Below are 56989 nucleotides of genomic sequence, written 5' to 3'. Positions count from 1 at the left end.
GGGACTCGCTGACCGTGCCCGGACACTGGGTGCTGCAGGGCGACGGGAAGTACGGCTCGCCGCAGTACACGAACGTGCAACTGCCGTTCCCGCAGGACCCGCCGTTCTCCCCGGACGAGAACCCGACCGGTGACCACCGACGGACCTTCGACCTCCCCACGCCGTGGGTCGACCGCGCCGTCACCGAGGCGGTCGTGCTGCGGTTCGACGGCGTGGAGTCCCGGTACCGGGTCTGGGTGAACGGCGTCGAGATCGGCGTCGGCACCGGCTCACGACTGGCGCAGGAGTTCGACGTCACCGACGCTGTCCGCGCCGGCACGAACACGATCGCCGTCCGTGTGCACCAGTGGTCCGCCTCGACCTACGTCGAGGACCAGGACCAGTGGTGGCTGCCGGGCATCTTCCGTGACGTGACCCTGCAGGCCCGTCCGGTCGGTGGCATCGAGGACGTGTGGCTCCGCGCCGAGTACGACCACGAGAGCGGTACCGGGCGCATCGTCCCGGAGGTCCGGGCGGGGGACGGAGCCTTCCCCGTGCGGCTCTCGGCACCCGGACTCGACGTCGACGTGGTGTGGACCGGTCCCGGCGACGTGGCCCCGGTCGAGGTGGGAACGGTCGCGCCGTGGACCGCCGAGCAGCCGCTGCTGCACGACGTCCGGGTGACGAGTGCCGGTGGCGCCGAGACGATCGACCAGCGGATCGGCTTCCGGACGGTGTCGATCGTCGGCGACCGCTTCCTGGTCAACGGACGGCGCGTGGTCCTGCACGGCATGAACCGTCACGACACGCACCCCGACCTCGGCCGGGGCTTCGACGAGGCCTTCGTCCGTCGCGACCTCGCGCTGATGAAGCAGCACAACGTGAACGCCATCCGCACGGCGCACTACCCGCCGCACCCGCGGGTGCTCGACCTCGCCGACGAGCTCGGCTTCTGGGTGGTGCTCGAGTGCGACGTCGAGACGCACGCGTTCCACCACGGCGGCAGCGGCCTGGCCCCCGGGGTCGACGAGTGGCTCGGCAACCCGAGCGACGATCCCGCGTGGCACCGGACGTACCTCGATCGGATCGAGCGCACCGTCGAGCGCGACAAGAACCACCCGTCGGTCGTCATGTGGTCGCTCGGCAACGAGTCGGGGACGGGCGCGAACCTCGCCGCGATGGCCGACTGGGTGCACGCGCGTGACCCCGAGCGGCCGGTGCACTACGAGGGTGACCGCGCCGGCGCCTACGCAGACGTCTACTCACGGATGTACGCGTCGATCGCCGAGGTCACCAGCATCGGCGACGACTCGACCGCGGCGCTCGAGGGCGCGTCCGTCGCGGAGTCGGTGCGGCAGCGGACGAAGCCGTTCCTGCTCTGCGAGTACGTGCACGCGATGGGCAACGGTCCCGGCGGCATCGACCGCTACGAGGACCTGGTCGACCGGTTCCCACGACTGCACGGCGGCTTCGTCTGGGAGTGGCGCGACCACGGCATCCGTTCCCGGACGCCCGAGGGGACGGAGTTCTTCGCACACGGTGGAGACTTCGACCCGTCCGCGGTGAACGACGGGAAGTTCTGCATGGACGGCATGGTGCTGTCCGACGGCACGCCGACGCCCGGTCTCGTCGAGTTCGCAGCGGTGGCCGCGCCGATCCGCTTCGGCTTCGCGGTGGTCCGGCGCAGCAGCACCGGCACCGGCACACGGGTCGTGGCGGTCACCGTGTCGAACACGCGGCACTCGGCCGACGCGTCGGACCTCGTCTTCCCCTGGCGGGTGGAGCTCGACGGGGTCGTGCGCTCGTCCGGTGTGCTGTCCGTCACCGGTGCGGACGGCGGTCCGCTCGCGGCCGGCGACGCGACGGTCGTCGAACTCGAGGTCGCGGTGCCGACCGGCGCGGAGCTCGGCGGCGAGACGTGGCTGACGGTGTCGGCGGCCCTTGCGGGCGCCACGCCGTGGGCTGGACGCGGCCACGTCGTCGCGGCGGGCCAGCACGCCGTGGTGAACAGTGCCTCCCGGCCGACGCCGACCCGCAGCCGGACGCTGGCTGAGACCGGGCTCGACCCCTTCGAGGCGTTCGCGCTCGGACCGGCCACGTTCCGGGCCGGGTACCTGAGCGCGCTGTGCGACGCCCCGGTCGACGGCCCCCGGCTCGAGCTGTGGCGAGCGCCGACCGACAACGACGCCGGGTCGCACATGGGCAGCTACGACGAGAGCGACCCGATGGCGGGACGCGGCCTCGGCGTGCCGGGGCCGTCGCACGCGAGTGCGTGGCGCGAGACCGGGCTGGACCGCCTGCGCTCCAGGGTGATCGACCTGCGACGCACCGACACCTCGCTGCAGCGCACCACCCGGTGGGCGGCGGCGGACACCCGCGAGGCGGTGACGCTCGAGGAACGCTGGCAGGTCGACGGCGAGCAGGTGGTGCTCGACGTCTCCATCGTGCCGTCGGCACGGTGGCGGGCGGTCTGGCCGCGGATCGGCGTGCGTTTCGACCTGCCGGTCGAGGTCGACCGTGCGCGGTGGTTCGGGACGGGACCGGGGGAGTCGTACCCGGACTCGCGGCGGGGCGTGCTCGTCGGCCGGTACGAGGCGCCGGTCGACCAGCTGACGTTCCCCTACGCGGTGCCGCAGGAGAGCGGGCACCGCAGCGACCTGCGGCAGCTCGACCTGGCGGCGGGGGACCGGGACCTGCTGCGGGTGGACGTGCGACCGGACACCCGCGGCCGTCTCCCCGGGTTCACGCTCGCCCGGCACACACCGCAACAGGTCGACCGCGCGGGACACCAGCACGAGCTGCCGGTGCCCGAGCGGACGTACCTGTTCGTCGACGCCGCCCAGAACGGGCTCGGGTCGCGGGCGTGCGGGCCGGACGTGTGGCCGGACGCCCTGCTCCGGTCCGAGGCGCGGACGCTGCACCTGCGGTTCTCCGCGCGGTGAGGGGCGCCCGGTGAGCAGAAGACGACGGGTGTGCTCGTGGGACCCGACGTCTTCTGCTCACTGGACGTCGGGCCCACCCGGCCCCGCCCTGCGTCAGGCCGCAGCTCCTCAGGCCGTCAGGCCGAGGACGATGTCGTGCACGACCCGGGCCGCCCGGGCAGCCGCGTCGTCCAGGTGCTCGCGGAACTCGTCGCCGTCGGGGGCGCACAGGTCGCTGATGCACCGGACCGAGACGAACGGCATGTCGTGCACGTGCGCGAACTGCGCGATCGCCGCCGACTCCATGTCGACCGCGGCGACGGTGGGGAAGGCGTCGCGGAGCAGGCGGGCGCGGCCCTCGGTGACGAAGACCTCGCTCGAGCCGATGGTCGCGGCCAGCACCCGGTCCCCGGTGTCGGCGTCGCGTGCGAGCGCGAGCAGCCGGTCGTCCGGGGCGTAGCCCGTCGGCATGCCCGGGACCTGGCCGAGCGCGTAGCCGAAGGCCGTCGCGTCGGCGTTGAGGTTCACGTAGCGGTCCCCTACGACCACGTCGCCGATCGCGACGCCGTGCATCAGCCCGCCGGCCGTGCCCACGCTGATCACCGGCACGCCGGGACCGTAGTCGTGGAAGCAGTGCGCCACGGTGGCGGTGGCGTTCGTGAAACCGATGCCGCTGCGGCGCACCGCGACGGTCGCGCCGTCGATCTCGAGCAGGTGGTGGTCGTCGTGGCCGCCGACCGGGCCGTCGAGGACCGGCGTGCCGTCGAAGAGCGAGGCGAAGGCCGCGACCTCTTCACTCATGGCGGCGATGACGACCGCGATCGGGCGTTGGTGGGGGAGCACTGATCGATCCTCGCACGCGCCACGGACGTCGCGGACACCGGCACGTCCCGGACGGCGTGCCGCGGCGTACGGTCGGCGACACCGCGGTCGTCCCGCTCGGGGCGGGCCGCACCGACGACCAGGAGGATCGCATGAGCCAGCACGTCACCACCGCTTCGGTCACCGCCCGCACCCTGCTCCGCGTCGCGCTGGGGGCGGTACTCGTCTCGCACGGCTCCCAGAAGCTCTTCGGCGCGTTCGGCGGGGGCGGGATCGAGGGGACCGCCCAGGGCATGCACGCCATGGGCTTCCGGCCCGGCCGCCGCAACGCCGTGCTCGCGGGGATCGGCGAGGCGGGTTCCGGAGCGGCGCTGGCCCTCGGGCTCGCCACGCCGATCGCGGGCGCCGGGGCCGCCACGACCATGGGCGTCGCGTCGAGCGTGCACACGCCGAACGGGTTCTTCAACGCGGACGGCGGCCTCGAGTTCCCGGCGTTCCTCGGCTTCACGGCGGCGATGTTCGCCCTGGGCGGCCCCGGTCCGGTGTCGCTCGACCACGCGACGCGGCACGTCCTCGACCGGCCGTGGCTGCGCGCCGTCGCCCTCGTCGCGGTGCCGGTGGCGATCGCGGTGCAGGTCACGCAGCGGCGGCGGGCACTCGCGTCCGACCCCGCGCCGAGCGGCGACGCCACCGGCGACCAGCCAGACGCGTAGCGCGCAGTCCGCCGCAGGCGGCGCTCGGCGATCCGGCGACGGCGCGCCGCACCCCTGTGGTCACGGGGGTGTGATGCCGCCGAGCCGGGCTTCTTCCGCGTCGTAGCCGGCGCGCACCTGCCGGAGGACCAGGTCGTCGATCTCGTCGGCGTCGCGGAGGCGCAGCAGCGTCGCCGCCTTGTGCTGCACGAGCGCGAGTTCCAGGGCGACGGCGCTGTCGTGCCGCTGCACGGCGGGGTGGTCGTCGTCGTCCTCCTCGCGGGCCTGGATGACGTCGAGGTGTGCCTCGTAGTCCTTCCGCACCCGCTCGACCGTGGCGCGGTCGGCACCGGCGGAGCGGGCGAGGCGGGGGAGCGCGGCGAGCGCTTCCTCGATGGCCGTCCGTTCGGCGTACCGGCGCTCCTCGCCGACGGACTCGTCCTCGGGCAGCGCGGCGGCCCGGAGCACCGCGGGCAGCACGAGCGCCTGCCCGACGATGGTCACGACGACGACCCCGGCGGTCACGAAGACGATGAGGTCGCGGTCCGGGAACCCGCTGCCGGACTCGAGGGTGCGCGGCACGGCGACGGCCATCGCGAGCGACACCGCGCCGCGGAACCCGGCGAAGCCGCTCACCAGCCGGTCGCGGTGCCCTTCGCGCGGTGCGCCGCCGGTGCGCCGGGTGACGACCCAGACGGCACCGCCCGCGGCGTTGAGGAAGGCGAAGCGCACGAGCACGAGGACGGCGGCGACGGCGAGGATGATCCCGCCGGCGCGCAGCAGGTCGCGGGGTTCGAGCGCGCGGGCGGCGACCATCGCCTCGATGCCGACCAGCACGAACAGCGCTCCGTTGAGCAGGAAGGTCAGGAAGGACCAGAACGCGCGGACCTGCTGCCGGGTCTCGGCACGGTCGAGCTTCGGACCGACCTGGCTCACGACGATCCCGGCCGCCACCACCGCCAGGACGCCCGAGGCGCCGATCGCCTCGGCCGCCAGGAACGCGGCGAACGGCACGAGCAGGGTGACGAGGTTCTCGAGCACGACGGTGTCGACCCGTCGGAGCACCAGGGTGCCGACCCACGCCGCGGCGAGACCGGCCGCGACGCCGCCCAGGTAGGACAGCGCGAGCATGCCGGACACGCCCCAGAAGGTCAGCTCCTGCGTGCCGACGGTCACCGCGACCGCGATGCCGTAGACGACGAGGGTGGTGCCGTCGTTGACCAGGCTCTCCGCGCGGAGCACCGTCACGTTGCGCCGGGGCAGCATCTTCGTGAGCACACCAACCGCGGTGGCGTCGGTCGGCGCGACGGCGGCACCGAGCACCCAGGCCGGCCCCCACGGCATGCCGAGCAGGTGCAGCAGCACGGCGACCGCGCCCGCCGTCACGACGACGAGCAGGGTGCCCATCAGCACGATGCCGCGCAGGTTCTTCCGGATCTCGCGCAGCGACGTGGTGAGGCTCTCCCAGTACAGCAGCGCCGGCAGGAAGAGCAGCAGCACGGCGTCGGCGGGCAGCTCGACGTGCGCGAACGCCGGTACGAAGGCGAGCAGGGCGCCGAAGACGAGCAGCAGCACGGGCGGGGCGACCCGCAGGCGGTCGGCGAGCCCGGCCGTCAACGCGATGGCGAGGCCGAGCACGACCACCAGTTCAGGACCCAGCACGCGCACTCCTCGTTCGACCGACACTCCAGTCAACGCGGATCACGTGGGGGATGCACACAGTGAGCAGAAGACGTCGGGTCGAAGGTGCCGACCCGACGTCTTCTGCTCACTGGACGTGCGCGAGCGCGAACGTACCGCGCGTGCGCGAGCGTGCCGCGCTCGCGTCAGTCGTGGAACGTCTCGATCGACGCGCCGAGCGAGTTGAGGCGCTCCTGCAGCTGCTCGTAGCCACGGGCGATGATGCCCACGTTGCGGAGTACGCTCTCGCCCTTGGCCGCGAGCATCGCCAGCAGGATGACCACGGCGGGCCGGAGCGCCGGCGGGCAGCTGATCTCGGCGCCGGAGAAGTGCGTCGGGCCCGTGACGTCGAGCCGGTGCGGGTCGCGCAGGGTCACGCTCGCACCGAGGCGGGTCAGGTCGAGCAGGTGGATCGCCCGGCCCTCGTACACCCAGTCGTGCACGAGCGTGGTGCCCGACGCGCAGGCCGCGATGACGACGAAGAACGGCAGGTTGTCGATGTTCAGGCCGGGGAACGGCATCGCGTGGATCTTGTCGATCGGCGCGTGCAGCTCGGACGGGTGCACGGTGACGTCGACCAGGCGGGTGCGGCCGTTCGCGGCGGCGTACTCCTCGCTGACGTCGAAGCGCAGCCCCATCTCGGCGAGGGTGGCGAGCTCGATCTCGAGGAACTCGATCGGTGCGCGCGTGACGGTCAGGGTCGAACCGGTGACGATGCCGGCGGTGAGCAGGCTCATGGCCTCGACCGGGTCCTCGCTCGGCCAGTAGTCCACGACCTCGTCGATGCGGCTCTTGCCGGTGATGCGGAGCGTGGTCGTGCCGATGCCCTCGATGCGCACCCCGAGCAGCTCGAGGAAGAAGCAGAGGTCCTGCACCATGTAGTTGGGGCTGGCGTTGCGGATGACGGTCTCACCGTCGCGGGCGGCCGCGGCGAGGATCGCGTTCTCGGTGACCGTGTCGCCACGCTCGGTGAGCACGACGGACTTCGTCGGGACGGCCTGGTTCGCGACGCCGACCTCGTACCAGCCGGAGGTCGCCTCGACGTCGACGCCGAAGGGGCGCAGCGCGATGAGGTGCGGCTCGACCGTGCGGGTGCCGAGGTCGCAGCCGCCGGCGTAGGGGAGTCGGAAGGACTCGAAGCGGCCGCTGAGCGGACCGAGGAACATGAGGACGCTCCGGGTGCGACGGGCGGCGTCGGCGTCGATCGCGTCGAGACGCAGGTCGTCGGGCGCGACGATCTCGAGCGTCTCGCCGTCCTCGCTCCAGGTGACGCTCGCGCCGAGGCTGCGGAGCACGTCGATGATCCGGTCGACCTCGACGATGCGCGCCACCTTGTGCAGGCGGGTGACGCCGCGGTTGAGCAGCGAGGCGCAGAGCAGCGCGACGGCGGCGTTCTTGCTCGAGTTCACGGCGATGGAGCCGCTCAGCTTGCGACCGCCCTGCACGCGCAGGTGGGCGCGCTGCGGGGCGCCGCCGATCGAGACGATCTGCTGGTCGAGGGCGTCGCTGATGCGGGTGAGCATCTCGAGGGACAGGTTCTGGCCGCCCTGCTCGATGCGGTTGATCGCGCTCTGGCTCGTGCCGACGCGTTCGGCGAGCTGCGCCTGGGTCATGCTGCGACCCTTGCGGGCGCCCCGGATGAGGGCGCCGACCTCGCGGAGCGGCGCGGCGGTGGTGGCTGCCGGGGCGATCGGCGTGACGACGGAGGTGGTGTCGGACATGTCGTCACGGTAACACGCTCATGAGATAAAACGAGGGGTACAGCACCCAGGGTGTTCACATGGAGCGCGGGAATACACCGTCCATGAGAAGTCAGGCGCGGTGCCAGCCGAGATCGTTGTCGTCGAACACCCAGTCCTCGGTCGCCCCGGGCGCCGGTTGCGGATCGCTGAGCCAGACCGTGGCGCCGGGCGTCCACCCGGCGATGACACTGGCCGCTCCGGCGCCGACCGGGACCGCCGTCCCGGCGGCGCGGAGCCAGCAGAGGACCGTCAGGTGGACGGCGTCGTGTTCCTCGGCGACCCCGGCCCAGTCGGGGGTCACCCAGTCGCCGTCGCGCCCGGTCGTGTGGTACCAGTCGTGCCGCCGGGTCGTGCCGCTGACGTCGACCGACCACCGCCGGCACAGTGCGGCCCAGTCGTCCGCGTCGTCGACCACCAGGACGCGCGCACCGGGCGCCGTGTGCACGGGCGCGACCGCGGCGCGTTCCCAGCCGAAGTCGTCCTCGACCGCCCACAGGCCGACCGGGCCGTTCGCGCCGTGCGCGGCCGTCGTGGTGACGAGCCCGTCAGGAGGGGTGGACCACCACGAACCGCCCACCGCTGCGTCGGCCGGGCGCCGTCGATCGCGCGGGCGCACCGCTGCGACCTCGTCCTCGAGTGCCGTGCGCCAGGCGGCGAGCGCGCGGCCCGCGGCGTCCGGTCCCTCACCGTGCTCGGGGTGGCGGCCGTGCTCGCCGTGGAACACCGTGCTCCACTGCGGGGCACCGCGCGGCGCGTCGAGCACTGACCGGACCGCCGGCAGGCCCGCCCAGGCGGTGGCCAGGCGTGCGACGACGGGTGCCAGAGCGGCGTCTGCGAGCACGACGTCGGCCGCGTCCGGTTCCTGCCACGACATCGCGCTGGCGGTGGTGTCGGCAAGCGCGCGGAGGACGTGCCGCACGCCGACGTCGGACGGCGTGACCGTCGCGAACGCAGCGTCGAGCGCCGCCGCGACCTCGGTGACGGGCGGCGCCGGCTCCGGGACGGGTCGGGGGTCGGTTCCGGCGCCGAACAACGAGACGCCGTCACCGCGCTCCCGCGCCAGGTGGTACTCGGCCCAGAACCGCACCTGCCCGAGACGCTCCGCCGCGGGCCCGTCGGCGTCGAGCACCTGGTCGAGCAGTGCGGAGCAGAACCGCCGGCCACGAGGGCCGACGGTCAGGTCAGTGGTGGTGAGCACCGGGCCAGGGTAGTGCCCACCGCTAACGCCGCCGCCGACCCCGCCGATAGTCCTCGGTGCAGCCCACGGACGGGCGGCATCCCGCCCCACGGACGGCGGCGGGACGATCGAGAACCAGGACGGGCCATGATCGTCGTCACACGACTGAACGGCAGCGGATTCGCTGTGAACCCCGATCTCGTGGAGCGCATCCAGGAGACGCCGGACACGACGCTCATCATGGTCGACGGGGCGAAGTACATCGTCCGCGAGTCCATGGCCGACGTCATCGACCTCATCGCCGCGTACCGCGCCCGGATCGTCGGGATGGCCTACGGCACCGACACCTCCGTCGGCGCACTCCGCGACGCGACCGGCCCGCAGCCGACCCTCGCCCCGGTGGCACCGATCCACCCGCAGCACCCGCGCGTGCAGGACGGGGGTCGCTGACGTGGACATCGCGACCATCATCGGGATCCTCCTGGCCTTCGGCGCCCTGTTCGGCATGGCGCAGATGGAGCACGTCGAGATGGCGGGGCTCTTCCTGCCCGCGCCGATGCTCCTCGTCTTCGTCGCCACCATCGGCTGCGGGGTCGCGAGCACGACGCTCAAGGACGCCCTCGCCGCGTTCAAGGCCGTGCCGAAGGCGTTCACCGGCAAGGTCACCCCGCCGCAGTCCGTCATCGACGACGTGGTCGGCCTGGCCGAGACGGCGCGGGCGAACGGGCTGCTCGCCCTCGAGCAGGAGGCCGACAAGCACGACGACCCGTTCATGAAGAAGGCGCTGCAGAACATCGCCGACGGCACCGACGGTGACGAGCTGCGGATCCTGCTCGAGGACGAGATCGAGTCGAACAACGCGCCGATGCGGAGCGCGAGCGCGTTCTTCATGGGGCTCGGCGGCTTCGCGCCCACCGTCGGCATCATCGGCACCGTGGTGTCGCTGACCCACGTGCTCGCGAACCTCGGCAAGCCGGACGAGCTCGGCCCGCTCATCGCGAGCGCGTTCGTCGCGACGCTGTGGGGCCTGCTCACCGCGAACTTCCTGTGGCTGCCGTTCGGCGGCAAGCTCCGGAAGCTCGCGCAGCTCGAGACGGACCGGCAGACCCTGCTCATGGAGGGCCTGCTCGCGGTGCAGGCGGGCAGCCAGCCGCGCCTGCTCGGCGAGCGGCTCAAGGCGATGGTCCCGCCGGCGGCCCGGGTCGACGCGGCTGCGGGCAAGGGCGGCAAGGGCGCGAAGAGCGTCGACGCCGACGACCAGCAGCTGGCGGCCTGACGATGAGCGCCAACCCCCGCGGGCGTGGCCGTGGTCGCGCGAAGAAGTCGCACGACGAGGCCGAGCACCCCGACGAGCGCTGGATGGCGTCCTACATGGACATGATCACCGTCCTGATGTGCATGTTCCTCGTGCTGTTCGCGATGTCGACGGTGGACCAGCAGAAGTACATCCAGCTGAAGAACTCGCTCGCCACCGGCTTCGGCGAGGTGAAGTCGCAGAAGGTCGACACCGCGTCCGGCACCGTCGTGACGAAGGACCAGGTCGAGGACGGCTCCGGGTACTCGACGGACAAGTCGCAGGCCGACCACTCCACGGCCTCGTCCGGCACGAAGGACACGAACGTCGACCCGGCCTCGACGGTGGTGCCGACGACCGCGTCGAAGCAGGACCTCGCGGCGGCGAAGCGCGAGCTCGACGACCTGACGAAGCTCGAGCGTGCGATCCAGCGCAACCTGTCGAAGGCCGGACAGACCGCGAACGTGCAGTTCACGGTCGACGCCCGCGGGCTGACGGTGCGCCTGGTCGGCAGCGAGACCTACTTCGGCACGAACAGCGCCGACCTGTCCGCGCAGGCCGAGGGGATCATGGACGCGATCGCGCCGGTGCTGCGGACGAGCCACCACGACGTCAGCATCGAGGGCCACGCCGACCAGCGGAACTCGACGGCGCCCTACGCCACGAACTGGGAGCTCAGCGCGGCGAGGGCGACCGGGGTGCTCCGCGACCTGGTCGAACGGGGCGGCATGCCGGGCGACCACGTGCAGAGCGTCGGGTTCGGGTCGAGCCGGCCGTTGGCGAAGGGCGGTACCGAGGCCGACCTCGCCCTGAACCGCCGCGTCGACATCGTGGTGCTGTCGAACGCCGACCAGGACGTCAGCGCCCTCATGCCGGCACTCGCGAAGGCGCAGGACGGAGCGACCGCCGGGTAGCGCAGACGCACAGGGCGGAGCGACCGCCGGGGAGCCCTCGACCGCCCCACTACGGGGTACAGCACTGACGGCCGGCACACAGCCGACCGATAGACGCACCCGTGACCGAGACCCTGACCGCGCCCGAGGTGTACGACTTCGCGCGCCCGTCGACGCTCGCCCGCGAGCACGCCCGGGTCCTCGAGCTCGCCTTCGAGACGTTCGCCCGGCAGTGGGGCACGCAGCTCACCGCGAAGGTGCGCGCGGTGAGCCAGGTCACCTGCGAGCAGGTGCAGATGACGACGTACGACGAGTACGCCGCCTCGCTGCCGGCGCTCACCGGCATGGTGCTGCTGCCGATCGCCCACCTCAGCGCGAAGGGCGTGCTGCAGGTGCCCCTCGACGCTGCGCTCACCTGGGTGTCGCACGCGCTCGGCGCCTCGAAGCCGCTGCCCACGCCGGAACGCACCTTCACGCCGATCGAGCAGGCGCTCGTGCGGAAGATCGTCGAGGACGCCCTCGACGACCTCCGCTACTCGTTCGGCGGGCTGCTCGTGCACGAGGTCGCCACGGGTGGCTTCCAGTTCAACTCGCAGTTCGCCCAGGCCGCGCAGAAGGCCGACCTGATGATCGTCGCGTCGTTCTCGATCCGCGTCGGCGACCGGGTGGCGCCCGGCACCCTCGCGCTGCCCGCCGAGGCGGTGCTGCCGCAGCTCGGCGAGACCGCCTCGACGCCGTCGCCGGCGGACGCCCAGGCGCTGCTCGACGCGCAGCTCGCCGGTGTGCCGGTCGGGGTCGGCCTGCGGTTCGCGTCGGCGACGGTCCTGCCGCAGCAGGTGCTCCGACTCGCCGTCGGCGACGTCCTGCCCCTGCCGCACCCGCAGCACCGGCCCCTCACCATCGCCGTCGACGGCGAGCCCGTCGGCACGGCCGCGGTCGGCGCGAACGGGTCGCGCCTGGCCGGCATCGTCGTCACCACCACCACATCGGAGCAGCACGCATGACCGTCACCACCCTCCAGACCGCTGCGGCCGAGTCGCTCGCGGCGCAGCTCCCGACGGCCGCCCCCCTGGGTGCGGTGCTCCTGCCGGGAGGCGCGACCAGCGCCGTCCTCGACGCGGCGGCGGACGCCGTGGTCGCGTCGTTCGTCGGCGGCCTGTCGGCCGACCTGGCCCTCGTGCTCACCGACCTCGAGGCGATCACCGCCGCGGGCGGGACCGAGCACGGCATCGTGGCGGTCACCGACGTCCTGCGCCCCTCGCTCGAGGCCGCGGCGTCCGTGCTCGGCGTCGGCGTCCTCGGCGAGGCGAGCCGCGAGTCGGCCGCGTCGCTGCTCGCCGACCCGGACACCGTCGTGTTCGAGCTCACCGCCGGCGGCGTCCCCGGGGGCTGGTTCGGGCTGCGCGTGCGCGAGAACGGCACGGTGTCGGCGGCGGTGGCCCCCGCGGCCCTGCCGACCGGCAACCTCGGCCGCATCAACAACGTCGAGATGACGCTCACGGTGGAGATCGGACGCACCCGGATGTCGGTGCGCGACGTGCTCGGCATGGAGCCGGGCGCCGTCGTCGAGCTCGACCGCAGCGCCGGTGCCCCGGCCGACGTGCTGCTGAACGGGCGGCTCATCGCGCACGGCGAGGTCGTCGTCGTCGACCAGGACTACGCCGTCCGCATCACCCGCATCCTCGACGTCGCCGAATCCGTCTGAGCCGCCGACCGTGGACACCCTGCTCATCACCCTCCGCGTCGCGCTCTCGCTCGGCGTCGTGCTCGCCCTCATGTGGGTGCTGCACCGCGCCAGCCGCAAGCGCTTCACCGGCGGGCGGACCTCCGGGCGCCGCGCAGCGTCCGTCGAGGTCGTCGGGCGGCAGGGGATCGGCGGCAAGGCGAGCGTCGTCGTGGTCGACGTCGAGGGGGAGCGCCTCGTCCTCGGGGTCTCCGAGCACGGCGTCTCCCTGCTCACGAGCGCGCAGGCGCCCGCCCCCGAGCTCACCATCGTGACCGGTCCCGTCTCGCTGCCGGTGCGTCCCGCCCCGTCGGCGGACGCGTTCCGTCAGGAACTCGCGCTGCACGCGGACGCCACCCCGGGCCTCCCGTCCGACACCGCGGTGACCGCGGAACCGCTGCCGATGCGCCCCCGCAACCGACGCCAGCAGCGCACCGTCGTCCCGACGGCGGCGCAGCTGCAGGGCTCGATCCTGTCCGCGGAAACGTGGCGGCAGGCGGCGGCCGCGCTGCGGAACCGGCGGGCCGGGTGACCGCCGTCCGCACGGCGCGCGTGCTGGCCCTCGTCCTGCTCGGGGTGACCGTCGTCGCCGGCGTCCTCATGGTGACCGCGACGGGCGCGCACGCCGCGGGCGCGGTCGGGCCGACCGCCCCGGCGACCCCGACGCCGCCCGCCGGCGGGGACTTCAGCGTCAGCGTGAACGGTCCGGACGGCGGTCCGTCGTCCGCCGTCGTGACGCTCATCGGCATCACCCTGCTCAGCGTCGCTCCGGCGCTCATGCTCATGATGACGTCGTTCACGAAGATCTTCGTGGTGCTCGCGATGACCCGGAACGCGCTCGGCCTGCAGTCGATCCCGCCGAACCAGGTGATCGCCGGCCTCGCCCTGTTCCTGTCGCTGTTCGTGATGGCACCCGTGATCGGGCACATCAACGACGACGCGCTGCAGCCCTACCTGGCCGGGCACCTCAGCTTCGACCAGGCCGTCGAGATCGGCACGAAGCCGCTCCGGACCTTCATGCTGCACCAGACCCGCGACGAGGACCTGGCGCTCATCACCCGCGCCGCCGGCCTGGACAACCCCGCGTCGACGGCCGACGTGCCGATGACGACCGTCATCCCGGCGTTCATCATCTCGGAGCTCCGCAGCGCGTTCATCATCGGGTTCGTCATCTTCATCCCGTTCCTGGTCATCGACCTCGTCGTCTCCGCGGCGCTCATGTCGATGGGCATGATGATGCTCCCGCCGGTGATGATCTCGCTGCCGTTCAAGATCCTGCTCTTCGTCCTCGTCGACGGCTGGGGCCTCATCATCCGGTCGCTCATCGAGAGCTACCACGTTGTCTAGGGGGCGCGCGTGAACCAGCAGGCGGTCATCGACCTCGTGCTCCAGGCCCTCCTGGTGGCCGGCAAGCTCGCCGCGCCCGTCCTCGTGACGTCCCTCGTGGTCGGCTTCGCCATCTCGCTCTTCCAGTCCGTGACGCAGATCCAGGAGGTCACGCTCTCGTTCGTGCCGAAGGCCGTCGCCGTCGCGATCGCCCTCGTCGTCTGCGGCAACTGGATGATCTCGGAGATGGTGTCGTTCACCCACGTCGCCTTCGACATGATCCCGAAGCTGCTCGGGGCGTAGCCGGTGGAGCTCGCGTTCGACGCCGACCGACTGGAGGCGACCATGCTCGCCGGCGTCCGGTTGGTGGCGTTCCTCGTGATCGCCCCGCCGTTCTCGTACCGGGCGTTCCCGGGCGCGGTGAAGGTGATCCTCGGGCTCGGCCTGGCCATCGGCGTCGCACCGCGCGTCGCGGTGGGCTACGAGTCGCTCGCGACCGGACCGTTCCTGCTCGCGTTGCTGACGCAGCTGCTGGTCGGGCTCGGGCTCGGGTTCCTCGTGTTCCTGGTGTTCGCCGCGGTGCAGTCCGCCGGCGCCCTCATCGACCTGTTCGGCGGGTTCACGCTGGCGCAGGCGTTCGACCCGCAGTCCCAGGTCAACGGCGCCCAGTTCACCCGGCTGTTCCAGATGGCGGCGCTCGCCCTGCTCTTCACCTCCGGCGGGTACCAGCTCATCGTCGGCGGCCTCGTGCGCTCGTTCGACGCCGTGCCGCTCACCGGTTCCTTCGGGGTGGACGCACTCGCCCCGCTGCTCGTCACCGCCGTGTCGCAGATGTTCCTGGCGAGCCTGCAGATCGCCGGTCCGCTCGTCGTCGTGCTGTTCCTGGCCGACGTCGGCCTCGGGCTGCTCACCCGCGTCGCCCCGGCGCTCAACGCGTTCCAGCTCGGGTTCCCGATCAAGATCGGGCTCACCGTGCTCTTCGCCGGTGCGCTCTTCATGGCCCTGCCCTCGGTGGTGTCGTCGCTGACCGGTGACGCCGTCCAGGCGATCACGGGACGGGGGTGACCAGCGATGTCCGACAGCGGTGAGAAGTCCGAGAAGGCCACCGACAAGCGCATGCGCGAGGTCCACCGGAAGGGCCAGCTCGGGCGCTCCCAGGACCTCGGCGCGTGGGTCGGCATCGCCGTCGTGGCGATGATGGTGCCGTCGGTGATCGGCAACGCGGCGGCGGCGGGGACCTCGCAGCTCGCGGCCGTCCGCACCGTCATCGCCAACCCGACGATCGGCACCGTCGACCAGGTCTTCCACGACGCGATGGCGAGCATCGGGGCGACGCTCGGTCCGCCGCTCGCCGTCGTCCTCGTCGCCGTCACGGCCGCCGCCGTCGCGCAGGGCGGCGTGCACGTCCGGAAGCTCATGCCGGAGCCGTCGCACTTCGACCCCGTCGCCGGCCTCAAGCGGGTGTTCGGCGTGCAGGCGCTCTGGAACGGGGTGAAGGCCCTGCTCAAGACCGCCGTCGTCGGCCTCGTGCTCTGGTTCGCCGTGCAGGGCCTCATGCCCGTGCTCATGACGAGCGGCTCGCTCCCGCTGTCCGCCGTGCTCGAGGCCGCGGCCGACGGCGCTGGCACCCTGCTCCGGGCCGCCATCGTCGCCGGACTGCTGCTCGCGGCGATCGACGTCTTCGTGGTGGTCCGGCGCAACCGCAAGCGCACCATGATGACGAAGCGCGAGGTCAAGGACGAGCACAAGTCGAGCGACGGCGACCCGCTCGTCAAGGGACAGCGCCGCTCCCGGCAGCTCGCGATGAGCCGCAACCGGATGATCGAGGCGATCGGCACCGCGGACGTCGTGATGACGAACCCGACCCACTACGCCGTCGCCCTGCGGTACGAACCCGGCAAGTCTGCGCCGCGCGTCGTCGCGAAGGGGGCCGGACCCGTCGCCGACGTCATCCGGTCCCGTGCCGAGGACGAGCGCGTGCCGATCGTCCGCGACGTGCCGCTCACCCGGGCCCTGCACGCTGCGTGCGAGCTCGGCCACGAGATCCCCGCCGACCTCTACACGCCGGTGGCGCGGGTGCTGTCCTTCGTGATGGCGCTCAAGGCGCGCGGTGCGGCGGCCGGCACGCACGCGCCCCCCGTTCCCACCACGGCCGCCGAGGTCGCCACGGTCATCGACCCCGCGACCCTGACCGGCGACCTCCGTCCCCGCAAGCTCCGACCACCCCGCCCCGAAGGACTCCCCGCATGAACCGCAAGGACCTGCCGAAGCTCGTCGTCCCGGTGTTCATCGTCGGCATCATCCTGCTGCTGATCCTGCCGGTGCCGTCGTTCCTGCTCGACTTCCTCATCATCATCAACATCCTGTTGGCGCTGGTGATCCTGCTCACGACGCTGTTCGTGAAGAAGCCGCTCGACTTCTCGGTGTTCCCGTCGCTGCTGCTCGTGGCGACGCTGTTCCGGCTCGGGCTGAACGTGGCGTCGACCCGGCTCGTGCTCGGCGAGGGGTTCGCCGGCGACGTCATCCAGGCGTTCGGCCACGTCGCGGTGTCCGGCTCGATCATCATCGGCGCGGTGATCTTCCTCATCCTCATCGTCATCCAGTTCGTCGTGGTGACGAAGGGCGCCGAGCGCGTCGCCGAGGTGGGCGCCCGGTTCACGCTCGACGCGATGCCCGGCAAGCAGATGGCGATCGACGCCGACCTCAACGCCGGCCTCATCACGGACGAGCAGGCGAAGGAGCGCCGCGCCGCGGTGTCCGCCGAGGCCGACTTCTACGGCGCGATGGACGGGGCGTCGAAGTTCGTCAAGGGCGACGCCATCGCCGGCATCCTCATCATCGTCATCAACCTGGTCGGCGGCATCGCGATCGGCATGCTGCAGAACGGGCTCTCCGCCACCGACGCCCTGTCGAAGTACGGCATCCTGACGATCGGCGACGGCCTCGTCACCCAGATCCCCGCGCTGCTCATGGCGGTGTCCACGGGCATGATCGTGACGCGCTCCGGCGCGGAGTCGGAGATGGGCGCGTCCGCAGCGACGCAGCTGTCGCAGTCGCGGAACGCGCTGCTCATCGCCGGTGTCGCCGCGATCGCCATGGGCTTCATCCCCGGCATGCCGATCCTGCCGTTCCTGCTCGTCGGCGCGACGCTGCTGTTCACCGGGTGGCGCATCGGCCAGAACGTCGCGAAGGCCGAACGCGAGGCCGCGCAGCAGCAGGCGCTCGAGGCAGCGGCCCCGTCCGGCGACACCCCCGAGGACCTCGTCGAGCAGATGCGCGTGCACGCGCTCGAGATCCTGCTCGCCCCCGACCTCGTGGACATGGTCAGCGGTGCGTCGGACGACCTGCTCGGCCGGGTCCGGGCGCTCCGCCGCAAGGTCGCCGTCGACATGGGCGTCGTCGTCCCGCCGGTGCGCACCCGCGACAGCATCGACCTGCCCCCGTCGACCTACGCGATCCGCATCGCCGGGGTGGAGGCCGGCCGCGGCACCGCCCCGGCGCGGAGCGTCCTGGCGCTCGGCGACCACCTGGACGGGCTGCCCGGCGACACGACGGTCGAACCCGTCTTCGGCCTGACCGGCAAGTGGGTCCCCGCCGAGCTGCGGCACGCCGCGGAGATGACCGGGGCGACCGTCATCGACCGGGTCTCGGTGCTCGTCACCCACCTGCAGGCCATCATCGGCGACAACGCCGCCCGGCTCCTGACCCGCGAGGACGTCAAGGTCCTGACCGAGGGCGTCAAGCAGGTCAACCCGGCCGCGGTCGAGGAGCTCGTCCCCGGCATGCTGTCGATGGCCGAGCTGCAGCGCGTGCTGCAGGGACTGCTCGCCGAGCGGGTGCCGATCAACGACCTCGGGCGCATCTGCGAGGCCCTGACGCTCCGCGCGAAGGCGTCCACCGACCCCGAGGGACTCGTCGAGGCCGCCCGGGCCGCCCTCGGTCCGGCCCTGGCCGCACGCCACGCCGACGCCGGCACGCTGCGCGTCATCATGATCGACCCCCTGCTCGAGCAGGCGATGCTCGAGGGGCTGCGGCCGTCGGAGCAGGGCACCCAGATCGTCATCGACGCGCACCGCATCGAGCAGGTGCTCGGGTCCCTGCGCGACGCCGTGCGCAGCGTCGAGGACCAGGGCCTGTCCGCCGTGCTCGTCTGCGCCCCGCAGCTGCGCCCCGCCGTGCACCGCATGGTCGCGGCGCAGTCGAACGGCCTGCCGGTGCTCTCCTACCAGGAGGCCACCGCCGCGGGCTCCACCATCGAGACCGTGGGAGTCGTCCGTGCCGCCGACCCGATCGCAGCGTAGCGGCGCGACGCTCGAGGCCCTGCGCGACGCCGTCCGGGCCGAGTTCGGGCCGTCGGCGCGCATCGTCGCCGCCGAGCGCGTCACCACGCCCGGCATCGGCGGGCTGTTCCGCAAGGCACACGTCGAGGCCACCGTCGAGGTCCCCGACCCGACGGACCCGCCGACCGCGCAGGTCACCATCGCGAGCACGCCGGTGCAGCGGATCGGGATCGCGGCGCTCCTGGCCGACGCCGAGGCGACCGAGGCCCGCATCGCCGGCACCGACGGCACCGCGACGACGCGCGCCGACGCGTTCGCGTCGGTGCTCGACGGCTTCGCCCTGGACGGCATCACGGGGAGCGCCCCGCGCCCGACGCGCGCGCTGCCGGAGCCGGATGCGCCCCTGGACGTCGACCCGCGCCTCCAGGCCGCCACCGATGCGCGGCCGGGAGGCCCGACCAGCGTCCCCGACACGGCCCGCGCCGTGCGCGTGGCCCGGCCCGCCGCCCCCGCCGTGCGGTCCGCGGACGGCGACCTGGTGCTGCTCGTCGGCCGGCCGAACGACGTCGACGCCGCCGCCGGGCTGTTCGCGCTCCGCTACGGCCTGCGGCCGAGCGACGCCGCCGACCGACGCTCGGCGATCCTGGCGCGGGCCGACGGCGTCCGCGACGGCCACGCCGTCCTGGCGGTGGCCGCCTGGGACGACCGGGCGACCGGCGACGGCGTCGAGGCCGACCAGGTCTGGGTCGTCGTCGACGTCGGCCGGAAGCCCGAGGACGCCGCGGCGATGCTGTCCGCCGTGGCCGACCGGCTGCCCGTCGCCGGCGTCGTCGCCATCGGGGCGGGGGAGACCGCCACGCCGGAGTCCGTCGACCTGCTGGGGGTCCCGGTCCTGTCGCTAGGCTGAGCGGGTGCTGGTACTCACGCGGAAGGTCGGCGAGCGGATCCTCGTCGGTGACGACATCGTCATCACCGTCCTCGACGCCCGGGGCGACGGGGTGCGGATCGGCATCGACGCCCCGCGTGGGGTGAAGATCCAACGCGAAGAGGTCGTGCGCGCCGTCACCGAGGCGAACGCCGAGGCAGCGGCCGCCGCTGCCGGAGCCGACGACGACGCCGAGGCGCGACTGCGCCGGGCGCTCGGCGACCGCGGCGGGGCCGACCAGGCGTAGTCCGGGCGAGGGCTCGCCGGCTGCGCGCTCGGGCTGCGCGCGGCTGTTGCTCGGGTGCCCGCGCACGGTCGCTGCTGCGCAGTGATCGTCGAGCGCGCCCCGCGGCGGGCGTCGCGCGGGGCACCCGCGGGGCGCGCCCCACGGCGGGCGTCGCGCCTCGTCTCTTCGGGGTGCGACGACGCTGGCGGGGCGCGGACCGGATCCGGCACGACGCACCGCGGGCGGGCACCTGCGTCCGCGGCCACCCGCGGGACGCGCCCCACGGCGGGCGTCGCGTCCCGTCTCTTCGGGGCGCGACGACGCTGGCAGGGCGTGGACCGGATCCGGCGAGGGTCGGCCTGCCACGGCGCTGTGGACTCGCGCGCGGCGGAGTGGGGCCCGCGGGGACGAGCCGACCCGTGCCTCCCGGCCGGACCGTCCCCACCGAGCGGCTACGCGCGGGGCTTCTTCTCCTGCTCGGGCAGACGACCGGCGGCGGCCTCGGCGGCGAACCACGCCGCGGCCTCGTCCTGACGTGCCTGCTCCTCGCCGAGGGCGATCGGCGCACGCACGTGCCCGTCCTCGTAGCCGAAGGTCTCGAGCAGCCGGGGCACGATCGGCCGCAGCCGGGCCACGAGCCGGTCGACCCCGGCCGAAACCGCCCGGGCCCGCTGCGCCGACAGCCGCCCGTGCACCAGGTACCAGTCCAGGTGCTGCTCGAGCAGGCCGAGGGCGAACAGGTCGCGGAGCCAGACGAGCACCCGCCGGGTGTCGCCCTCGGGGACCTGCTCGAGGGCGTCGGTGAACGCGTCCCACTGCATGAGCTCGGCGTGCGCCTTCGCCGCCTCGATGAGCTCGTGCTGCGAGCGGTTCAGCAGCCGCGCCGCGCGTGCACGGTCCTTGCCCGCGGAGGCGAGACGCACACCGATCTCGGCGACCATCGTCTCGACGCGACCCGCGAGCAGGGCGCGCTGTGAGCCGGCGTCGCGCAGGTCGGCGACGGACCGCGCGAGCGACCCACGGTCGGCGACGCTCTGCCCGATGCGGCGCACGCCGCTCGCGTCCGCCAGCTTGCCCGCGGCGATCGACGCCGCGAACCGTGCGGTCGCGGCCGGGTCCTTCGGCGCCTTGGCGCGGAACTCGGTGAGCAGCCGCTTGCCGACGAGCTGCAGCAGGACGGTGTTGTCGCCCTCGAAGGTGACGTAGACGTCGAGGTCGGCGCGGAGCCCGGTGAGCCGGTTCTCGGCGAGGAAGCCGGCGCCGCCGCACGCCTCGCGGCACTCCTGCAGGGTGTCGAGCGCCGACCACGTCGACATCGACTTGAAGGCCGCGGCCTGGGTCTCCAGGTCCTCACGGCGCTCGGGGGTGTCCTGCCGCCCGCTGAACACGTCGTCGAAGGTACGCAGGAGCTGCTCGTGGGCGAACGACTGCGCGAACACCGTCGCCAGGCGCGGGATCAACCGACGCTGGTGCCGGCCGTAGTCGAGCAGCACGCCCTCGGTGCCGTCCCCGGTCGGGAACTGGCGGCGCTGCGCGGCGTAGGTGAGCGCGATCTGCAGCCCGATCTTCTGCGCCACCACCGCGGCCCCGTCGAGCGAGACCCGGCCCTGCACCAGGGTGCCGAGCATCGTGAAGAAGCGCCGACCGGGCGAGGCGATCGGCGATGAGTACGTGCCGTCCTCGGCGACGTCGCCGTAGCGGTTGAGCAGGTTCGTGCGGGGGACCCGGACGTGGTCGAAGTGCAGCCGGCCGTTGTCGATGCCGTTCAGGCCGCCCTTGTAGCCGTCGTCCTCACCACCGACGCCGGGCAGGAATGCTCCGTCGGCGTCGCGGAGCGGCACGTAGAACGCGTGCACGCCGTAGTCGACGCCCTGCGTCACGAGCTTCGCGAACACGACCGCGGCCCTGCCGTGCAGGGCGGCGTTGCCGATGTAGTCCTTCCACGCGCCGCGGAACGGCGTGTGGATCTCGAACTCCTGCGTCTCCGGGTCGTAGGTGGCGCGGGTGGCGATGCTCTGGACGTCCGAGCCGTGCCCGGTCTCCGTCATCGCGAAGCAGCCGGGGACGTCGAACGAGACGATGCCCGGCAGGAACTCGCGGTGGTTCCGCTCCGTGCCGAGGTGGTGCACCGCAGAGCCGAACAGGCCCCACTGCACACCGGCCTTGATCTGCATCGACGGGTCGGCGGTGGTGAGCTCCTCGAACGCGGCGAGGTTGCCGCCGTGGTTGCTCTGGCCGCCGAACTCCTCGGGGTACGGCCGCTGGATCGCGCCGGCGTCGACCAGGATGCGCAGCTGGTCGAGCGTGCGGGCACGCGCGTCGGCGTACGCCATGCCCTCGATCTTGTGCATCGCCGGGTCGAGCGCGAGCCGCCGCGAGGTACGGCGGTCGTCCGCCCACCGGCCGAGCAGGAGCTGCTGCACCACGGCGACGTCGATCTGCACGTCCGTGTCCGTGCCCGCGGTCGGCGTGCCGCTGGCGGGGTCACCGGTCGCGTCGGGCTTCGGCGCACCCTCGGTGACGACGCCGGGGGCGGGCGCCGCGTCGGCGTCGGTCGGGGCGGGGGCCCCGGCGGGGCGGGCGGCGGAACGTGCGGGTGCGGTGTCGACCATGGTCGGGGTCCTCCTGGGAACTGCGGTGTCCGGTGGCGCTCCGTCCACGCTAGACAGCCCGGCCGTGTGCCGCTCGACAACCGTGCCGGGGGCACAACGGGCGAGCGCCGACCGCGCGGACCGGTCGTGGGAACCCTCCAACCGACGGACCCGTCGGCGGGACGCCCGGTGGACGCGAGCCGCCCTCGGGGAATCGGCGGAAGCTGGACCGAGCAGGCATCATGGCCGTCATGTCCCGCACCACCCCGTCACACAAGTCCCGCACCGAGCAGCCGGATCGGGGTGGCCGCACCTTCTTCGGACAACCGTTCGAGCTCTCGACCCCGTTCGCCGTCGAACTGTGGGAGCGCTTCTCGTTCTACGGCATGCAGGGCATCGTCCTGCTGTACATGTACTACACGGTCACCGAGGGCGGCCTCGGCATCAGCGAGGGCGTCGCGACCGGCATCATGGGCGCCTACGGCGGCGCGGTCTACCTGTTCACCATCATCGGAGCCTGGATCGCCGACCGGCTGCTCGGCGCCGACCGGACCCTGTTCGGCAGCGCCGTCGTCGTCATGCTCGGGCACATCGCCCTCGCGCTGATCCCCGGGGTCGCCGGGGTCGGCGTCGGCCTCGTGCTCATCGCGCTCGGGTCCGGCGGACTCAAGGCGACCGCCACGACGATCGTCGGCGGCCTGTACACCCGCGACGACGTGCGCCGCGACGCCGGGTTCTCGCTGTACTACCTCGGCGTCAACCTCGGCGCCTTCGCCGGCCCGCTGCTCACCGGGCTGCTGCAGAACACGCTCGGCTTCCACTACGGGTTCGGCCTCGCCGCGGTCGGCATGGCCGCGGGGCTCACGCAGTACGCGGTGCGCCGGAAGCACCTGCCCGAGGTCGTGCGCGACGTCACCAACCCCGTCGACCGACGCCGGCTGCCGCTCATCGTCGTGGGAGCGGTCGTCGTCCTGGTGCTCGTCGTCGTCGCCGTGCTGACCGGTCTGCTGACCGTCGACACCCTGCCCCTCGTCGTGGTCGCCGTCGTCGTGCTCGCGACCATCGGCTACTTCGTCGTGATCCTGTCGAGCGGGATCACCCCGCAGGAACGCTCGCGCGTGTTCGCGTTCATCCCGCTGTTCATCGGCAGCGCGGTCTTCTGGTCGCTGTACCAGCAGCAGTTCACCGTCGTCACGATCTACTCGGACCAGCGGCTCGACCGGTCCGTGTTCGGCTCGGAGATGCCGGTGTCGTGGGTGACGTCGATCAACCCGGTCTTCATCATCGTGCTCTCCGGCGTCTTCGCGGCGCTCTGGACCCGGCTGGGCGACCGCCAGCCGTCCACCCCGACGAAGTTCGGCCTCGGCACCGGCATCATGGGCGTCGCGTTCCTGCTCTTCCTGCCGTTCGTCGGCACCGGCGAGAACGGCACCCCGCTGCTCGCACTCGTCGGGATCCTGCTCGTGTTCACGCTCGCCGAACTCCTGCTGTCGCCCGTGGGCCAGTCGGTGGCGACGAAGCTGGCGCCGGCCAAGTTCCAGACCCAGATGGTCGCGCTGTTCTTCCTGTCGGTGTCGCTCGGCACCGCGGCCACCGGCGTCCTGTCCCAGTACTACGACCCGGAGCACGAGGCGCCGTACTTCACGGTGCTCGGACTCGTCGCGGTCGCGGTCGGCGTCGTGCTCCTGCTCGTCACCAAGCCGGTGCTGAGGCTCATGCGCGGCATCCGCTAACCTGAGACCAGCCGTACGCTCGCAACCAAGGAGTCACCCCATGCTCGAACTCATCGCAGGCATCATCATCGGCGTCGGCGTGCTCGGCGGCGTGGGCTGCTGCATGGCCGTCGCCGCCATGATGAAGAGCGGGTCCGAAGAGTACTGACCCGGACTACTCCGCGGTGTCGGTCGTGACCGGCACCAGTTGACGACTCAGGACGGTCGCGCGCTCGAAGGGGCCGCGGCCGTCCTTCGTCCATGCGGGCTCCTCGAACGCGACGGTCCAGGTGCGCTGCAGCCCGCCGATCTGGCTGCCGCCCGGCGCCACGATCACGCCGATCGGCTCGTCGGCCCACTGCTCGCCGCCGCGGTCGGTGTCGACCACCTGCACGAGGGCGCCGATCCCGAGCCCGGGGCGGTCGTCGGGGCGGGGGCTGGGGGAGCGTCGTCCGAACACGCGCCCACCGTACCGGTGGGTGGTCTCGGAACGTCTGAGCCGTCCCTGTCGACACGCCGACGCCCGGCCGCCGGGCGGTCAGGACACGTCGCCGGTCGCGCGCCGGGCGGCCGAAGGCCCTCAGCTGAGGCGTCACCAGGCGACGCGTCGTGACCGGCGCGCGGAGGCGAGCGGGGTGTCGTGACTGGCGGGGCGACGGTCGGGAGGCCCGTGGCGGGCTGGCACCGCGCCTCCAGGCCGGCGCCGGCCGCGTCCGGGGCGGCCGCCGAGCGGCCAGGACACCCCGCCGCCACCGCCTCGGGTGGTCAGGAACTGTCGGCGGCGCGGGCGCCAGCCGACAGTTCGCGCCCGCTCGGCGGACCTGAGTGGGGTGTCGCGACCAGTCGACACGACCGGCCGCCGCCCCGCCCGCCCGGCCTGCCTGCCCAGCCCCACCGCCGTCAGACGGCGGCGGGCTCCACGCGGGCGATCTCGGTGATGGACGAGTGGCCGGTCTCGGGGTGCTTGCGCATGGACAGGAGTCGCTCCATCGACGGCTCGAGCGCCGTGACCTTGTCGAGCGGTGCGCTGACGACGAGCTGGAACCCGAGCCGGAGCCACGCGGTGACCGCACGGCCGGCGAACTCCGAGTCCGCCTTGATGAACGCCTCGTCGAGGAACACCGGCGCGAACCGGGGCCGGGGCCGGGTCTCGTCGCCGAGCTGGTACCGCAGGGCCGCGCCGACGATGAACGCCACGAGCTCCTGCGTCTCGCCGCCCGACTTGTCGCCGAGCGACGAGTAGACGCCGAGGTCGGCACCGGACGTGTCGTACCGGACGGCCGTGATCTCCATGTGCCGGCGGACGTCGAGCACCGCGTCGCGCTGCGTGGTCCGGCCGCCGCGCGGCACGGACGGGTCGGGCCGGATGACGGCCATGAAGCGCCGGAGCCGGCGGAACCGGGTCTCGAGCACGTCGTCGGTCAGCTCGGTGTCGACCGAGGCAGACAGGGCGCGGAGCTCGCGGCGGAAGGCGGTGACGTCCTCGCGGGTGACCCGGCGGATCTGGATCTTCAGGCGGTCCCGGTTCGCGCCGAAGGGCAGCTCCCGCAGGATCTCGTTGACCGGTTCCAGGCGTTCCTCGATCTCGACGACGGCGCGGTCGAAGGCACCGGCGAGCGGGACGAGGTCCTCGCCGCTCCACTGCGACAGCCGTCGACGCCACTCGCTGCGCCGGGCGTGCAGGCCGGTCGCCACGATCTGGTCGAGGACCGCGTGGTAGTCCGGGTACGACGCGACCCCGGTGCCGAGGTTCGGGTCGGGCCAGGCGTCCTGGTACCGCTGGAACGTCAGCGTCAACGAGGTCGAGGCCGCCGCGGCGCCGTCGAGCGCCTGGGTCAGCCGTTCCTCGAGCCGGCGCTTGAGCCGGCGGGTGGCGTCGTCGAAGCCGTCGATGCCGTCGGGCGCCCCGACCTCGTCGAACGTCTCGGACAGGAGCCTGGCCTGCGCGTCGTCGGGCAGCGACTCCGGGGTGTCGTCGAAGCGCGCGAGGATCTCGGCGGCGGCGTCCTGGCCGTCGACGAGGACGGCGTGCCGCTCGTCGAGCCGGGTGACGGAGCGGCGTGCGGCGGCCCGGCGGTCGGCCGCCTCGTCGAGGGACGCCCGGAGCCGACTGACCGCCGAACGCAGGGTCCGGAGCCCGTCGTCGGCGGAGAGCAGCGCCTGCCGTTCCTCGTCGAGGCGCGCGAGGGACTCGTCGGTGCCGGAGACGTCGATCGCGGCCCAGGTGACGTCGACCACGTGCTGGTGCGCGGCGCGGAGCACGTCGAGCGCGGTGAGGTCCTGCGCGACGTCGGTGCGGCGGGCCTCGAGCGTGGCGAGGTCCTGCGCGATCGAGGCGAGCTCCTGCTCGACCGCGGCGACGCGGGCCTCGTTCGTGAAGCCGATGACGTTCGACTGCCGGCGGTCACCGTGCGCGCCACGACGGCCGTCGCGCAGCTGTCCGGACTCGGTGACCCGCCGTCCGCCGCCGCCGAGGTCCGATGCCGAGCTGACACAGCGGGCGTCGGTGCGGTCCGACTCGATCCGCTCGCGCACCCAGGTGCTGAACGGCGACGGCTTGATCGCGAGCTTGCCGGAGACCATGGCCGGGTCACCGTCGAGGTCGAGGTGCGGGCCGGTCGGCACGCCCTCGAACTGCACGCGGACGGGCAGGCGCAGCGCGTCGATCGCCTCGCTGAAGTCGGCCAGGCGGTCCTGGTCGACGAGCAGCGTGCGGGCGACGGGGGCCAGGACGGACTCGATGGCCGTGCGCCAGCGCTCCTCGCTGGGCAGGACGTCGAGCAGCTCCGCCACGAACGGCAGTTCGGACGGGTCGATGCCGGCGGCGCGGGCCATGGCGAGCCGGGCCTCGTGCATCGGCAGCGGCATCGCGCCCTGCCGGTGCTCGAGCGACTGCCGCTCCTGGCGCAGGGACCGCTCGCGGTCGAGGAGCGGGTACTCCTCGCGGGTCAGGGCGTCGCGGCGGTCGTCCAACGACGAGCGCGCAGCCGCGTACGTCCCGAGGAAGTCGTGGGACGCCCGCTGCGCGCTGGTGAAGCCCGCTTCCGACGAGAGCGACGCCGACAGCCCGAGCACGGCGGTGCGCTCGTCGAAGGTCGTGCGGGTGCGGACCACGGCGTCGCGTTCGCGGCCGAGCCGGTCGATGCGGTCCTCGAGGTGCGCGAGCGCGTTGCCGCCCTGGTCGCGGAGCCGGGCCTCGGCGTCGCGGAGCTCGATGTCGACCGCGGTGTGCCGGGCTTCGGCGGCCTCGACCTCGGCGCGGGCCGCGGTGCGCTCACGCGCGTTGCGGGCGACCTCGTCGTCGAGCAGCGCACGCTTCCGGGTGGCGGTCCAGTGCGCGAACGGGGAGACCTCGGCGCCGGTGGCGATGCCGTCGAGTGCCGCGGCGGCCTCGGTCGCGCGCGCGATCTCGTCGTGCAGGTCGGTGATGGGGGAGAGGATGCGCACCTTGCGTTCCTCGGTGTCCATCGCCTCGTACGCCTCGTCGAGCGCCGAGAAGTGCGCGAGGGCGCGGTCGGCCGCCTCGTAGGTGCCGGGGGTCTCGAGCACGAGCGACTTGTAGAGCGCGTCGACGGTCGGTAGGTGCTGGCCGGCCTGGATCCGGGCGAGCAGGCGCATCGCCCGGTTGCCCCCGCCGGAGTCGCCGATGCCGAGGCGGGTCTGCAGCGTGTACGCGAGCTCCTGGTAGGTGTCGCGGATGACGAGCCCGGGCACCCGGCCGGTCAGCTCGAGGTGGTGGAACCGCGACGGCACGAACTCCTCGAGCCGGCGCAGGTCGAAGGTGTCGTCCACCGTCGCCATGGTCATCTGGATGTCGCCGACGCCCCGTGCGCGCTTCGGCACGATGTACGCGCGCAGCACCGTGAAGCGCCGCTCGTCGTCGTTCCGGAACGTGACCGCCGCCGCACCCCACGTGGTCTGGTCGTCGCCGCGCAGGTTCACGTCGCGCAGGGCCCCGGACTCGGGGTCGCGCCGGGTGTCGACCTTGCCGCGCAGGTAGGTGAGCAGGTTGCGCTGGTCCGCGCTGCGGGCGCGACCGGTGGTGGCGTCGTTCGAGGCGCCGTTGAACGGCACGTCGGACGGCATCATCACGGCCAGGTAGGCGTCCATCAGGGTGGACTTGCCGGTGCCCGAGGCGCCGGAGATGAGGGTCGCCGTGCCGGACAGCTCGACCTGCCGGTGGCCGTGGAAGCCACCCCAGTTGACGACCTGCATCGACTCGGCGCGCCACTGCGCGACCGTGTCGAACAGCGCGGGGGTTGCGAACGTGTCGGTCACGCTTCCGTCTCGCCTTCGTCGTCGGTATCGGTGTCGGTGTCGGTCGGGAGGCCCGGGTCGTCGCCGTCGCTCGGCTCGCCGCCCGGGGCGGTCGCGTCCGTCTGCGCGGTGGTGGTGCGCAACCAGGCGTCGAGTTCGAGCAGGCGTTCCAGGGGGAGCAGCACCTCGACGACGCTCGCCACCCGGAAGCGGTCCGGGTCCGAGGTGCGGATGAGGATGCGCGCGGTGACGAGACGCTCGATGGCCTTGGCGACCCGGCCCTCGTCGCGGGTGCGGTCGGTCGCGGTCGCCGGACGGAAGCCCGCCACGTGCCCGAGGATCTCGGACCGGTCGACCACGACCTGGTCCGGGCCCGGTCGGGCGTCGGCACGCAGGCGCATCCGCAGGTAGACGAGGACGATCGTCTCCTCGCGGGTGTACGGCAGGTCGCGGAGCAGGGTCGGGAACGTGCGGCGCTGGCTCTCCGAGCGGGCCTGGCGCTTCCAGGCGACCTCGCGGTCCCGGTCGACGTGCAGCTCGAGGAACAGGTCGTTCAGGCGGGACCGCAGCTGGTACTCGGCGTCGAGGACAGCCCGCCACTCGTCGGGGTGCGTGCGGGAGCTGACGTACGAGTGCCGCAGCAGGGCCACCAGGGCGCGGCGCTGGTGCTCGTCGAGCCGGCCCTCGTCGCCCTCGAAGAGGGCGAAGCTGGACTCGTCGCGCTCGTCGTCCTGCATCACGGATGCGGGGTCGTCGTAGGGGACCGTGTCGTCGACCGGTGCCGGCGTCGTGTCGCTCACCGTGCCTCCTGTGCGTTCTCGTCGTGTGCGTCGCCGACCGGTGTGCGCTCGTCGGCGAGAGCGGCGGTGGGCATGTGGAAGGTGACGGGGCTGCCGTCGGGCCGGACCGTGCGGTGCTCGGCGACGTGCGCGGCGGACTCGAAGTCCTCGCGCCCCGTCAGCAGGTGCGCCAGGCCGAAGAGCTCGACCGGCCGCCGCTGCTCGGGCGGCAGCCCGTGGAACGCGTCGACGCTCGAGTCGGCCTCGGCGAAGCGGAGCGCCGCGCGCAGCTCGGTCAGGAGCGGGCCGCCGTGCCTGCGGAGCATGTCGACGTCGAGGTCCTCGAAGACGTCGTCGTCGGGCTCCTCGATGGGCGGCGGCACGGACTCGGCGTCCGGGTCGTAGAAGCGCTCGCGCAGCGTGCCGACCTCGGCGGCCGCCGGCAGGAGCGGCAGCGGGATGCGGTCGCGCGCGCCGCCCTGGTCCATCAGCGTCGCGAGGCCGCGGTTGATCGAGCGGAGCACGGCGTCGAGCTCGCGGTCGCGCACCACGTCGTGGGCGACGATCTGGTCGCGGAGCGTGGCGGTGAGCTGGCGGCGCTGCGCGAGGACGTCCTCGATGCCCTGGCGCAGGATCGTCACGGTGTTGCGGAACGCCCGCCGCTCGCCAGCGCCGAGCCCCTGCGCGAACGGGTGCGACAGGATCGTCGCGATGTCGTCGCGGAGCCGCAGCAGCAGGGCGTCGTCGCGGAGGAGCTCGAACGCGCCCTCGAAGGCGCGGCCCTCGGGGGTGGCCTCCATCAGGTTGTCCGTGCGCGCCAGGTAGTCGTCGAGGATCTCGCCGATGGGGCGGACCTCTTGCCGGAAGTCCTCGACGATCGAGCGGTGCATCGTCGCGACCGCTTCCTCGACGCGCTTGAAGTCGCTCGGCAGCTGGCGGATGAGGTCCGAGATGTTCGTGTACCCGTCGCGCATCCGGTCGTCGTCGACGGCCACCACGTCGTCGCCGTGCTCGAGCCGCTCGCGCTCGGCCTGCAGCTCGGCGATCTGGGCGTCGATCCGGCGGATCTGCACGTCGGGATCGGGCTCGGCGCGGGCCGCCCACCGGTGCACCGCGTCGACGATCATCGCCAGCCGGCTCTCGCTGATGAGCGCGCGGTCGGCCGACAGGGCGTCGACGAGGCTCAGCGCTTCGAGCGCGTGGCTCGTCAGCGAGTACTGCTCGTCGCCGTCGGGGGAGTTCGAGCGGACGAGCCACTGCGCACCGACCCACTCGCGGCACAGCGCGCGGCCGTTCGGTCGGGCCTCCTGCTCGCCCTCGGCCTGCTCGCTGGCGGGGACGCGTGCGCCGGCGGCCTGCAGGCGGGCGACGTGCTCCTCGACCTGCAGGTGCATGCGGTCGGCGGGGACGTACTGCACGTCGCGGTCGAACACCGTGCGGAACACGGCGAGGACCGTGGCGCTGGTCGGCCGGGACATGAGCCGCAGGGTCGGACGGTCGAGGACCGCTCGGACCCGGGCGAACTCGAGGTCGACGTCGGTCATGCGCCCCTTCGTCCGATCGTGCTGGTGGTCCGGCCCGCGTGCTGCGGACCGATGAGATGACAAGAGCCCGACGCTGCTGCGTCGGGCTCTTGTGTCAAGGGTGGGCGATACCAGACTCGAACTGATGACCTCTTCGGTGTGAACGAAGCGCGCTACCAACTGCGCCAATCGCCCCCTGCACTGTTCGTGCGAGTCGATAGTAGCGGATCTGCGGCGGTGCACCGAACACGGCGCGCGCCCCGGGTGTGGCGCGGCGTCCGACGGGCCTGGCGAGGGGTCCCGATCCGCATGAACACGGGGGACACGCCCGGTGAACGGGATCGATTTTGGCGGAAGTGCCCCGGTGCGTATAGAGTTTACGTCGTCGCCGCGACAGCGGAACGACAAGTGCGGATGTGGCGCAGTGGTAGCGCATCACCTTGCCAAGGTGAGGGTCGCGAGTTCGAATCTCGTCATCCGCTCGAGTGTGGTCTTCTCCGGAAGACCGCGACTCACCAGAGGGTATCCCACCGTTCGGGTACTCACGGAGACGTGAACCTCGATGGTGGGGTGGCCGAGAGGCTAGGCAGCGGCCTGCAAAGCCGTCCACGCGGGTTCGAATCCCGTCCCCACCTCCAGTTCCACACTCCTCTGGGCGATTGGCGCAGCGGTAGCGCGCTTCCCTGACACGGAAGAGGTCACTGGTTCGATCCCAGTATCGCCCACCACGACGAAGACCCCCGGGAAACCGGGGGTCTTCGTGTTTCTCCAGGCGTTGCTCGAGGCTCGGATCAGGTGCCGTGGCACGGTTCCGGCACGATCCGCGAACGCTCCCGCCGCCTTCCGTTCTTCCTGCCGCTCGTCTGCCTGATGGTCAAGGACTGCACCCGTGCCCGACCCCGCCGACAGCGACGCCTTCGATGCCGACTCCTGGCCAGGAGCACTGTCCAGCTCCTGGCCCGACGAGGAGACCCCGCAACGCGCCGACGCGGAGATGCACCGCAAGCGGTCCACCTACCGGAAGGTCGCCCGCACCGGTTTCGTCCTCGCGCCGGCGATGTTCTTCCTGCCGCTCGTCGTCCCGTTGGTGGCTCGCGAGTGGCACTCCTGGGTCATCATCTGCATGACCGCAGCGTGGGCGGTACTCGTCTCGGCATGCTCCTTCGCCGCGATGGCGAACACCAGACCCGGCGGTCATCCCGGCATCCACCAGACGTGGGCGGTGCCTGCAGCCGTCATCGCGATGGTGCCCGGCGGGCTCGCCGCCTTCTTCCTGTACGGGGCCGTCATCCACGGGCTCTTCCTGCTGTCCAGGTGAATCCACCTCGAGGGGAACCACCCCGCGTACGACTTCGCTGACGCCGCCGCGGACCTCCGCCACGCAGCCGCCATGTGGTCCGGCACCGTTTGCAAGTTGCCCAATGGGCATGATTGCGCATTGGGCAAGTTCTGGTTACGGTGAGTCCATGGCAGCAACCCCGTCGCTCCGCGACCAGAAGAAGGCGGCACTCCGCGACGAACTGAGCGTCACCACCGTGCTGCTGGCACGCGAGCGCGGCCTCGACAACGTCCGTGTCGAGGACATCGTCCGCCAGGTCGGCGTGTCCCGCCGGACGTTCGGCAACTACTTCTCGAGCAAGGAGGACGCGATCGCCGACCGCCACGTGCAACGTGTCCGGGCGGCGGCGACCGACCTCGCACAGCACCCGGACGACGAGCCGCTGTGGGCGGCGGTCACCGCGGTCCTGCTGGCTCCGTACCGGGCACGAGCGGCAGGGTCGTCCGGGGACGACCAGAGCGGCCTGATGGCCGTGCTCGCGACACCCGGCATGCAGTCCGCGGTCGATCGTGGCGCCCGGACCGCGAACAGCGTCCTCGCGCAGGCGATCGCCGCACGGCTCGGTGTCGAGCGCGACGATCCGCTGTCGGCAGCCGTCGCGGCGGCAGCGCTCTCCACCCTGCTGACCACCTTGGAGTCCTGGGCGTCGAGCAGCGACGCGGGCTCGCTCGAGCCGATGCTCGTCGCTGCCTTCCAGCGGCTCGGCAGCGGCTTCGACCGCCTGCACGTCTGACCTCCACCCGCACCGTCCGGAAAGGCTCTTCCTCATGTACGACGTCCTCATCGTCGGTGGCGGCCCCGTGGGCGTCTTCGTCGCCTGCGAGCTGCAACTCGCGGGTGCGAACCCGCTGGTCCTCGAACGTCTCCCCGCGATCAACCAGTGGGACAAGGCACACGGCCTCACCGGCCAGGTCGTCCGTCTGCTGGACCAGCGCGGCCTGTTCGAGCGGTGCGCAGGGGTGGCCGAGCCGTCCCCGGCTCCGGCCTTCTTCTTCGGCGCGCTCCCCGTGCCGCTGCACGTGCTCGGCGAGCGCAACCCGATGTACCTGCTGCACATCAACCAGCGCGACCTGGAGCGCGTCCTGAACGAGCGCGCCGCCGAGCTGGGCGTGGAGATCCGTCGCGGCGTCGAGCTGCGGTCCTTCCTGCAGCACGACGACCGCGTCGACGTCACCGTCGTCGACACCACGACCGCGGCCGAGAGCACGCTGTCGGCTCGGTACCTGATCGGGAGCGACGGGGCGCGGAGCACCGTCCGCAAGCAGTCCGGCATCGGTTTCCCGGGGAACACCGACCGCCACGTCGTGGACCGCACGGCGCTCATCGCCCCGACCGACGCGCTGGTCGCAGCCGGCCCCGGGAAGGTGCGCGTCGCCGGACTTGGCGAGATCGCGGCAGCGTTCCACCGGACCGAGACAGGAGTCGCGACGATCGCCCTCCACGACCCCGAGCACCCGCTGGTGTACACCGCGGAGTGGGAGGACGAACCCGAGGGCAGCTTCCCCGGTGACGGGGCAGCGATGACCCTGGCCGAGATGGAGGACAGTCTCGAACGCGTCCTCGGTGTCCGTGTCGCCCTCGCGCCTCCCGCGCAGGGACACGCCGCCCTGTTGCGTCGGCTCTCCGGCAGGAACACCCGCGTCGCCGACCGCTACCGGGACCGTCGCGTGTTCCTGCTCGGCGACGCTGCCCACGTCCACTCCGCGGCAGGCGGCCCCGGGCTGAACCTCGCACTGCAGGACGCCGCGAACCTGGCGTGGAAACTCGCCGCCGACCTCGCGGGCACGGCGCCGGCAGGGTTGCTCGACACCTACGAGGCAGAACGCCGGCCGCTCGGACAGCGGGTCTTCATGCAGACGCAGGCGCAGACGGCGCTCATGGCGCCCGGGTCGGACGTCACGGCGCTCCGCGACCTCTTCGCCGAGCTGCTCACCGACACGGGCACGGTGCAGCGCATCGCGGACCTGCTCGCAGGCGCCGACGTCCGCTACGAGACGGGTGCCACCGATCCCGACGGCCCCACCGGCTGGTTCGCGCCGTCCGCGCAGCTCACCCTCGCCGACGGCACCCGTCGCCGGGTCCCCGAGATGCTCCACGCCGCACGTCCCGTCCTGCTCGACGACGACGGCAGCCTGCGCGACGCTGCTGCGCCCTGGTCGGACCGGGTCGACCACGTCGAACTGGCACCGGGGAGCGGACTGGCACCGGGGAGCGGACTGGCACCGGGGAGCGGACTGCCGTCGATGCTGATCCGACCCGACGGCTTCGTCGCGTGGTCGCGGACCGACCCCACCGACGTCGGGACGGCACTCCGGACCTGGTTCGGGGAACCGCGCGGCGCTGCTGTCAGCGCCGCCGCGACGAGTGGGGCGTAGCCCGTGGACGCCGCCGTCGTCGGCGCCGCGATCATCTCGATCAGCGGCGCGGTCCTCTCGACAGCCGCGATCTGGGGCATCGTCGCCGCGCTGCTGGACCTCCGCGGAACGACACCCGGAGCAGCTGCCGCACGTGTGCACGCCGTCACGGGGTCCGTGATCGTGATCGCCGGCCTCGTGACCCACGTGCTCGGCTTCTTCCCGGAGGCGTTCGTGCTCATCTACGCCGGCGGTGCATCCGCAGTCGTCGCCGCAGCCTCGGCAGCGTGGTCCGGTGCGCATCGCCGCCTCCGCAGCACGGTGCCCACCGTGCTCGTCGTCGTCGGTCTCGTCGCGCTCACGGTCGGACTCCTCGTCTGACCGAGGGACGTGGTTCCGCCCTGCTGTGGACACCGGTGCTCCCGGGGTGCGGCGCAGTAGTGTGCCGGTAGGGGGAACCATGACCATCGCATCCGGACGTCCGCGCCGCTCGAAGGCACTACCGCTCGGCATCACCGCACTCGTGTTGCTCGTCCTGCCGTTGCTCGCGCTGCCGCTCCTGTTCGCCGTCGCGGACCCGTACCTGGCGGTGCCGGTCCTCGGGCTGCTCGGTGTCGCCACCGCGGCGCTCGGCGTCGCCGCGGTCGTCGTCGGCATCCGCGGGCGGCTGGCCGCCGTTCCGTTCCGCTCCGCCGTGACGGGAACGGGCTTGGGGGCCGTCGCCGCCGTCTTCGGCGGCGCACGCGTGCTCGGGACGCTCGGCTTCGTCGCCGACCTGGCCTCGGGGTCGGGGTCGGCATGACCGACGGGCCGACCATCGCGGCGATGAACAGTGACCGGACCACCTTCCGGCGCATCGCACGGATCGGGTTCGTGCTCGCACCGGCGATGTTCCTCCTGCCGGTGATCCACCCGCTGGTGACCCAGGACGTGCACCCTGTGCTGATCATCTGCATGACGGCCGCGTGGGCGGTGCTCGTGTCCGCGTGCTCCTTCGCCGCGATGGCGCGCACCAGGCCCGGCGGTCACCCGTGGGTGCACCAGGCGTGGGCTGCTCCCGTCGCGCTGGTCGTCATGGTGCCGGGCGGCCTCGTCGCCGTGGTCGTCCAGGGCCTGGTCATCTCAGCGCTCTAGCAGGCTCCCGGTCGATTCCTCGTTCGGGGACTCCTGCGCTCGGCGCGCAGACCCCGGGTCACCCGAGCAACGCCGATCCGAGCCGAGGCGAGCGGGCTACCGCCGCGAGCGCAGGAGCAGCACGATCCCCGTCACGATCTCCCCGATGCCGAACACGACGGCGATCTGCGGGATCAACGTGTCCTGTGATCGCGGGGAGAGGAAGAACAGCGAGGCGAACACCACGACGAAGAGGCACCCACCACCGAGCAGAATGAGCCCTCGGCGTCTGGACGGTTGCACGCGCTCAAGAGTAGTCGCCGAGGCAGCAGTCGTCCGCGACCTGCTGGCACGCGAGGGTGGCGTCCTCTACCGTCGACAACGGAACGGGGAGGGACCATGCACGATCACGGCACGGCGGGAAGCGGCAGCGGTCCGGACGAGCGGGACCAGCGACAGCCCTCCCGCGGAGTCCCGGCGTGAGCCGCCTCGCCGACTGGTGGCGTCGGGTGAACGCCACACCGCAGCCGAGCCCCTCCGACCCCGGCCGTGCGGCCGTCGCCTACCCGGAGCTGAGCCGCACCGACCGCGCCGCCTTCCTCCGCTGCGAGGGGTACCTGCTGTGGGAGATCGTCGACTCGCGTTCCTCCGGGCGGCAGATCGCCGGTCGCGGCGACGCCCCGGCGACGAACGGGTGGGTCGTCGTGCCCGGTCGCGTCCACTCCGGGCTCATCGAGGACACGAAGGGGAAGGGGCCGGGCCCCGCGGTCATGGTCGCCGTGGTGCAGTGGCTCGTCGACGCGGGAGCACTCCGGCCGCTGACGGCGAGCGTGCGCGCGGCCATCGCCGAGTCCACCGTCGCGGAGCGACTCCGTGACCTGCCCGAGTACCACCGCACCGAGGCCGACGCCCGCAGGGCGTGGGACGACGACCTGTGGGAGGTCGACCCACAGCGGATGCTCGTCGTCTACCCGCACCTGGCAGCGGCGAACGCCGACTGGCGGCGAGCGGCAGGGCGCTGACGGACGCGTCGCGCGTGCGATACGACGCGGTGTCGGACAGGAGGCACGGTGCCGGGCCGCCACGGGCCTCCCGTCCGCCTGCTGGTCGCGCAGGTGAGCCGACGCTCCGCACGTCCCCGGTGCTGGGGGTGCCGGCACCGGGGTGCCGGCCCGTAGCGTCGACGGGCAGGGGAAGGACCGACACGGGATGACACGACGCGCCGGCTCCGTTCCGGACGCGCTCGAACGCATCCGGACGGTCGCGCGCCACGACCTCGCGGAACGGCGGGCAGTCGACCGGGACGACGTGGCAGGCGTGCTCGAGACGCGACTCGGGGCACTCCGGCGGGCTCCGCGGAGCCTCGTCCTGCAACTCGGCGTCGAGGTGCAGCGCCCCCGGCCCTGGTGGTCACGCTTCGGGCTCGGGCTCGACCAGTACCTCGACCGGACGCCGTTCGAGCCGGTCCGGTCCCTCGCCGGTCGGACCGGCGCGGGCGCCGCGGTCGACGACCTCGTCTTCGGCACCGTCTACACGGCGGGCGCGTGCGGTCCACGGGACGCAGCGCCCTCGCTGCGCGACGTGCGGTCGGCGTTCGGCGTCACCACCGCGTTCGCCACCGCGCCCGGCACGCTGTTCCGCTGGCGGAGCCGCGTGCGGATCGTGCAGGTCACGGCGGCGCTCGAGCCCCTGCGCATCGCGCACGTCGTCGCGGAGCAGATCGCCGCGGAGTCTGCGGGGGAGTCCGGCTACTCCGCCGCCGACGGGTGGCACAGTCGGCACGCGCAGTCGCTGTTCCTCACTCGGTCGCTCGGTCGCTCGGTCGCTGGATGGTCGCTCCGCGGAGCGTGCCGGCACTCGCGGCGGGGCTGGTCCAGCGCATCCCGTGGCTCGACGACGTCGACCGCACCGAGGAACGGCTGCGGACGACCCTGGCGGTCGACGTCGCCCGCCCGGGCGTCAGCCGCTGAGCCGACCGTCCGCCACCGTCAGGACCCCTGCAGGCTCGCCTGCACGGCCGCGATGTGCGCCCCGAGTGCGCCGGGCGATCGGCGGTCGCGGCGATGATGCCGTCGATCGTGCGTCGACTGCGCGTCGCCCCCGCAACTCTCCTTCTTCATCGTCCGATCGTCGACTGCTGCGACCTGTTCTGGGGTGATCGCGGAGACGGAAGGCCATGCATCGACTTCGATAGTTTCGTATCGGAAGAAGCGAGGGGGACTGCACATGGCGGAGACCGAGTACCAACGCAATCAGCGGCTGATCCGAGAATCAGTGGAACGCACCGAGATCCAGGCCGAAGCAGCGGCCGTCGGGGCATCGAGCGCTGCCGCCTGGGCGGCGGAGACCAACCATCTGCAGGCGCAGCAGCTTGCTGTCTCCCGGGCCGCGCTCAGTTCGCAGGAACGCCATCAGTGGGCGATGTGGACCCAGACCAAGAACGGTCGGGCCTACATCGATTGGGAGAAGCGCGCGAATGCCATCATCGCTCGAGCTCGAGCGCGCCGGTTGCAGGTAGCAGAAGCATTCTCCGCGGACGTTGCAGAGCACATCAGCGAAGCGGATCGTGCTTCTCACGCATCCGGTGACTGGCTGCTGAAGTCCGACAAGGAGCGTGTCGCCCGCCGATGGGGAACGGCAGGAGGCTGGCTGCTGGTGCTCGTTGCGCTGTTCATCGTCGTGAACTTCATCCTTTCCTTGTTCCATGCCAGCGCGCCGTACCAGTGGCGCACGGTGCTGGTTGCGCTGGGGGTCGCGATCGCGCTCGTCATCGTCTCCGCGGCGAAGTCCGACTCCGACTGGACCGCACGGAACGAGTCGACAAGGAAAGCGGCTGCCTCTCGACGGTTCGAGGTGTTCGGCTTCGACCCGTTGGACGAGCCGGAACGAACACCAGCAGATTGGTTCGAGTCGGCTTCTGACCACTCGGAGTACTGGACGTCCTTCGCGAACCGAGCCGAAGAGTCGTACCCGACCCGGGACGAGCTCCCCAGGCTGTCGGAGCCGCGACCGCGCGCCGTCATGCCCGGTGATTCGCCTCGTGTGAAAGCGCTGCTCGCCGAGTGGGGAGCAACTCGGCCGACCGCGATGCACGACCATTCGTGACGCACGGTCGACCGTCGGACCGCCGCGCGCTCGGTGCTCGTCGGTCCCTGATCGAGAAAGCGGATCGGCGCGAGGGTCGTCGCTACGCTGAGCCGATGACCCCGGACCCCTCCGACACCACGGCCGTCCGCGTGCAGGCCGCCCTCGATCGCCTGGTCGGGCTCGTCCCCGGCGACCCGCTGCTGCGGGCACCGGCGACCGAGCGGGACCTCGCCGTCGCCGAGGCCCACCTCGGGCACCGCCTGCCCGAGGACGTCCGCGCGCTGTACCTGTTGCACGACGGGCAGCACCCGTACTCGGCGCAGGACCCGCGGTTCGCCGCCGGACTCGTCGTCGGGCAACCGTTCCTGCCGCTGACCGACGTGCTCGCGCAGTGGGACCAGTGGGACGGGTTCGAGGCGCAGGAGGACATGGACGAGTTCGCGTCCTCGACGCCGCAGGGCTTCGTGCAGCCGAAGTACGCCGTGCGCGGGTGGATCCCGCTCACCCACGACGGCGGCGGCAACCACGTCGGCGTGGACCTCGACCCGGCTGCTGCCGGCACGGTCGGTCAGGTCATCACGTTCGGCCGCGACGACGACGAGCACCAGGTCATCGCCCCGTCGCTGCTGTCGTACCTCGAGCAGGCGGCCGACCTGGTCGCGGCGGGCACGATCGTGCCCTCCGACGAGCAGGACGAACCGGGTTGGGCGATCACCGGCACGCTCTCGACGGTCTTCGACGCGACCGCGGAGCGCACCGGCTGACGACGGCAGGGGAGGCGGCGCGGCTCGCGACGTCCCCGTGCGTCGGCCGGGAGGCCTGGCGCCGGGCCGCCACGGGCCTCCCGTCCGCCACCTGGTCACGCGAGCGAGGAGACGACGTGGAGTTCCGGAAGACCCGAGGCCGCAGGGCCGTGCTCGGGCTGTTCCTGGTGGGGCCGCCCGCCCTGTACGAGGTCCGCGAGGGTGACACGACGACCACGGTGGTGTCCGATCAGCTCGCCGCTGCGCTCGGCGCCTCCGGGCGGGACTACCAAGAGGCACACATGCTCGCCGCCCACCTGTTCGACGCGGGTGACCCGTCCTGGGTCCAGTGGCCGTACGGAGGAGTCGTCCGCGACTGAGTGCACCGTCGGCCCGGCGGTGCCGCCGCCGACGACGAACGCGCGTGCCATCGAGTGAGCAGAAGAGGTCGGGTCGTCCGCCCGGACCCGACGTCTTCTGCTCACGAAGTGCGCCACGAACGCGCCGCCCCAGCCCACACGCCCCGCCGGACGCACACGCCCCTCTTCGTGAGCAGAAGATGTCGGGTGGCCCGCCCGGACCCGACATCGTCTGCTCACGAAGTGCCCGACGAACCCGCCGGCCGGGCCCGCCGGCACCCCCGACGCGCCCGACTGTTGCGCCGTGTGACGGCGGGTCGGGAATACCGAGTCGCACTCTGCGATTGTCGATCCCCGTGACGTCCGATCCCAGCACCACCGCGCCCAGCTCCACCGCGCCCAGCTCCACCGCCTCGAACAGCACCGACGCCCCCGCATCGTGGGACGCCTGGCGCGAGGCCCGCGGGCAGCGCGTGACCGGCCCGCAGGGCGACCTCGCCCTCGTCCGGACCGAGTGGCTGCCGGGCGGCGCCGAGCCGGACCTGCAGGCGGTGCTCGACGGGCAGCCCGACACGGTCGTCGCGACGGCCGTGCACCGCCGCGACCTCGACACCGGTAACCCGGAGCACGGGTACCGCCTCTGGGACGCGCAGTCCCCGGCGATCCGCTCCTACGTCGACACCCCGGTGTTCCCGTACGACCCGTCGTGGCGGATCACCGCGCACTTCGCGCCGGCCGAGCCCGGTCGGACGATCCCGTACGAGCACCTGCGCGACGCCGCCGGCGCCACCCGCGACCTCGTCGTGCCCGGAGACATCACGGCGACGATCGACGGGCAGGAGTACACCCTCAGCGCCTTCGACGACGACGGCACGCTGCTGCTCGTCTTCGGCGACCCGACCAACCGCAGCCACGACGACGCCGACCGCACCTACGGCACCGGCCGGTTCCTGTTCGTCGAGCGCCCGGAGGGGTCGTCGACGGGCCAGGAGTCGGACGTCGTCCTCGACTTCAACCACGCCTTCGTCCCGCCGTGCGGCTACAGCGACCAGTACAACTGCCCGCTGCCCCCGGCACAGAACCGCCTGCAGGTCCCCGTGCACGCCGGCGAGCGGTACGTCGCGCACCGCGACTGACCCGGCCGCCGACCCCACCACCCAGCACACCCGCAGCACCACCACCAGGAGCCCCGTGAAGACCCGCATCCTCGCGCTCGCCGCCACCGGCGTCGCCCTCAGCCTCGCCCTCGCCGGCTGCTCGTCCCCGAACGGCGGCTCGTCGCGCGGTGCCGACGCCACCGTCGCGATCGGTTCGCTCTACGAGCCGACCAACCTGTCGAACGTCGACGGCGGCGGCCAGGGCGTCAACGAGGCCTTCCAGGACAACGTCTACGAGGGGCTGTTCCGCCTCGGTGACGACGGCAAGGTCACCCCGCTGCTCGCGAAGTCGTACGACACGTCGTCCGACGGCCTCACGTACACGTTCACGCTCCGCTCGGGCGTCACGTTCCACAGTGGCGCGGAGCTCACCAGCGCCGACGTCAAGCGCTCGATCGAGCGGGTCACCGCCGAGGACTCGCAGTCCTCGCGCAAGTCGAGCCTGGCCGTGGTGCGGTCGATCGAGACGCCGGACGACGACACCGTGGTGGTGCACCTGTCCGAGCGGTCGATCTCGTTCGTCTACAACCTGTCCTACGTCTGGATCGTCCCCGCCGACGAGACCAAGCTGAAGACCGAGGAGGACGGCACCGGGCCGTACACCCTCGGCACCTGGAAGCGCGGCTCCTCGCTCACCCTCGAGCCCTACGACGGGTACTGGGGGAAGAAGCCGGAGAACGGCGGCGTCGAGTTCGACTACTTCACCAGCGCCTCCACGCTGTCGAACGCGCTGGCGAGCGGCCGGGTCGACGTCATCACGAGCATCCAGTCGCCGGACGCGCTGTCCCGGTTCACCGCCGATGAATCCAAGTACACCGTCAGCGAGGGCGACTCGACCACGAAGGAACTCCTGGCGTTCAACGACGCGAAGGGGCCCTTCGCCGACGTCACGCTCCGCCGCGCGATCTCCGCAGCGATCGACCGGAAGGCCCTGCTCAAGGCGATCTGGGGCGACTACGGCACGGTGAACGGCTCGATGGTGCCGCCGACCGACCCCTGGTACGAGGACCTGACGAGCGTCAACGCCTACGACCCCGCGAAGGCGAAGGAGCTGCTCGCCGACGCCGGCCACGCCGACGGCTTCACGTTCACCCTCGACACCCCGTCGTACGACCCGCACCCGGCCGTCGCCCAGTACCTGCAGAGCGCGCTGCGGAAGGTCGGCGTGACGATGGAGATCAACACGATCAGCGCCGACGAGTGGTACACGAAGGTGTACCAGCAGCACGACTTCGAGGCGACGCTGCAGGAGCACGTCAACGACCGCGACGTCGTGTTCTACGGCAACCCGGACTTCTACTTCGGGTACGACAACGAGAAGGTGCAGCGCGACATCGCGGCCGCCGAGCAGGCGACCTCCGAGGACCGGCAGACCGAGCTGCTCGCCCAGGCGAACGAGCAGATCGTGCAGGACGCCGCGAGCGCGTGGCTGTACCTGTACCCGCAGATCGTCGTGTCGGACAAGGACGTCACGGGATACTGGAAGAACGGGCTGAACTCGCAGTTCCCCGTCTCCGGCATCACCGTCTCCTGACCCGCGCGGACCGCCGCACCCCGCACCCCCCAGCAAGGACCCGCACCACCGCATGACCGCCTACGTCCTCCGCCGCCTCGGCATCCTCGTGCTCTCGCTCGTGGTCGCCCTGGTCGTGGTGTTCGCGCTGCTGCGGATCCTGCCGGGGGACCCGGCGAACGCGCTGCTCGCGGCGAACGCCACCCCCGACCAGATCGAGGCGGCGCGGCGCCAGGTCGGCTCGGACCTGCCGTTGACGCAGCAGTTCGTGCAGTGGGTCGGCCAGGTGCTGCACCTCGACCTCGGCACGTCGTTCACGAGCGGCCTGCCGGTCCTGCCCGACCTGGCACAGCGCCTCGTCGTGACCGTCCCGCTGACGCTCATCGCGTTCGTGGTGGCCGTCGTCGCCGCGTGCCTGGTCGGGTTCGTCGCCGCGGCCCGCGCCGACCGGTGGTACGGCGTGCTGCTGTCCGGGGTGACCCAGCTCGGCATCGCCGTGCCGGTGTTCTGGATCGGCATCCTGCTCGTGCAGGTCGTGTCGCTGCGCTGGGGCCTGCTGCCGTCGAGCGGCTTCCCCCGCGACGACTGGACCTACCCGGGTGACGCGCTCGAGGCGCTCGCACTGCCGATCGTGACCGTCGCCGTCGTGATGACCGCGTCGATCGCCCGGTACGTGCGGAGCGCCGTGCTCGACGTGCTCGGGGCCGACCACATCCGGACGGCCAGGGCGCTCGGCGCCTCCACCGCCTCGGCGTTCCTGCGGCACGGCGTCCGGTCGGCGGTGGTGCCGGTCATCGCGGTGCTCGGCATCGAGCTCGCCTCGACGTTCCTCGGCGCCGTCGTCGTCGAGAGCGTCTTCGCGCTGCCCGGACTCGGCAGCATGCTCATCACCGGCATCGAACAGCACGACTACCCGAGCATCCAGGGCGTCCTGCTCGTCTCGACGGTCGCCGTGCTCGTCATCGGCTTCGTCGCCGACGTGGTGCAGCGCCTCGTCGACCCGCGCCTGCGCGCGACCGTCTCGGGGAACCGATGAGCGCCCGCCGGTCGGTGTCCCTGACGGTCGGGACCGTGCTCGTCGGCGTCGTGCTCGTCGCCGCGCTCGTCTCGCTCGTCTGGACGCCGTACTCGCTGTACGACACGACGGGCGGTCGGCTCACCCCACCAGGGGCGGCGCACTGGCTCGGAACCGACACCCTCGGCCGCGACCTCGCGACCCAGCTGCTCGTCGGCGCGCGCATCGCGCTCGCGACGGGGGTCGGCGCCGTCCTCGTCGGCGGGGTCCTCGGCACCGCCGTCGGGCTCGTCGCGGCCTTCGCCCGCCCCTGGCTCGACGACACGCTCTCGGCCGTGCTCGACATCGTCATCGCGTTCCCGACGCTGCTCGTCGCGATGCTGCTCGTCGCCGCCCGCGGCGCCTCGCTCGGCACAGCGATCGTCGCGATCGGACTGGTGATGGCGGCGGTCGTCGCCCGGCTCGTCCGCATCCTGGTGCGCCGGGTGCTGCGGCAGGACTTCGTCACCGCATCGCGCACCTCCGGCACCTCGTGGCCGCGGATCGTCGTCGAGCACGTGCTGCCGAACGTCTGGCCGACCCTCGCGGTCAACCTGGCGCTGCAGTTCGGGCTCGCGGTGCTCGCCGAGGCGAGCCTGTCCTACCTCGGGCTCGGCGCCCCGCCGCCGAACGCGTCGTGGGGCCGCATGCTGCAGGACGCCCAGCAGACCGCCTTCGAGGCGCCCGCCGGTGTCCTCGCCCCCGGCCTCGCGCTCGTCGCCCTCGTCATCGGGGCGAACCTGCTCGCCGACGGCCTGCGCGACGTCGCGGACCCGACCCGTCGCCGGCGGCGGGCGGCGCGCCCGGCCGACCCGCGCCTCCAGACCGATACAGCGGCCAGCGCGACCACCGCGACCGGCGAGACGGACGGGAGGCCCGTGTGAACCCCGCCATCGAGGTCACCGACCTGCGCATCACCACCACCGACGGCGCGACGCTGGTCGACGACGTCACCTTCGCCGTCGACGACGGCGCCCGCCTCGGCATCGTCGGCGAGTCCGGCAGCGGCAAGTCCCTCACCGCCCTCGCGGTGATGGGCCTGCTGCCGCCCGGACTCCGTGCCGAGGGATCGGTGCGCGTCGGCGGCGTCGAGGTGCTCGGGGCCCCGGAACGGACGCTCCGCGGCATCCGCGGCGCGGCCGTCGCCCCGGTGTTCCAGGAGCCGATGACGGCACTCGACCCGCTCATGCGTGCCGGTGACCAGATCGCCGAGCCGCTGCGGCGCCACCGCGGCCTGCGCGGTGCCGCGCTCCGCCAGGCCGTGCGCGACGCGATCGACGACGTCGCCCTGCCGGACCCGGAGCGGGTCGCCGCCGCGTTCCCGTGGGAGCTCTCCGGCGGGCAGCGGCAGCGCGTGGCGGTCGCGATGGCCCTGGCGTGCCGTCCGCGGGTGCTCATCGCCGACGAGCCGACGACCGCGCTCGACGTGACCGTGCAGGCCCAGGTCCTCGACCTGCTCGACCGCGCCGTCGCCGACCGCGGCATGGGACTGCTCTTCATCAGCCACGACCTGGCCGTCGTCGCCCGCACCGTCGACCGCGTCCTCGTGCTCGAGCACGGCCGCGCGGTGGAACAGGGCGACGTGCGCCGGGTCATCGCCTCGCCCGCCGAGCCGTACACCCGCCGACTCGTCGCGAGTGCACGCGCCCTGCAGGACGCCCTCGACGCCGGACGGGGGAACCCTTCGTGACCGTGCCCACCACCACCACGCCGCCGCTGCTCGCCGTCGACCACGCGTCGTTCGCCTACCCGGGGCGGAACGCCGCGCTCGCGCTCGACGACGTCTCCTTCGCCGTCCGCGCCGGACAGCACGTCGGCATCGTGGGGGAGTCCGGTGCCGGCAAGACCACCGTGCTGCGGATGCTGCTCGGCCTGCAGGCACCGGACTCCGGCACCGTCACGTTCGACGGCGCACCCCTGGACCTGCGGGACCGTTCCGCGGTGCGGCGGTTCCGCGCGGCGGTGCAGCCGGTGTTCCAGGACCCGTACTCGTCGCTCGACCCGCGCCAGCGCGTGGACCGCATCGTGGGGGAGCCGCTCCGCTCCCTCGGCGTCGCGACCGGGTCCGAGGCATCCGACCGCGTCGAGGCCGCGCTCCGCGACGTCGGGCTCGACGGCGACGCCGGTCGCCGGTACCCGCACGAGTTCTCCGGCGGGCAGCGCCAGCGCATCGCCATCGCCCGCGCCGTCGTCGCGGGGCCACGGGTGCTCGTCGCCGACGAGCCGGTGAGCGCGCTCGACCTGACGACCCGGGTCGCCGTGCTCGAGCTCTTCGAACGTCTGGCGGCCGAGCACGGGATGACCATCGTGCTCGTGTCGCACGACCTCGCCGTGGTCGCCCGGCTGTGCGCCGAGACGGTCGTGCTCCGGCGCGGCCGCGTCGTCGAGCAGGGCGCGACCTCGCGCGTGCTCGGCGCGCCGGAGTCCGCCTACACGAGCGCGCTGCTCGATGCGGTGCCGCGGCTGCCGCGCTGATCGACCACCGGCCCAGGGCGGCCGGACGCAACCGACGGGCCGGTCCTGGGGAACCCTAGGTGATCGTCGTTGCTGCGCGCATACTCAGCAGACCGAGACTGCGCGCTCGTCGTCGACGACCCCTCGCCTCTCCGACAGGCAGGCATCACCGATGACCAGACGCCCACGCACCCTGGTGCTCCTCGCGACGACGATCGGACTGGCCGCCCTCGGCGTCGCCGGTACCGGCGCGACCTCCGCCTCGGCGGCGACCGTCATCGACGGGCCCGTCGGCCTGGGCACCGCAGCGCCCTACAGCGTGCTCGGTGCGAGCACGGTGACGAACACCGGCCCGACCGTCGTCACCGGCGACGTCGGGGTCTCGCCCGGCACCGCGATCACCGGCTTCGACGGAGCGCCCGGCGGCACCGTCAGCGGAACGATCCACCGCGGGGACGCCGTCGCCGACCGCGCGCAGGACGCCACGACGACGGCCTACGACACCGCGGCGTCGCTCACCCCGACCACGACGGGCCTCACCGAGCTGAACGGCCGGTCGCTGGCACCCGGCGTGTACCGCGGGGACTTCCTCCAGCTCGCCGGCGGCGGCGCGCTCACCCTGGCCGGCGACGCCGACTCGGTCTGGGTGTTCCAGGCCGGTTCGACCCTGACGATCGGCGACGCGAGCCGCATCACCATCACCGGCGGCGCGTCATCGTGCAACGTCTTCTGGCAGGTCGGCAGTTCGGCGACCATCGGGTCGGCGGCGCAGTTCCAGGGCACCGTCCTCGCCCGGCAGTCGATCACCGCGACGACCGGCGCCACCGTCGCCGGGCGGCTGCTGGCCCGCGCCGGTGCCGTGACCCTCGACACGAACACCATCACCGCCCCGACCGGCTGCCCCGCCGACGGCACGACCACGGAGACCACCGCTCCGGAGATCACGTCCGGCACGCCCTCGTCCGGCACCGTCGGGACGGAGTACTCGTTCCCCGTCACCGCGACCGGCAGCCCCGCGCCGACCTACACCGCGACCGGCCTGCCGGACGGCCTGACGATCGACAGCACCACGGGCGTCGTGTCGGGCACCCCGACCACCGCCGGCACCACGACGGTGACGGTGACCGCGGACAACGGCACGGCACCGGCCGACACCGCGACCTACGTGATCACGATCCGACCGGCCGCGACCGCGAGCGCCGTGCCGAGCGCCGCCCCGAGCGCGACGTCGTCCACCACTCCGGGAGCGACCACTCCGGCCGGCGGCCCGTCGGCGACCACGGTGCCCGTCGTGGGCGGTGGGACCGGTGAGCTCGCCTACACCGGTTCCGGGAGCGTGCTGCCGGGCAGCCTCGCCGCCGCGGCCCTCGTGCTCACCGGTGCGGTGGTGCTGACGGCCCGCACCCGTCGTCGCCGCGGCCAGACCCGCTGACGCAGGGGAGACCTGGGCAGGCGACCAGCGGCGCCCGACGGAGGTCGGGCGCCGCTGGTCCGTGACCTCGGCGTCGCTGGTCAGTGCTCCGGCACGCCCAGCGCACCGCGGGGTTGGCAGCGCGGACACCACCAGGTGCGCCGCGGGGCGGAGCCGACGACCTCGACCGCATCGCGACCCACGACGGCCGTGCCGCAGCGCAGGCACGGTCGACCCGCGCGGCCGACGACCCAGTGCCGCTCGCCGCGCCGGAGCGAACCCGTCGTGACCTGGTAGGCGTCCGGGACGGTCGCGGAGCGGACGAGCATCCGTCGCGCGGACGCGAGCAGGGCAGGCACGTCGACCGTGCCGATCGGTCGGTCGGGGTGCAGCCCGCGCACGAAGCCGAGCTCGTTCACCCAGAGGTTGCCGAGCCCCGCGACGTTCCGCTGGTCGAGCAGGGCCGCCCGGACCGTCGCGTCGGGGTCGGCGAGCAGCCGGCGTACGGCCTCGGCGGCGTCGAAGTCGTCGTGGAGCAGGTCGGGTCCGAGGTGTCCGACGACGCTGTGCTCGTCCACGGTGTCCACGAGGTCGACCACCGGCAGGTCGACGCCCCAGACGGTGCGGCCGTCCTCGAGGCCGAGTCGCACCCGTGCCCGACGGACGACCTCGACCGGGGGCCGTCGACCCGGCCGCGTCGTCGTCCACGAGCCCTGCATCCGCATGTGGGTGTGCAGGGTGGTGCCGTCGTCGAAGCGGGTGAGCAGGTGCTTGCCGTGCGTGGCGTGCTCCAGGACCCGACGGCCGGCGAGCGAGCGGCCCGCGGCGCCGCCACCACGGAGCTCCCCGCGCACGACCAGGGCGCCGTCGACGGCACGCAGGCGCGCGGCCAACCGGAACACGGAGTCACCCTCGGGCACGGCAGCACGCTACGACGGACGACCGACACCGAGCGGCGGCCGCGCGGCCGGGGTGTCCGGTCAGACCGGGCGGTAGATGGCGATCGGCGGCGTGCCGTCCTCGCCGGCGTCGTGCCCCTGCCCGGTGGCCAACCACGTACGGCCCTCGTGCTCGATGGTCGTCGGCAGGTCGCCGTGCACCAGGATGCGCACCGCGGGTTCGTCGCCGTCGAGGAGGTCGACGCCGTGCGCCTCGGTGCCGCCGGGGTTGTCGTGGACGTAGCTCATGGGACGATCGAACTCCGCGACGCCTGTGGAACGCCGGGAGCAGCGGGGACACGCCCGGTTTCCGCCCGGATCCCACGACCGGTACCCCGACCGGGTAGAGTGTCCACGTACGCGGATGTGGCGCAGTGGTAGCGCATCACCTTGCCAAGGTGAGGGTCGCGAGTTCGAATCTCGTCATCCGCTCGGAACAGCACGAAGGCCCCGGTCACCAGACCGGGGCCTTCGTCGTTCCGTCGCCGCGCCAGCGGGCACCACGCCCGCCGGGGCTCGGTCAGCCGGCGCCGCCGAACCGCTCGGCACGCACGTCGGCGGTGTCGTGGCCGAGCTCGTCGAGCCACTGCAGCACCTGCTCGACGAAGGGCGTCGAGCCGCACACGTACACCAGCGCCCCGGTCTCGGGCGGGAACACGGCCTCGGCGAGGCGGTCACGCGTGAGCCGGCCGGCCGGTGCCACCGCACCGTCCGGTGCGCGTCGGGAGTGCACGACCGTGACGTCGAGCGGTGCCGTCGGCACCGCGGCGGCGCGCTCGAGCTCGTCGCGGAAGAACAGGTCCTCCGGGGTGCGCACCGACACGAGCAGCCGGAAGGGCGTGAAGTCGGCCGCGTCGGCGTGCGCCGTGGCGATCGCGGCGAGCGGCACGATGCCCGAGCCGCCGGCGATGAGCTGCACGGGGCGCGTCGACTCGCCGGGACGCCACACGAACCAGCCACCGAGCGGGCCCTGCACCTCGACGGCGTCGCCGACCTCGGCCGCGTCGACCAGGAAGGGGGAGACCTCGCCGTCCTCGACACGGTCGACCGCGAGCACGACCGTCCCGGCTCCGCCGGAGGACGCGAGCGAGTAGGAGCGTGACGCCTGGTAGCCGTCCTCGGCCGTCAGCCGCACGTCCACGTGCTGTCCGGGCGCGCTGCCCGGCCAGCCGGGGACGTCGAGGACGATCCGGCGGGCGTTCGGGGTCTCGGGCGCGACCGCGGCGATGGTCGCCGGGTACCAGGCCGGGCGGCGACGCGACGCGGGTGCGAGCGTGGGGGTGGGGTCCGTCACCAGTAGCGCTCTTCCTTCCACGGGTCGCCGTGCATGTTGTAGCCGTTCTGCTCCCAGAAGCCGGGCTCGTCCTCGCCGTGCATGACGATGCCGCGCACCCACTTCGCGCTCTTCCAGAAGTACAGGTGCGGCACGAGCAGCCGGGCGGGCCCGCCGTGCTCCGGGGTGAGCGGTGCACCGTCGGCCTCGAAGGCGATCCAGGACCGCCCGCCGAGCAGCTCGTCGAGGGGCACGTTCGTGGTGTAGCCACCGAAGCTGTGCACCATGCAGTGGCCCAGCGCGGTGTCGACCTGCGCGAACAGCTTGTCGAGCGGGACGCCGCGCCACGGCATGTCGAGCTTCGTCCAGTGCGTGACGCAGTGCACGTCGACGGTGACGTCCTCGACGCCGAGCGCCCGGACTTCGTCCCAGGACCACTCGTGCAGGCCGGACTCGGTCCGGATCGAGAAGCTCCACGTCTCCGGGGTGACCGTCGGCGTCGCTCCGGCCGACATCACCGGCCAGTCGGCGACGAGTGTCTGCCCGGGCGGCAGCCGGGTGTCGTCGCGGTCACGGCGGCGTCCGCCGAAGCCCCTGGTGAACGTGGCCATCGTGCTCCTGTCGTCCGCGGTCGCGTCTCGTCTGCGGCGGAGCCGGTCGCTCCATCCCAGTCGATCATGCTCCACGCGGGCGCCTCGGGTGCGCACGACGCGGTCTCCGGACCGATGCGCGCCCGGAGCGCCGCCCGCCGCCCTTGTGGGCAGGTGAGGCTTGCCTTACCGTGGCAGCATGGCCCGGACCCGGCGACAGCCCACCGATCGCGTGCTCGTCGCCGGTGGCGCCGAGGACCTGCCGGAGATCCGTCGCCGCCTCGAGGACCTGCCCGAGAACGCCTACGGCCAGGTCTTCGTCGAGGTCGCCCTCGACGAACAGATCTGCATCCTGCCCGCGCCGCCCCGGCTGACCGTCAGCTGGCTGGTGCGGTCCACCCGCGGCTCGCTCCTGCCGTCACTCGTCCTCGCCGACCACGGCGAGCTCCTGGCCGGGGCACTGGCCGGCTGGGCCGCCGAGTGGTGCGTCCCCGGCTGCGAACCGCGCACCGCCGTGTGGGTCGGGCTGGCCGACAGCCCGTGGGTCGAACGGGCCCGGTCGGTGCTCCAGATCGAGCTCGCCGACGCCGGCCAGCAGGTCGAGGTCGAGTACGGCGGGTGAGGTGAGCCTGCCCTTCCGAAGGCCAGCCTGGGCTTCGGAAGGGGAGCCTGCGCTTGCTTGTGCTGCGTCCGGACAGGGCGCATGGTGGTCCCCATGAGCACGCACAGCAGCAGCACCAGCACGGACGTCCGCACGTCGACCGCCGCGTCGTCGACCCCGTCGCCGTTCTCGACGACCCCGGAGCTCGCGGCCGGCGTGGCCCAGTTCCTCGCCCCGGTCGTCATCGACCTCGAGGCGATCGTGGTGAACGGCAAGCAGGCGCACTGGCACGTGCGCGGCCGCAACTTCGTCGGGGTGCACGAACTCCTCGACCAGGTCGTCGAGCACGCGCAGGAGTACGCCGACACCGCCGCCGAGCGGATCGTCGCGCTCGGCCTGCCGGTCGACGCGCGCCTGACCACCGTCGCCGCGCGCACCACCGTGCCGCCGCTGTCCGAGGGGTTCCAGCACTCGGACGTCACCATCACCGAGGTCATCGCCGAGATCGACGCGGCCCTGCTGCAGGTCCGCCGGGCCGTCGAGGGTCTTGACGAGGTCGACCTCAACAGCCAGGACGTCGCGATCGAGATCGAGCGCGGGCTGACGAAGGACCGTTGGTTCCTGCAGGCGCACCTCGCCGCCTGAGCCCGCCCGCTCCGGGCGGGGCCGCTCACGGGCCGCACGTGGTGGGTGCTACCGTGCGGCGTCCGCCCACTCGTCGAAGACCACGTCCGGCGCGTCGACCCGGCGGTCGACCACGGTGGTCGGGGCCTCCAGGTGCACGGCACCCGAGGGCAGGATGCCGACCCCGCCGAACCGCTCCATGACGCGCCACTGGGCCACGACGTCCTCGCCGGCGTGGTCCGGCGGCAACACGTCCCAGAACCGGAACCCGCCGACGTCGTCGAGGGCCTGCCGGTCGTAGAGCACGCAGGCACCGACCCAGGCGACGCGGTACGGCACCCAACCGCCCGGCGGCACGTCGAGGTCCGCGGCGAGGTGCGTCGGGTTCGCGGCGTTGTGCAGCGACCACCGGTCGAAGCCCGGTGTGCCGCGGCGCACCACCTCGGGGACGACCGGGCCCTCCCAGCGTTCGAACACCGCCGTCTCCTGCGGCCGACGGTCGTGCAGGTAGGACAGGCCCTGCACGGCGCTCCCGACGAAGCCACAGTCCAGCGTGCGCAGGGCGTCGAGCATCCGCCCGACGGAGCCCGGCTCGAGCCAGACGTCGTCGTCGAGGAACAGCACCGCCGGTGCGGTGGCGTGGTCGAGCAGGAACTGCCGGTGCTCTGCCAGGCCGCGGCGTTCCGGGTGGGTGAGGAGCGTGACGGGCCGTCCCTGGGCCTCCAGGACGCGCAGCATGGCGGCGACCGCCGGCGCGGTGACGGCCTCGCCACCCGCCGACTGGTCGCTCACCACGACGCGGAACGCGACGTCCGTCTGGGCCGCGAGGCCGGCGAGCGTCGTGGCGAGCTCGGCCGGCCGGTCGACGGTCGGCACGAGCACGTCGACGTCCACCCTGGTGGTGTCCGCTGGATCGGGCTCCGTCGCCCACGACCCGGACCAGCGGGCGGTCACGGTGCCGGGTCCGGTTCGGGTCGGGCCGCGGCCTCGCGGATGCGGCGCACCACGGCGGTCGTGGAGTGCTCGGCGACGTAGTCGACCATCACGACCTCGCCGCCGTACCCGCGCACGACCTCGGTCTCGCTGAGCATCTCCGGCGAGTAGTCGCCGCCCTTGACGTAGACGTCCGGACGCAGGCGCTCGATGAGGGGGATCGGCGTGTCCGTCGGGAACACCGTCACCAGGTCGACGCACGCGAGCGCGGCGAGCACGCCGGCGCGGTCCTCGGCCGTGTTGATCGGCCGCTCCGGACCCTTCAGACGGCGCACCGAGTCGTCATCGTTGAGCGCGACGACGAGCAGGTCGCCGAGGTCACGGGCCTGCCGCAGGTACGTGGTGTGCCCGCGGTGCACGACGTCGAAGCAGCCGTTCGTGAAGACGACCCGGCGGCCGGCGGCTCGGGCGGCCTCGACGGCGATGGCGAGCTCGTCGTGGTCGACGACCGTGGCGGCGGGTGCCGTGACGGACTCGAGCAGGGCTGCGGCGCTGCACACCGAGGTGCCGGCCTCGCGCACGACGACGTCGGCGGCGGCCTGCGCGACCGCGACCGCGTCGCGGACCGGTGCGTGGACGGCCAGGGCCACCGTCGCGGTGGCGCAGAACGTGTCGCCGGCGCCGGACGCCTGCTGCTCGGAGGCGGGGACGGCCCGGGTGCGGAAGCCGCGGTCGCTGCCCGGCTCGAGCAGCACGGTGCCGTCCCGGTCCAGCGTCACGACGGCGTTGCGGGCGCCGGTCCGGGCGAACACGTCGTCGCGGGCGTCGAGGACGGCGGCGACCCGGTCGGTGCCGGTGCCGAGGTCGCGGCCGAGGAGCGACGCGGCCTCGCCGGCGTTCGGCGTCACCAGGTCGGGGTGCAGCCCCGCCCAGCGGGTGAGGTCGTGGGCGTCCACGACGACGGCGTCCGGCCGGTCGCGGTCGAGCACGGGGACGATGTCCTCGGCGCGGACGCCGAGGCCGTAGTCGCAGACCACCGCGGCGTCCGCCGAACGCACGGCTCGGGCGACGGCGTCGGCGAGCTGCGCCTGGTGGTCGTCGGTGGGGGTGCGGGCGAGGTCGTCGACGCGGACGACGACGCGGTCGCCGCCGACCACGCGCGACTTGGTCGTGGTGCGGGCACCGGGGATGACGACGAGGAACGCCGTGTCGACACCGGCGGTCTCGAGCCGCTCGCGCAGCACGTCGCCGGCCTCGTCGTCGCCGACGAGCCCGACCATGCGGACGCGGGCGCCGAGCGCGCGGGCGTTGACGGCGGTGTTCGCCGCGCCGCCCGGCACCGCGATGGTCTCGGTGACCCGCACGACGGGGGCAGGGGCCTCGCGCGAGACGCGCTCCGCTTCGCCGACGGTCCACCGGTCGAGGATGCAGTCGCCGATCACGACGACGAGCGGCTCGCGGTCGTCGACGGTCGCCACGAAGTCGCGGACGAGCCGCACGTCGGTGCTCACGCGGCACCGCCGGCGGTGCGCGGCTGGGCCGGTTCCAGGTGCACGACGGTCATCGTGGTCATCTCGTCGAGCAGGTGCGGGCCGTAGCCGAACCCGGCGCCCGAGGCCCCGCGCGGCTGCGCGCTGCCTCCGGGGGCCCCGCCGAAGACGGCGTTCACCTTGACGGTGCCGACGGGCAGCTCCGCCGCCGCGCGGAGGGCGTGCCCGGTGTCGTTGGTGAGCACGGTCGCCGCCAGGCCGTAGCGGTCGGTCGCGGCGAGGCGCAGGCCCTCGTCGAAGTCGTCGACGACACGGACGGGGGCGATCGGACCGAAGGTCTCCTCGGTCATCACGAGCATGTCGTCGGTGCAGTCGGTCAGCACGGTGGCCGGGTAGAAGGTGCCGGGGCCGCCGGGCGTGACACCGCCGGTCAGGACGGTCGCGCCCTGCTGCCGGGCGTCGTCGACGTGTGACTGCACGGTCTGCCGGAGCCGGTCGTCGACGAGCGGCCCGTAGGTCACGGCCGGAGCAGCGGTGCGACGGTCGGCCTCGGCGACGAGCGCCGCCACGAACGGCTCGGCGACGTCACGGTGCACGTACACGCGCTCGACGCTCGTGCAGATCTGGCCGGTGTTCGCGAAGGCACCGAGCGCGACCTGAGCCGCGGCCCAGGCCGGGTCGACGTCGGCGTCGACGACGACCGCGTCGTTGCCGCCGTTCTCGCGCACGACGTGGGCGCGGGTGCGCAGTGCGACCTCGCTGAGCCGGTCGCCGGTCGCGGTGGAACCGACGTGCGCGTACACGTCGATGCCGTCCTGCTCGAGGAGCAGCTCACCGGTCGCACCGTCGCCATCGACACCGACGAGCACGCCGTCGGGCAGAACCTCGGCGAGCAGGGCGTTCAGCCGGGCGATGGTCGCGGGGGAGCGCTCGCTGCCCTTGTGCACGACGGTGTTGCCGGTGACGATCGCTGCACCGAGGATGCCGCACGCCACGGCCACCGGGTCGTTCCACGGGGTGAGCGCGAGGACGACGCCGCGGGGGTGCGGGACCGCCCAGTCGGCGGCACCGAAGCCGCCGCGGAGCGCCTCGCCGCGGTGCACCGGCCCGAGCTCGGCGTACTGCACGAGCGTGCCGACGCCGGCCTCGACGCCGCCGAGCGCGTCCCCGGGGACCTTGCCGGTCTCGCGGGTGTTCAGGTCGGCAAGCTCCTGCGCGTGCGCGCGGACGTGCTCGGCCGCCGCACGCAGCAGGGCACCGCGTTCCGCCGGTGCGGTGCGGGCCCACGCGGGTGCAGCCGCCCGGGCGCGGGCGACCGCGTTCCGGACGTCCTCGTCGGACGAGCGGGGGTGGTTCGAGGCGACGGAGCCGTCGACCGGGTCGATCACCACGAGCTCGGCTGCGGCGGCGGGGGGTGCGATCGTCATGGGGTCCTTCCGGGGACGGGCGGGCCTCTCACGGTGCCCGGAAGTCGCTGGGTGTGGTCTCGGCATCGCGCTTCTCGACCATCCGGGCACCGGACTGGGCGTTCGACCGGGTCCCGACCGGTAGACGGGAAGCGTGCAACAGATCGGTGTGGGCGGAAAACGGTTCGAGGGTGTCGAGGAGATCGCGGTGCTCCGCGGCGGAGGACTGGGGGACCTCATGTTCGCCGTCCCGGCGCTCGAGGCCCTGGCCGCGGCGTACCCGGCCGCCCGGATCACCCTGCTGAGCACCCCGGTCGCGCCCGCCGTGCTCGAGGGCCGGACCGACGCCGTGCACGCCTTCGAGGAGCTCCCGGTCTCGCCCGGCGTCCGGGACGCCGGCGACGACGCCCCGTCCCTCGAGGACTTCACCGCGCGGCTGCACGGACGCTTCGACCTGGCCGTGCAGCTCCACGGCGGCGGGCGGAACTCGAACCCGTTCCTGCTGCGGCTCGGCGCCCGGCACACCGTCGGCACCGCCACCGAGGACGCCGAGGTCCTGGAGCGCTGGGTCCGCTACGTCTACTACCAGCACGAGGTGGTGCGGGGGCTCGAGGTCGCCTCGCTCGCCGGCGCCGAGCCGGTCACCCTCGACCCGCGCGTGCACGTCACCGAGGCCGAACGCGCCGCCGTGCGCACCCGGCTCGGCGTCGCCGGCCGGCTGGTCGCCGTCCACCCCGGCGCGACCGACCCGCGCCGCCGCTGGAGCCCGGACCACTTCGCCGCGGTCGTGCGCGCCCGCCTCGAGGCCGGCGACGACGTCGTGCTCGTGGGCGACGCCAGCGACGTCCCGGCCGCCGAGGCCATCCGCCGCGCCGTCGGCGAGGACCGCGTCCACGACCTGACCGGGTCGTTGCCCCTGCGCGAGCTGCCCGCCGTCCTCGCCGCCGCCGACGTCATGGTCGGCGACGACTCCGGCCCGCGCCACCTCGCCGTCGCGGTCGGGACACCCACCGTCGGCGTCTTCTGGTTCGGCAACGTCGTGAACGCCGGCCCGATCGACCGAGGCCGCCACCGCGTGCACATGTCCTACGTCACGCGCTGCCCGGTCTGCGGCATCGACGTCACCCAGGTCGGCTGGACCGCGGAGCGCTGCGAGCACGACCCGTCCTACGTCGACGAGGTCCGACCCGAGGCCGTCATCGAGGACGTCGCTGACCTGTTGCGCACGCTCTGAGGGCGGGGGCGGGGGCTTGCCCGCGAAAGCGACAGATTGCTGCGAACGTTCCGCGCGGATCTGTCGCTTCGGTGGGGCGGTCTCGCGCGGGCAGTCGGGAACTGTCGCTTCGGCGGGGTGGTCGCGAAAGCGACAGTTGCACGCGAATGTTCCACGCAGGTCTGTCGCTGTGCCGGGGTGGTCCCGTGCGGCGCGACGAGATCTGTCGCTTCCCCGGGGTGGTCGCGTCCGCCTGCCGGGCGGGAGGCACGGCGCCCGTCCGGCACCGTCCCTCCCGCCCGGCGGTCGCCAAAGCGACAGTTCCACGTGAACGTTCCACGTAAGTTTGTCGCTTTGCCGGGGTGGTCCCGTGCGGCGGGGCGGATCTGTCGCTTCCCCGGGGTGGTGGGGCCCGCCTGCCGGGCAGGAGGCGCGGCGCCCGTCCGGCACCGTGCCTCCCGCCTGGCGGTCAGGGAAGCGACAGTTCCAAGCGAACGTTCCACGCAGGCCTGTCGCTTTGCCGGGGCGGTCGTGCGCGGTGGGGCGGGATCTGTCGCTTCCCCGGGGTGGTCGCGTCCGCCTGCCGGGCGGGAGGCGCGGCGCCCGTCCGGCACCGTGCCTCCCGCCCGGCGGTCGCCAAAGCGACAGATCCCTGCGAACGTTCCGCGCGGATCTGTCGCGTTGGCGGGGTGGTCGCGCGCGGCGGCACGGGATCCGTCGCTCCGGCGGCATTGACGGCGCGGCCGGCCACGGTCGGCCGCCCGAACACGAGTGCGAACGCGACAGGACCCCGCG

The 56989-nt window shown here is 73.0% G+C and carries 54 protein-coding genes and 5 tRNA genes (1 of these 59 cut by a window edge); 41 read left to right on the top strand and 18 right to left on the bottom strand.

The annotated features are described in order from the left end of the window. On the top strand, positions 1–2921 hold the 3' portion of the coding sequence (locus BIU97_RS05960; protein WP_071255164.1) for a glycoside hydrolase family 2 TIM barrel-domain containing protein. Its footprint begins 226 nt before the window's first position; only the last 2921 of its 3147 coding nucleotides appear in the window; the start codon falls outside the window, past its left edge; the stop codon is at positions 2919–2921. 108 nt (positions 2922–3029) lie between these two features. Here the strand turns inward: BIU97_RS05960 and mtnN are convergent, their stop codons facing one another. Continuing rightward, entirely contained in the window at positions 3030–3743 is a 714-nt protein-coding gene (gene mtnN / locus BIU97_RS05955) for a 5'-methylthioadenosine/S-adenosylhomocysteine nucleosidase (RefSeq protein WP_083404603.1), read from the bottom strand. A gap of 131 nt (positions 3744–3874) precedes the next feature. On the opposite strand from mtnN, the gene BIU97_RS05950 reads away from it, so the two are divergent. Beyond that, entirely contained in the window at positions 3875–4435 is a 561-nt protein-coding gene (locus BIU97_RS05950) for a DoxX family protein (protein WP_071256301.1), read from the top strand. 60 nt (positions 4436–4495) lie between these two features. Here the strand turns inward: BIU97_RS05950 and BIU97_RS05945 are convergent, their stop codons facing one another. The 3 genes from BIU97_RS05945 to BIU97_RS05935 form a co-directional block, all read right to left on the bottom strand. Further along, a complete protein-coding gene (locus BIU97_RS05945; protein WP_071256302.1) occupies positions 4496–6076 on the bottom strand; it encodes a Na+/H+ antiporter in 1581 nt (526 codons plus the stop codon). A gap of 164 nt (positions 6077–6240) precedes the next feature. Beyond that, the gene (locus BIU97_RS05940; protein WP_175472108.1) at positions 6241–7815 is read right to left on the bottom strand and encodes a helix-turn-helix domain-containing protein; all 1575 of its coding nucleotides are present in this window, start codon (positions 7813–7815) and stop codon (positions 6241–6243) included. 91 nt (positions 7816–7906) lie between these two features. Continuing rightward, the gene (locus tag BIU97_RS05935; protein ID WP_071297243.1) at positions 7907–9034 is read right to left on the bottom strand and encodes a hypothetical protein; all 1128 of its coding nucleotides are present in this window, start codon (positions 9032–9034) and stop codon (positions 7907–7909) included. A gap of 165 nt (positions 9035–9199) precedes the next feature. Here BIU97_RS05935 and BIU97_RS05930 point away from each other — a divergent pair, with 165 nt between their 5' ends. From BIU97_RS05930 to csrA, 13 genes are all read left to right on the top strand, one after another. Then, positions 9200–9463: a flagellar FlbD family protein gene (locus BIU97_RS05930; protein WP_441294391.1), complete on the top strand. Its 264-nt coding sequence runs from the start codon at positions 9200–9202 to the stop codon at positions 9461–9463. A 1-nt stretch (position 9464) separates the two neighbouring features. Further along, positions 9465–10289 (top strand): motility protein A, encoded by an 825-nt coding sequence (locus BIU97_RS05925; RefSeq protein WP_071255171.1) that lies wholly within the window; start codon positions 9465–9467, stop codon positions 10287–10289. A gap of 2 nt (positions 10290–10291) precedes the next feature. Next, positions 10292–11221: an OmpA/MotB family protein gene (locus tag BIU97_RS05920; protein ID WP_071255173.1), complete on the top strand. Its 930-nt coding sequence runs from the start codon at positions 10292–10294 to the stop codon at positions 11219–11221. Between the two features lie 101 nt (positions 11222–11322). After that, positions 11323–12204 carry a flagellar motor switch protein FliM gene (locus BIU97_RS05915; protein WP_083420831.1) on the top strand — a complete coding sequence of 294 codons (882 nt, stop codon included), beginning with the start codon at positions 11323–11325 and terminating at the stop codon, positions 12202–12204. Then, entirely contained in the window at positions 12201–12905 is a 705-nt protein-coding gene (fliN, locus tag BIU97_RS05910) for a flagellar motor switch protein FliN (protein ID WP_071255179.1), read from the top strand. The genes BIU97_RS05915 and fliN overlap by 4 nt, the downstream gene beginning before the upstream one ends. Before the next feature lie 10 nt (positions 12906–12915). Next, positions 12916–13455, top strand: a complete 540-nt coding sequence (locus tag BIU97_RS05905; protein WP_071297240.1) for a FliO/MopB family protein — start codon at positions 12916–12918, stop codon at positions 13453–13455. Beyond that, positions 13452–14270 carry a flagellar type III secretion system pore protein FliP gene (gene fliP, locus BIU97_RS05900; RefSeq protein WP_071256309.1) on the top strand — a complete coding sequence of 273 codons (819 nt, stop codon included), beginning with the start codon at positions 13452–13454 and terminating at the stop codon, positions 14268–14270. Before BIU97_RS05905 ends, fliP begins: the two co-directional genes overlap by 4 nt. A gap of 9 nt (positions 14271–14279) precedes the next feature. After that, the gene (gene fliQ / locus BIU97_RS05895; protein ID WP_071255183.1) at positions 14280–14552 is read left to right on the top strand and encodes a flagellar biosynthesis protein FliQ; all 273 of its coding nucleotides are present in this window, start codon (positions 14280–14282) and stop codon (positions 14550–14552) included. A 3-nt stretch (positions 14553–14555) separates the two neighbouring features. Further along, on the top strand, positions 14556–15314 hold the full coding sequence (locus BIU97_RS05890) for a flagellar biosynthetic protein FliR (RefSeq protein WP_254782923.1): 759 nt from the start codon (positions 14556–14558) through the stop codon (positions 15312–15314). Between the two features lie 6 nt (positions 15315–15320). Continuing rightward, positions 15321–16499 carry an EscU/YscU/HrcU family type III secretion system export apparatus switch protein gene (locus tag BIU97_RS05885; RefSeq protein WP_071297239.1) on the top strand — a complete coding sequence of 393 codons (1179 nt, stop codon included), beginning with the start codon at positions 15321–15323 and terminating at the stop codon, positions 16497–16499. Then, positions 16496–18550 (top strand): flagellar biosynthesis protein FlhA, encoded by a 2055-nt coding sequence (locus BIU97_RS05880; protein WP_071297238.1) that lies wholly within the window; start codon positions 16496–16498, stop codon positions 18548–18550. Before BIU97_RS05885 ends, BIU97_RS05880 begins: the two co-directional genes overlap by 4 nt. Further along, positions 18525–19436, top strand: coding sequence for a hypothetical protein (locus tag BIU97_RS05875; RefSeq protein WP_071297237.1), 912 nt, complete (start codon positions 18525–18527; stop codon positions 19434–19436). Before BIU97_RS05880 ends, BIU97_RS05875 begins: the two co-directional genes overlap by 26 nt. A 4-nt stretch (positions 19437–19440) precedes the next feature. Beyond that, positions 19441–19701 (top strand): carbon storage regulator CsrA, encoded by a 261-nt coding sequence (gene csrA / locus BIU97_RS05870; RefSeq protein WP_071255195.1) that lies wholly within the window; start codon positions 19441–19443, stop codon positions 19699–19701. Between the two features lie 431 nt (positions 19702–20132). On the opposite strand, the gene BIU97_RS05865 is transcribed toward csrA, so the two are convergent. Next, entirely contained in the window at positions 20133–22292 is a 2160-nt protein-coding gene (locus BIU97_RS05865; RefSeq protein ID WP_071297236.1) for an acyl-CoA dehydrogenase family protein, read from the bottom strand. A 230-nt stretch (positions 22293–22522) separates the two neighbouring features. Between BIU97_RS05865 and BIU97_RS05860 the strand changes: the two genes are divergently transcribed. After that, positions 22523–24004 carry a peptide MFS transporter gene (locus BIU97_RS05860; protein ID WP_139195925.1) on the top strand — a complete coding sequence of 494 codons (1482 nt, stop codon included), beginning with the start codon at positions 22523–22525 and terminating at the stop codon, positions 24002–24004. Between the two features lie 154 nt (positions 24005–24158). On the opposite strand, the gene BIU97_RS05855 is transcribed toward BIU97_RS05860, so the two are convergent. The 5 genes from BIU97_RS05855 to BIU97_RS05835 form a co-directional block, all read right to left on the bottom strand. Beyond that, positions 24159–24443 carry a hypothetical protein gene (locus BIU97_RS05855; protein WP_071297234.1) on the bottom strand — a complete coding sequence of 95 codons (285 nt, stop codon included), beginning with the start codon at positions 24441–24443 and terminating at the stop codon, positions 24159–24161. 440 nt (positions 24444–24883) lie between these two features. Continuing rightward, on the bottom strand, positions 24884–28261 hold the full coding sequence (locus tag BIU97_RS05850) for an ATP-binding protein (protein ID WP_071297233.1): 3378 nt from the start codon (positions 28259–28261) through the stop codon (positions 24884–24886). Continuing rightward, complete coding sequence (locus BIU97_RS05845) at positions 28258–29040, bottom strand: DUF4194 domain-containing protein (protein WP_139195924.1); 783 nt, start codon at positions 29038–29040, stop codon at positions 28258–28260. The genes BIU97_RS05850 and BIU97_RS05845 overlap by 4 nt, the downstream gene beginning before the upstream one ends. Next, on the bottom strand, positions 29037–30563 hold the full coding sequence (locus tag BIU97_RS05840) for a DUF3375 family protein (RefSeq protein WP_071255216.1): 1527 nt from the start codon (positions 30561–30563) through the stop codon (positions 29037–29039). Before BIU97_RS05840 ends, BIU97_RS05845 begins: the two co-directional genes overlap by 4 nt. 101 nt (positions 30564–30664) lie before the next feature. Then, positions 30665–30737 (bottom strand) — tRNA-Val (locus BIU97_RS05835). 215 nt (positions 30738–30952) lie between these two features. On the opposite strand from BIU97_RS05835, the gene BIU97_RS05830 reads away from it, so the two are divergent. The 9 genes from BIU97_RS05830 to BIU97_RS05790 all read left to right on the top strand — a co-directional run bounded on the left by BIU97_RS05830 (position 30953) and on the right by BIU97_RS05790 (position 35369). Further along, positions 30953–31024: transfer RNA gene (locus tag BIU97_RS05830), tRNA-Gly, on the top strand. A gap of 82 nt (positions 31025–31106) precedes the next feature. Beyond that, a tRNA-Cys gene (locus BIU97_RS05825) sits at positions 31107–31180 on the top strand. A 15-nt stretch (positions 31181–31195) separates the two neighbouring features. Further along, a tRNA-Val gene (locus BIU97_RS05820) sits at positions 31196–31270 on the top strand. Between the two features lie 161 nt (positions 31271–31431). After that, the gene (locus BIU97_RS05815) at positions 31432–31860 is read left to right on the top strand and encodes a hypothetical protein (RefSeq protein ID WP_071255220.1); all 429 of its coding nucleotides are present in this window, start codon (positions 31432–31434) and stop codon (positions 31858–31860) included. A 148-nt stretch (positions 31861–32008) separates the two neighbouring features. Beyond that, the gene (locus BIU97_RS05810; RefSeq protein ID WP_071255223.1) at positions 32009–32614 is read left to right on the top strand and encodes a TetR/AcrR family transcriptional regulator; all 606 of its coding nucleotides are present in this window, start codon (positions 32009–32011) and stop codon (positions 32612–32614) included. 34 nt (positions 32615–32648) lie between these two features. After that, a complete protein-coding gene (locus BIU97_RS05805; RefSeq protein ID WP_071297232.1) occupies positions 32649–34256 on the top strand; it encodes an FAD-dependent monooxygenase in 1608 nt (535 codons plus the stop codon). A 3-nt stretch (positions 34257–34259) separates the two neighbouring features. Continuing rightward, entirely contained in the window at positions 34260–34616 is a 357-nt protein-coding gene (locus BIU97_RS05800) for a hypothetical protein (protein WP_071255228.1), read from the top strand. Between the two features lie 79 nt (positions 34617–34695). Beyond that, positions 34696–35037: a hypothetical protein gene (locus BIU97_RS05795; RefSeq protein ID WP_071255232.1), complete on the top strand. Its 342-nt coding sequence runs from the start codon at positions 34696–34698 to the stop codon at positions 35035–35037. Between the two features lie 23 nt (positions 35038–35060). After that, complete coding sequence (locus BIU97_RS05790; RefSeq protein ID WP_139195923.1) at positions 35061–35369, top strand: hypothetical protein; 309 nt, start codon at positions 35061–35063, stop codon at positions 35367–35369. Positions 35370–35465: 96 nt separating this feature from the next. Here BIU97_RS05790 and BIU97_RS17545 read toward each other — a convergent pair whose 3' ends face one another. After that, positions 35466–35651 (bottom strand): hypothetical protein, encoded by a 186-nt coding sequence (locus tag BIU97_RS17545; protein ID WP_139195922.1) that lies wholly within the window; start codon positions 35649–35651, stop codon positions 35466–35468. Between the two features lie 176 nt (positions 35652–35827). Between BIU97_RS17545 and BIU97_RS05785 the strand changes: the two genes are divergently transcribed. From BIU97_RS05785 to BIU97_RS05730, 12 genes are all read left to right on the top strand, one after another. After that, complete coding sequence (locus BIU97_RS05785; protein ID WP_071255235.1) at positions 35828–36370, top strand: hypothetical protein; 543 nt, start codon at positions 35828–35830, stop codon at positions 36368–36370. A 187-nt stretch (positions 36371–36557) separates the two neighbouring features. Continuing rightward, positions 36558–37415 carry a hypothetical protein gene (locus tag BIU97_RS05780; protein ID WP_071297231.1) on the top strand — a complete coding sequence of 286 codons (858 nt, stop codon included), beginning with the start codon at positions 36558–36560 and terminating at the stop codon, positions 37413–37415. Between the two features lie 159 nt (positions 37416–37574). Beyond that, positions 37575–38453, top strand: a complete 879-nt coding sequence (locus BIU97_RS05775) for a hypothetical protein (RefSeq protein WP_071255239.1) — start codon at positions 37575–37577, stop codon at positions 38451–38453. 95 nt (positions 38454–38548) lie between these two features. Further along, positions 38549–39199, top strand: a complete 651-nt coding sequence (locus tag BIU97_RS05770) for an SMI1/KNR4 family protein (RefSeq protein WP_139195921.1) — start codon at positions 38549–38551, stop codon at positions 39197–39199. A 116-nt stretch (positions 39200–39315) separates the two neighbouring features. After that, positions 39316–39558, top strand: coding sequence for a hypothetical protein (locus BIU97_RS05765; protein ID WP_071290530.1), 243 nt, complete (start codon positions 39316–39318; stop codon positions 39556–39558). Positions 39559–39893: 335 nt separating this feature from the next. Then, the gene (locus tag BIU97_RS05760) at positions 39894–40673 is read left to right on the top strand and encodes a DUF1684 domain-containing protein (protein ID WP_071297230.1); all 780 of its coding nucleotides are present in this window, start codon (positions 39894–39896) and stop codon (positions 40671–40673) included. A 55-nt stretch (positions 40674–40728) separates the two neighbouring features. Continuing rightward, a complete protein-coding gene (locus BIU97_RS05755) occupies positions 40729–42228 on the top strand; it encodes an ABC transporter substrate-binding protein (protein ID WP_254782922.1) in 1500 nt (499 codons plus the stop codon). A gap of 52 nt (positions 42229–42280) precedes the next feature. Then, positions 42281–43243 carry an ABC transporter permease gene (locus BIU97_RS05750; RefSeq protein WP_071297229.1) on the top strand — a complete coding sequence of 321 codons (963 nt, stop codon included), beginning with the start codon at positions 42281–42283 and terminating at the stop codon, positions 43241–43243. Continuing rightward, entirely contained in the window at positions 43240–44145 is a 906-nt protein-coding gene (locus BIU97_RS05745; RefSeq protein WP_083420829.1) for an ABC transporter permease, read from the top strand. The genes BIU97_RS05750 and BIU97_RS05745 overlap by 4 nt, the downstream gene beginning before the upstream one ends. Continuing rightward, positions 44142–44951 (top strand): ATP-binding cassette domain-containing protein, encoded by an 810-nt coding sequence (locus BIU97_RS05740; protein WP_217640099.1) that lies wholly within the window; start codon positions 44142–44144, stop codon positions 44949–44951. Before BIU97_RS05745 ends, BIU97_RS05740 begins: the two co-directional genes overlap by 4 nt. Positions 44952–44953: 2 nt before the next feature. Next, positions 44954–45736, top strand: coding sequence for an ABC transporter ATP-binding protein (locus tag BIU97_RS05735; protein ID WP_071297384.1), 783 nt, complete (start codon positions 44954–44956; stop codon positions 45734–45736). 151 nt (positions 45737–45887) lie between these two features. Continuing rightward, positions 45888–47147 (top strand): ice-binding family protein, encoded by a 1260-nt coding sequence (locus BIU97_RS05730; RefSeq protein ID WP_175472418.1) that lies wholly within the window; start codon positions 45888–45890, stop codon positions 47145–47147. Between the two features lie 80 nt (positions 47148–47227). On the opposite strand, the gene BIU97_RS05725 is transcribed toward BIU97_RS05730, so the two are convergent. Next, positions 47228–48046 (bottom strand): DNA-formamidopyrimidine glycosylase family protein, encoded by an 819-nt coding sequence (locus BIU97_RS05725; protein WP_071297228.1) that lies wholly within the window; start codon positions 48044–48046, stop codon positions 47228–47230. 60 nt (positions 48047–48106) lie between these two features. Then, positions 48107–48313 (bottom strand): hypothetical protein, encoded by a 207-nt coding sequence (locus BIU97_RS18000; RefSeq protein ID WP_071255255.1) that lies wholly within the window; start codon positions 48311–48313, stop codon positions 48107–48109. Between the two features lie 111 nt (positions 48314–48424). Here BIU97_RS18000 and BIU97_RS05715 point away from each other — a divergent pair. Beyond that, positions 48425–48496: transfer RNA gene (locus BIU97_RS05715), tRNA-Gly, on the top strand. A gap of 88 nt (positions 48497–48584) precedes the next feature. On the opposite strand, the gene BIU97_RS05710 is transcribed toward BIU97_RS05715, so the two are convergent. Together BIU97_RS05710 and BIU97_RS05705 are read right to left on the bottom strand one after the other, a co-directional pair. Continuing rightward, a complete protein-coding gene (locus tag BIU97_RS05710; protein ID WP_071297227.1) occupies positions 48585–49358 on the bottom strand; it encodes an FAD-binding oxidoreductase in 774 nt (257 codons plus the stop codon). Beyond that, entirely contained in the window at positions 49355–49948 is a 594-nt protein-coding gene (locus tag BIU97_RS05705) for a molybdopterin-dependent oxidoreductase (RefSeq protein ID WP_071297226.1), read from the bottom strand. The genes BIU97_RS05710 and BIU97_RS05705 overlap by 4 nt, the downstream gene beginning before the upstream one ends. A 178-nt stretch (positions 49949–50126) precedes the next feature. On the opposite strand from BIU97_RS05705, the gene BIU97_RS05700 reads away from it, so the two are divergent. Both BIU97_RS05700 and BIU97_RS05695 read left to right on the top strand, forming a co-directional pair. Next, complete coding sequence (locus BIU97_RS05700; protein WP_083420827.1) at positions 50127–50549, top strand: SIP domain-containing protein; 423 nt, start codon at positions 50127–50129, stop codon at positions 50547–50549. A gap of 93 nt (positions 50550–50642) precedes the next feature. After that, entirely contained in the window at positions 50643–51173 is a 531-nt protein-coding gene (locus BIU97_RS05695) for a Dps family protein (RefSeq protein WP_071255263.1), read from the top strand. Positions 51174–51221: 48 nt separating this feature from the next. On the opposite strand, the gene BIU97_RS05690 is transcribed toward BIU97_RS05695, so the two are convergent. Genes BIU97_RS05690 through BIU97_RS05680 form a run of 3 tightly spaced genes read right to left on the bottom strand, consistent with a single transcriptional unit; the run spans position 51222 to position 55002 of the window. Continuing rightward, positions 51222–52106, bottom strand: a complete 885-nt coding sequence (locus BIU97_RS05690; protein WP_083404611.1) for a glycosyltransferase family 2 protein — start codon at positions 52104–52106, stop codon at positions 51222–51224. Next, positions 52103–53596: a D-glycero-beta-D-manno-heptose 1-phosphate adenylyltransferase gene (rfaE2, locus tag BIU97_RS05685; RefSeq protein WP_071255269.1), complete on the bottom strand. Its 1494-nt coding sequence runs from the start codon at positions 53594–53596 to the stop codon at positions 52103–52105. Before rfaE2 ends, BIU97_RS05690 begins: the two co-directional genes overlap by 4 nt. Beyond that, positions 53593–55002 (bottom strand): aldehyde dehydrogenase family protein, encoded by a 1410-nt coding sequence (locus BIU97_RS05680; RefSeq protein WP_071255270.1) that lies wholly within the window; start codon positions 55000–55002, stop codon positions 53593–53595. The genes rfaE2 and BIU97_RS05680 overlap by 4 nt, the downstream gene beginning before the upstream one ends. 133 nt (positions 55003–55135) lie before the next feature. Here BIU97_RS05680 and BIU97_RS05675 point away from each other — a divergent pair, with 133 nt between their 5' ends. Continuing rightward, a complete protein-coding gene (locus BIU97_RS05675; protein WP_071255271.1) occupies positions 55136–56215 on the top strand; it encodes a glycosyltransferase family 9 protein in 1080 nt (359 codons plus the stop codon). The last annotated feature ends 774 nt before the right edge of the window (positions 56216–56989 follow it).

Source organism: Curtobacterium sp. MCBA15_009 (genome assembly GCF_001864895.1).
In the GTDB taxonomy this organism is placed as follows: Bacteria; Actinomycetota; Actinomycetes; order Actinomycetales; family Microbacteriaceae; genus Curtobacterium.
Note: the sequence above shows the minus strand (reverse complement) of the source record. Positions and strands in the feature narration are given on the sequence as shown.

Coding starts and splice junctions, on each gene's coding strand:
- BIU97_RS05860 (WP_139195925.1), top strand. CDS start 22,523: ATGTCCCGCACCACCCCGTCACACAAGTCCCGCACCGAGCAGCCGGAT.
- BIU97_RS05940 (WP_175472108.1), bottom strand. CDS start 7,815: ATGTCCGACACCACCTCCGTCGTCACGCCGATCGCCCCGGCAGCCACC.
- BIU97_RS05780 (WP_071297231.1), top strand. CDS start 36,558: ATGACACGACGCGCCGGCTCCGTTCCGGACGCGCTCGAACGCATCCGG.
- BIU97_RS05865 (WP_071297236.1), bottom strand. CDS start 22,292: ATGGTCGACACCGCACCCGCACGTTCCGCCGCCCGCCCCGCCGGGGCC.
- BIU97_RS05705 (WP_071297226.1), bottom strand. CDS start 49,948: ATGGCCACGTTCACCAGGGGCTTCGGCGGACGCCGCCGTGACCGCGAC.
- BIU97_RS05770 (WP_139195921.1), top strand. CDS start 38,549: ATGACCCCGGACCCCTCCGACACCACGGCCGTCCGCGTGCAGGCCGCC.
- BIU97_RS18000 (WP_071255255.1), bottom strand. CDS start 48,313: ATGAGCTACGTCCACGACAACCCCGGCGGCACCGAGGCGCACGGCGTC.
- BIU97_RS05920 (WP_071255173.1), top strand. CDS start 10,292: ATGAGCGCCAACCCCCGCGGGCGTGGCCGTGGTCGCGCGAAGAAGTCG.
- BIU97_RS05700 (WP_083420827.1), top strand. CDS start 50,127: ATGGCCCGGACCCGGCGACAGCCCACCGATCGCGTGCTCGTCGCCGGT.
- BIU97_RS05745 (WP_083420829.1), top strand. CDS start 43,240: ATGAGCGCCCGCCGGTCGGTGTCCCTGACGGTCGGGACCGTGCTCGTC.
- BIU97_RS05805 (WP_071297232.1), top strand. CDS start 32,649: ATGTACGACGTCCTCATCGTCGGTGGCGGCCCCGTGGGCGTCTTCGTC.
- BIU97_RS05750 (WP_071297229.1), top strand. CDS start 42,281: ATGACCGCCTACGTCCTCCGCCGCCTCGGCATCCTCGTGCTCTCGCTC.
- BIU97_RS05810 (WP_071255223.1), top strand. CDS start 32,009: ATGGCAGCAACCCCGTCGCTCCGCGACCAGAAGAAGGCGGCACTCCGC.
- BIU97_RS05840 (WP_071255216.1), bottom strand. CDS start 30,563: ATGACCGACGTCGACCTCGAGTTCGCCCGGGTCCGAGCGGTCCTCGAC.
- BIU97_RS05950 (WP_071256301.1), top strand. CDS start 3,875: ATGAGCCAGCACGTCACCACCGCTTCGGTCACCGCCCGCACCCTGCTC.
- BIU97_RS05795 (WP_071255232.1), top strand. CDS start 34,696: ATGACCATCGCATCCGGACGTCCGCGCCGCTCGAAGGCACTACCGCTC.
- BIU97_RS05775 (WP_071255239.1), top strand. CDS start 37,575: ATGGCGGAGACCGAGTACCAACGCAATCAGCGGCTGATCCGAGAATCA.
- fliN (WP_071255179.1), top strand. CDS start 12,201: ATGACCGTCACCACCCTCCAGACCGCTGCGGCCGAGTCGCTCGCGGCG.
- BIU97_RS05880 (WP_071297238.1), top strand. CDS start 16,496: ATGAACCGCAAGGACCTGCCGAAGCTCGTCGTCCCGGTGTTCATCGTC.
- BIU97_RS05885 (WP_071297239.1), top strand. CDS start 15,321: ATGTCCGACAGCGGTGAGAAGTCCGAGAAGGCCACCGACAAGCGCATG.
- BIU97_RS05695 (WP_071255263.1), top strand. CDS start 50,643: ATGAGCACGCACAGCAGCAGCACCAGCACGGACGTCCGCACGTCGACC.
- BIU97_RS05730 (WP_175472418.1), top strand. CDS start 45,888: ATGACCAGACGCCCACGCACCCTGGTGCTCCTCGCGACGACGATCGGA.
- BIU97_RS05680 (WP_071255270.1), bottom strand. CDS start 55,002: ATGACGATCGCACCCCCCGCCGCCGCAGCCGAGCTCGTGGTGATCGAC.
- BIU97_RS05790 (WP_139195923.1), top strand. CDS start 35,061: ATGAACAGTGACCGGACCACCTTCCGGCGCATCGCACGGATCGGGTTC.